The organism is Rhodanobacter sp. B2A1Ga4 (assembly GCF_018101315.1).
In the GTDB taxonomy this organism is placed as follows: Bacteria; Pseudomonadota; Gammaproteobacteria; order Xanthomonadales; family Rhodanobacteraceae; genus Rhodanobacter; species Rhodanobacter thiooxydans_A.
Genome location: NZ_JADBJR010000002.1, coordinates 113,064 through 170,734 on the forward strand (window position 1 = coordinate 113,064; position 57,671 = coordinate 170,734).

Below are 57,671 nucleotides of genomic sequence, written 5' to 3' on the forward strand. Positions count from 1 at the left end.
AACCAGGCGCGGTGGCGGGCGGCCAGGTAAGCCGTGTTGCGATTGGTGTCATACGCCTCGGAGGTACGCGAGAAACGCTCGGCGGTGCCGCTCTTGCCAGCCATCAGGTACGGGAAGCCGACGCCCAGCTTGCGGCCGGTGCCCCTGGCACCGTAGATCACCTGCTCCATGCCCTGGTTCACTGCGTCCCAGTCGGACGGCTTGCGGATCAGCGATGGTCCGCTGGGCGGATTGGCCAGCGCTTGCAGTTGCGCGTTGACGCCGTCCTGGGTGGCCATCGCCACCCGCGGTGCGTACGGGATGCCGTGGCCGGCGAAGGTGGCGTACGCATGGCTCAGCTGCAATGGCGTGACTGCCCAGAAACCCTGGCCGATGCCGGCGATCACCGTCTCGCCGGGATACCACGGCTGCCTGAGGTTCGCCGCCTTCCATTCGCGCGAGGGCAACACGCCGGACGACTCGCCGATCAGGTCGACCCCGGTCGGGCGGCCGAAACCGAACTTGCCCATGAACGCGCTGAACCGGTCGATACCCATGTCCAGTGCGAGCTTGTAGAAATAGGTGTTCACCGACTGCTCGATGGCGCCGACCAGGTCGACCCGTCCCACGCCGCCACGCTGGTCATCGCGATAGCCGCGCTGCTGGCCCGGAATGTAGAACACGCCGGTGGAGACGACGGTGTCCTGCGGCGTGCGCAGGCCGGTTTCCAGCCCGGCCAGGCCGACCAGCGGCTTCACCGTGGAGCCGGGCGGATACACGCCGCGCAACGCGCGGTTGTACAGCGGCTTGTCGGGGTCGTTGGTCAGCGCAGCGTAGTCGGCCTGGCCGATGCCGTTGACGAACAGGTTGGGATCGAACGTGGGCACGCTGACCATCGCCAGCACCTGGCCGTTGCGCGGGTCGATCGCCACCGCCGCACCGGGGCGCCCGTCGAACGCCGCTTCGGCAGCCTTCTGCAGGCGCACGTCGAGACTGAGGTAGAGGTTCTTGCCGGGCGTGGGCGCATGCGTTTCGAGCACACGCTGGGTCCGACCGTCGGCATTCACCTCCAGCAACTCGTAGCCCGGCGTGCCATGCAGGACATCCTCGTAGGAACGCTCGATGCCGCTGCGGCCGACGTGGCTGGTGCCCTGGTAACGCTTGGGATCGAGCCGTTCCAGATCGTCCGCGTCGATGCGACCGACGTAGCCCACCACGTGCGCGAACAGCCCGCCGAAGGGATAGCGCCGGGTCAGGTAGGGCACCACGTCCACGCCGGGAAAGCGCCAGCGGTTCACCGCGAAACGGGCGATTTCGTCCTCGGTCAGGCGCATCTTCAGCGGCACGTTCTCGAAACGCCGGCTCTGCTTCAGCTGCTTGCGGAACGCGTCCAGGTCGTCCTGGTCCAGCGGCACCACCTGGCCCAGCCGGGCCAGCAGCGCCGGCATGTCCTTGATCTGCTCGGGCACCACTTCCAGCCGGAACGCCGGTACGTTGTCGGCCAGCAGCACGCCGTTGCGGTCGTAGATCAGCCCGCGCGCCGGCGGGATCGCGCGCGGCTTGACCCGGTTCGCCTGCGAACGGGTGACGAACTCGTCGTGATGCATCACCTGCAGGAACACGAAGCGGCCCACAAGCAGGCACAGGCACAGCAGAATCAGCACGAAACCGGCCAGCGCGCGGCGCCGGAACAGCAGGCTTTCGCCGCGGGGGTCCTTGATCGAACGCCGGGGTTTCATGTCACTGGTTCATGGCTCATTGGATCCGTAGCCGTGCGCGCAGGTCGTCGAGCAGCAGGAACAGGAACGGCCACAGCGCGGCACCCACGAACGGCGAGATCCACCAGCTCGCCGGCGGCAGCGAGGCGCCGGCCAGCACACGCACGATCAGCAGCAAGATGCGGTCGTTCAGCAGCAGCGCCAGCACCGCCAGCGCCTGTTGCCACATCGGGAAGAAGCGCAGCCGCGAGCGGAAGCGCAACGCGATGAACGCCAGCGCGCACAGGCGCAGGGCCTGTTCGCCCAGCACCACGCCGTTGAGCAGGTCCGCCGCCAGGCCCACGCTGAAAGCCAGCCCCAGGGTGACCCGCTCTTCCGATTCCAGCGACCAGTACAGCAGGAACAGCGCCGGCCAGTACGGTTTGAACGGCTCCAGCACGCCAGGCAGCGGCACCAGCATCGACAGCAGCGCGAACACCAGCGTGCCGACGAACCACCACAGGCTCAGGCGCTGCTTGTTCATCGCAGCGCTCCGCGGGCTGCCGGCGGGACTGCCGGTGGGGCGGCTGGCGGGGCGGCCGAGGCGGCGCCGGTCGGCGCCAGGTCAGCCGGCGGCCCCATCGGCGTCACCGGCGCGGGCGGGCCGTCCGGCTCGGCCAGGTCGTGCAGCAGCAGCACGTCCTCGCTGCGATCGAGATCCGCCGCCGGCTGCGCCATCGCCACCAGGAACATGCCGGTCGCCGCCGGCGCCACCGAGCGCACCTCGCCAACCGGAAAGCCCGGCGGGAAGCGTCCGCCGAGGCCCGAGGTGAGCAGCTTGTCGCCGACACGCACGTCGGCAGCCAGCGGAATGTTTGGAAGGGCAAGCTGGTCGCCGTCGCGCGAACCATAAGCCACGGTGCGCAGGCCGGTGCGCTCGACCACCACCGGGATCGCATGCGCCGGGTCGGTGATCAGCATCACCACCGAGGTGGTTGGCAGCACTTCCTTCACCTGGCCCATCACGCCATGCGCGTCGATCACCGGCTGGCCCGGCCGGACCCCGTCGCGCGCGCCCATGTTCAGGGTGAGCCGGTAGCGGTAGGCACCCAGGTCCACGCCGATCACCCGCGCCAGTTGCACGTTCAATTCCAGGCTGTGCTGGGTATCGAGCAGTTCCTTCAGCCGTTGGTTCTGCTCGGCGACAGCCGCCATCCGGTTCAACTTGGCGTTGGCCAGCAGCAGGTCCTCGCGCAGGCGCTGGTTCTGCTCGGTCAGCCGCTGGCGGTCGGCAAACGCCACGCCCACCGCGCGAATCCCGACCGCTGGCAAGCCGGCCAGCCGGTACACCGGCTCGACCACGGCCGATGCGGTGTAACGCAAGCGCCACAGCCAGCCGTTGCGATGGTCGAGAACCATCAGCACCACGGCCAGCGCGAGATAGACAATCAGCCGCAGCGTGCCGGCGGCATTGCCGGCGAACAGCGGCGAAGACTCGTCACGGGCGCGCGCCATCGTGGACGCGGCTTATTCGGGCGCGAAGAAATCGCTGCCGTGCTGATCGATCAGCTCCAGCGCCTTGCCACCGCCGCGCGCCACGCAGGTGAGCGGATCGTCCGCCACCTGCACGTGCAGGCCGGTTTCCTCGGAGATCAGGCGGTCGAGGTCGCGCAGCAGCGCACCGCCGCCGGTGAGCACGATGCCGCGCTCGGCGACGTCCGAACACAGTTCCGGCGGGGTCTGTTCCAGCGCCGACTTCACCGCGGCCACGATGCCGGCGAGCGGCTCGTGCAGCGCTTCCAGAATTTCGTTGGAGTTGATCGTGAACATGCGCGGCACGCCCTCGGCCAGGTTGCGGCCGGAGATCTCGATCTCCTTGACCTCACCCTGCGGGAACGCGCAGCCGATCTGCAGCTTGATGCGCTCGGCGGTGGATTCGCCGATCAGGGTGCCGTGGTTGCGTCGTACATAGTTGATGATCGCCTCGTCGAAGCGGTCGCCACCCACGCGCACCGACTGCGAGTAGACGATGCCGTTCAGCGAGATCACCGCCACTTCCGAGGTGCCGCCGCCGATGTCCAGCACCATCGCGCCGCGCGCCTCGTGCACCGGGATGCCGGCGCCGATCGCCGCGGCCATCGGCTCCTCGATCAGGAACACGTCGCGGGCGCCGGCGCCTTCGGCCGATTCCTTGATCGCGCGGCGCTCGACCTGGGTCGAGCCGCACGGCACGCACACCAGCACGCGCGGACTCGGGCGCAGGAAGCGCGATTTGTGCACCTGCTTGATGAAGTGCTGCAGCATCGCCTCGGTCATGGTGAAGTCGGCGATCACGCCGTCCTTCATCGGCCGCACCGTGGCGATGTTGCCCGGCGTGCGGCCGAGCATGCGCTTGGCGTCGCTGCCGACCGCCGCGATCGTGCGCGGGCCGCCGGGGCCGCGATCCTGGCGAATCGCCACCACCGAGGGTTCATTCAACACGATGCCCTGGCCACGCACATAGATCAGCGTGTTGGCCGTGCCGAGGTCGATGGAGATGTCGTTGGAGAAGATCCCGCGAAACTTCTTGAACATGGGTCCGCCGTGGTCCGGCCTGGCTAAAAAGTAAGCTCGCCAGTCTAGTCAGCGTGACCGGCCCGCGCAAGGACAATAACGTTAAGAAACCCTTCTACAACACGACCATAAGCACACTTTCTGCGCCTCGAAGTGAGCTGGGCATCCTCGCGGGAAGTCGCCAACAAGGTCGGATAGCGGTACGATTCCAGCCTTTGGCCGGAGCCGACCGGTTCGGCGTTCGGCCGGCCGCGGCACTCGCGGTCCTTCCACTCATGCCCGGGGGTTCCCGCACATCATGTCTGCCGTCATCTGCGGATCGCTGGCCTACGACACCATCATGGTGTTCCAGGACCAGTTCAAGAACCACATCCTGCCCGACCAGATGCACATCCTGAATGTGTCGTTCCTGGTGCCGCGGATGCGCCGCGAGTTTGGCGGCTGCGCCGGCAACATCGCCTACAACCTCAAGCTGCTCGGTGGCGATCCGCTGCCGGTGGCGGCGGTGGGCCAGGACTTCGGGCCGTACCGCAAGCACATGGAGCAATGCGGCATCCGCCTCGACGGCGTGCGCGAATTCGACGACCAGTTCACCCCGCAGTGCTTCATCACCACCGACCTGGACAACAACCAGATCACCGCCTTTCATCCTGGCGCGATGTCCAGCGCGCAGGAAAACCACGTGCGCGACATCCCCGGGATCGACTTCGCGATCGTCGCCCCCGACGGTCGCGAGGCGATGCTGCAGCACGTCGATGAGTTCGCCGCGCGCCGTGTGCCGTTCATCTTCGACCCGGGCCAGGCGATGCCGCTGTTCAACGGCGACGAGTTCCGCGCAATGATCGGCAAGTCGACCTACGTGATCGTCAACGACTACGAATCGCAATTGCTGCAGGCACGCACTGGCTGGAGTGCCGCCGAGATCGCCGGGCAGGTGACGGCCTATATCGTGACGCAGGGACCTCGTGGCTCGGTCATCCACGTCGGCAGCGACACCCACCATATTCCGCCGGCGCGCGAACGCCAGATCGTGGACCCGACCGGCTGCGGCGACGCTTATCGTGCCGGCCTGATCTTCGGCATCATGCGTGGCAAGGACTGGCCCACGACCGGCCGTATGGCCTCGCTGATGGGCGCGCTGAAAGTGGAGCACCCCGGCACGCAGAACCAGCGTTTCAGCTATGCCGAGTTCGCCGCGGAGTTCCTCGACCAGTTCGGTTACGCACTGGATTGACCGCGACCCGATCGCGGCCCGCACACCGCGGGTTGTTCGCCGCTTTCAGTTGACGCGAAAACCGATGGTGGCATTCACCGCATCCCGCCAGCCGCGGTACAACTGCTCGCGATGCGACTCCTCCATCGCGGGCTGGAAGCATCGATCGACCTGCCACAGCGCCGCGATCTGCTCGCGGCTTTCCCAGAACCCCACGGCCAGGCCAGCCAGGTAGGCCGCGCCCAGCGCGGTAGTCTCGGCGATCTTCGGCCGCAGTACCGGCACGCCGAGCATGTCACTCTGGAACTGCGCCATGAAATCGTTGGCGATCGCACCGCCATCCGCACGCAGCTCTTTCAGCGGGATTCCGGCATCGGCCTCCATAGCGGCCAGCACATCGCGCGACTGGTAGGCCATCGACTCCAGCGCCGCGCGCACCACGTGCTCCTTGCGAGTGCCGCGCGACAGGCCAAACATCGCGCCGCGCACGTCGCTGCGCCAGTACGGCGCGCCCAGCCCGACAAAGGCTGGCACCAGGTACACGCCTTCGCTGGATTCCACGCTCTCCGCGCAGGCCTGCGAATCGCTGGCGTGCACTAGCATCTGCAGGCCATCGCGCAGCCACTGCACCACCGAGCCGGCGACGAAGATGCTGCCCTCCAGCGCGTACTCGACGACGCCATCCAGCTCCCACGCGATCGTGGTCAGCAGACCATGCCGCGAGGGCACCGCCTGGATTCCGGTGTGCATCAGCATGAAGCAGCCAGTGCCGTAGGTGTTCTTGGCCATGCCGGGCGCGAAGCAGGCCTGGCCGAACAAGGCCGCCTGCTGGTCACCGGCCACGCCGCTGATCGGCACACCGGCCGGTAAACCGGGTAGCGCCACGGTATGGCCGTATACCTCGCTGCACGAACGCACTTGCGGCAGCATGCTGCGCGGGATATCCAGCATGCGCAGCAATTCGTCATCCCACCGTCGGGTATGAATATCGAACAACAGCGTACGCGCTGCATTGCTGACGTCGGTGACATGCAGCTTGCCACCGCTGAGATTCCAGATCAGCCAGCTGTCGATCGTGCCGAACAGCAGGTCGCCGCGCTTCGCACGGGCGCGGGCACCGTCGACATGATCGAGGATCCAGCGGATCTTGCTGCCGGAAAAGTACGCATCGATCAGTAGGCCGGTCTTTTCGCGCACCAGCGGGGCATAACCGTCCGCCTCCAGCTTCTCGCAGATCGCCAGGCTCTGCCGCGACTGCCAGACGATGGCGTTGTAGACCGGCTGGCCGGTGTACCGGTCCCACACCACGGCGGTTTCGCGCTGGTTGGTGATGCCGATACCGGCCAATTCGTCGGCATCGACTTGTGCCGCGGCCAGCACCTCGGCAACCGTCGCCAGCACGCTGGCCAGGACTTCCTTCGGATCGTGCTCGACCCAGCCGGGCTGCGGAAAAATCTGGCGGAACTCGCGTTGCGCCGAGCCGGCCACGGCGCCGACTCGATCAAACAGCATCGCGCGCGAGCTGGTCGTGCCTTGATCTATCGCCAAAACATAACGTTGCGCCACGGCACTTCCCTTCGCACAAACCTGTCCGCAAAGAGTAGCAACAGGCCGGGAGTGGGGCGATCGCCCCGCATCGTTCTCTCATGTTCCATGCGCGCAAGTGTGCTTGCCGCCGGGCTGGGGCATTACAAAGATGTGATGGGCAGAGGCTTACGCAGCAGCCATCCCGAATCGCCACAAAGACAAAGGCCTCCCCGGGCGGGGAGGCCTTCCAGGATAAAGCCCTGGCGGTGACCTGTGCGGGTCGCGACGAGTGGTCGCCAGCGGCGCAAAAAGAAAAACCCCCACCGTTGCCGGTGAGGGTGTTTCAGGATAAAGCCCCTGGCGGTGACCTACTCTTGCATGGCAAAGCCACACTACCATCGGCGCATGCGCGTTTCACTTCTGAGTTCGGGATGGGATCAGGTGGGACCACGCCGCTATGGCCGCCAGGGAAGGGGTTGAAGCAGCGCAAGATGCGCCCGCTTCAGTCTGGAGACAAAGCCTTTCTGAAGAGTCCGCCATGGATGGCGGGTTTTGCTCTTCGCGAAAAGGACTTCGCGTCAATAAGGTGTAAACGAGTGACAAGCGTCGAGGTGAATTCGAATCAGACAAGCTTCGGGAACAAACGAAGCGTCTTGGGGTTATATGGTCAAGCCGCACGGCTCATTAGTATCAGTTAGCTGAACGCATTGCTGCGCTTCCACACCTGACCTATCAACCACCTGGTCTTGATGGTGCCTTAAGGAGAGTCAAGCTCTCGGGAGATCTCATCTTGGGGCGTGCTTCCCGCTTAGATGCTTTCAGCGGTTATCACTTCCGTTCGTAGCTACCGGGCAATGCCTCTGGCGAGACAACCCGAACACCAGCGGAACGTCCACTCCGGTCCTCTCGTACTAGGAGCAGCCCCCCCCAAATCTCCAACGCCCACGACAGATAGGGACCGAACTGTCTCACGACGTTCTGAACCCAGCTCGCGTACCACTTTAAATGGCGAACAGCCATACCCTTGGGACCGGCTACAGCCCCAGGATGTGATGAGCCGACATCGAGGTGCCAAACACCGCCGTCGATATGAACTCTTGGGCGGTATCAGCCTGTTATCCCCGGAGTACCTTTTATCCGTTGAGCGATGGCCCTTCCATACAGAACCACCGGATCACTAAGACCTACTTTCGTACCTGCTTGATCCGTCGATCTCGCAGTCAAGCACGCTTATGCCTTTGCACACAGTGCGCGATGTCCGACCGCGCTGAGCGTACCTTCGTGCTCCTCCGTTACTCTTTGGGAGGAGACCGCCCCAGTCAAACTACCCACCATACACGGTCCCTGACCCGGATTACGGGCCGAGGTTAGAACGTCAAGCACTTCAGGGTGGTATTTCAAGGATGGCTCCATGCAAACTGGCGTCTGCACTTCAAAGCCTCCCACCTATCCTACACAGAAGAACTCAACGTTCAGTGTAAAGCTATAGTAAAGGTTCACGGGGTCTTTCCGTCTTGCCGCGGGAACGCTGCATCTTCACAGCGAATTCAATTTCACTGAGTCTCGGGTGGAGACAGCGCCGCTGTCGTTACGCCATTCGTGCAGGTCGGAACTTACCCGACAAGGAATTTCGCTACCTTAGGACCGTTATAGTTACGGCCGCCGTTTACTGGGGCTTCGATCAAGAGCTTCGCCTTGCGGCTGACCCCATCAATTAACCTTCCAGCACCGGGCAGGCGTCACACCCTATACGTCCACTTTCGTGTTTGCAGAGTGCTGTGTTTTTGATAAACAGTCGCAGCGGCCAGGTTACTGCGACCCATCAACGCTCAGTCACGCACGTGACCACGTCGATGGGCGCACCTTCTCCCGAAGTTACGGTGCCATTTTGCCTAGTTCCTTCACCCGAGTTCTCTCAAGCGCCTTGGGATTCTCACCCTGCCTACCAGTGTCGGTTTACGGTACGGTTTTTCTACAGCTGAAGCTTAGTGGCTTTTCCTGGAAGCGTAGTATCGGTCACTTCGTCCAATAGGACTCGTCTCGGTGCTCGGCATAAAGGGTCCCGGATTTGCCTAAGACCCATGCCTACCGCCTTTCCCCGGGACAACCAACGCCCGGTAGACCTAACTTTCTCCGTCCCCACATCGCACTGTAGAAAAGTGCTGGAATATTAACCAGCTTCCCATCGACTACGCATTTCTGCCTCGCCTTAGGGGCCGACTCACCCTGCGCCGATGAACGTTGCGCGAGGAAACCTTGGGCTTTCGGCGTGGGGGCTTTTCACCCCCATTATCGTTACTCATGTCAGCATTCGCACTTCCGATACCTCCAGCAGACTTTACAATCCACCTTCACAGGCTTACGGAACGCTCCTCTACCGCGTGCACACAAGTGTGCACACCCCGAGCTTCGGTGCATGGCTTAGCCCCGTTAAATCTTCCGCGCAGACCGACTCGACCAGTGAGCTATTACGCTTTCTTTAAAGGATGGCTGCTTCTAAGCCAACCTCCTGGCTGTCTATGCCTTTCCACATCGTTTTCCACTTAGCCATGACTTTGGGACCTTAGCTGCGGGTCTGGGTTGTTTCCCTTTTCACGACGGACGTTAGCACCCGCCGTGTGTCTCCCGGATAGTCTGTCCTGGTATTCGGAGTTTGCCATGGTTTGGTAAGTCGCGATGACCCCCTAGCCATAACAGTGCTCTACCCCCAGGAAGATTCGTCCGAGGCGCTACCTAAATAGCTTTCGAGGAGAACCAGCTATCTCCGAGTTTGTTTAGCCTTTCACTCCTATCCTCAGCTCATCCCCATCTATTGCAACAGATGTGGGTTCGGTCCTCCAGTGCGTGTTACCGCACCTTCAACCTGGCCAAGGATAGATCACTCGGTTTCGGGTCTACTGCCAGAGACTATGCGCCCTATTCAGACTCGATTTCTCTTCGCCTCCCCTATACGGTTAAGCTTGCCACTGACAGTAAGTCGCTGACCCATTATACAAAAGGTACGCAGTCACCCTTGCGGGCTTCCACTGCTTGTACGTATACGGTTTCAGGGTCTATTTCACTCCCCTCTCCGGGGTTCTTTTCGCCTTTCCCTCACGGTACTAGTTCGCTATCGGTCAGTCAGTAGTATTTAGCCTTGGAGGATGGTCCCCCCATGTTCAGACAAGGTTTCACGTGCCCCGCCTTACTCAATTTCACACAAAGTGCCCTTTCGTCGACTGGGCTATCACCATCTATGGCCGGCCTTTCCATGCCGTTTGACTAGAACACAATGTGCTTTTGGGCTAGTCCCCGTTCGCTCGTCGCTACTCAGGGAATCTCGGTTGATTTCTTTTCCTCCGGGTACTTAGATATTTCAGTTCCCCGGGTTCGCCTTGCATGGCTATGTATTCACCATGCAATACCGCTTGCGCGGTGGGTTTCCCCATTCGGACATTGCCGGATCAAAGCTTGTTGCCAGCTCCCCGACACTTTTCGCAGGCTGCCACGTCCTTCATCGCCTCTGACTGCCAAGGCATCCACCGTATACGCTTAGTCGCTTGACCATATAACCCCAAGTCGCCTCGGGGCATGCACCCTCCTCAGGTGCAGCCAAGTTACTTCGTTTTCGTGCCTTAACACTTGCCTCGGTTCGGTTCGAACCAAGACGCTTGTCACTCGTTTACTTGTTTTCAAAGAACATCACGCCGGCCTCAATGCCGGATGATTTCAAAAATCTTTTGTGTGCTGATACTTCACGCGTAGATCGAACCTTGGTGGAGCCTGTCGGGATCGAACCGACGACCCCCTGCTTGCAAAGCAGGTGCTCTCCCAGCTGAGCTAAGGCCCCAAGGAAACCTTGGCATAATGGTGGGTCTGGGTGGACTCGAACCACCGGCCTCACCCTTATCAGGGGTGCGCTCTAACCACCTGAGCTACAGACCCATGAAGGATGAACCCCAGAACCCGCGAGCCAAACTACCTGGACAAACTGCCTAGGCCCAGATTCGAAGCCGCTGTTGATGAAGAGTCCGACCATGAATGGTCGGTCTTGATCTACGCTCTTCGCGACAGGATGTCGCGTGAAGTACAGGTGTCTTGTGTGGACGTCTTGCGTGAAGACTCACGCCGTCTATTACTTGAAAGGAGGTGATCCAGCCGCACCTTCCGATACGGCTACCTTGTTACGACTTCACCCCAGTCATGGACCACTCCGTGGGCGTCGTCCTCCTTGCGGTTAGACTAACGCCTTCTGGAGCAACCCACTCCCATGGTGTGACGGGCGGTGTGTACAAGGCCCGGGAACGTATTCACCGCGGCATAGCTGATCCGCGATTACTAGCGATTCCGACTTCACGGAGTCGAGTTGCAGACTCCGATCCGGACTGGGATCGGCTTTCTGGGATTGGCTCCACCTCGCGGTATTGCAACCCTCTGTACCGACCATTGTAGTACGTGTGTAGCCCTGGCCGTAAGGGCCATGATGACTTGACGTCATCCCCACCTTCCTCCGGTTTGTCACCGGCAGTCTCCTTAGAGTTCCCGACATTACTCGCTGGCAACTAAGGACAAGGGTTGCGCTCGTTGCGGGACTTAACCCAACATCTCACGACACGAGCTGACGACAGCCATGCAGCACCTGTGTTCCGATTCCCGAAGGCACTCCCGCATCTCTGCAGGATTCCGGACATGTCAAGGCCAGGTAAGGTTCTTCGCGTTGCATCGAATTAAACCACATACTCCACCGCTTGTGCGGGCCCCCGTCAATTCCTTTGAGTTTCAGTCTTGCGACCGTACTCCCCAGGCGGCGAACTTAACGCGTTAGCTTCGACACTGATCTCCGAGTTGAGACCAACATCCAGTTCGCATCGTTTAGGGCGTGGACTACCAGGGTATCTAATCCTGTTTGCTCCCCACGCTTTCGTGCTTCAGCGTCAGTGTTGTCCCAGATGGCCGCCTTCGCCACTGATGTTCCTCCCGATCTCTACGCATTTCACCGCTACACCGGGAATTCCACCATCCTCTGACACACTCTAGCTCGCCAGTATCCATCGCCATTCCCAGGTTGAGCCCGGGGATTTCACGACAGACTTAACGAACCGCCTACGCACCCTTTACGCCCAGTAATTCCGATTAACGCTTGCACCCTTCGTATTACCGCGGCTGCTGGCACGAAGTTAGCCGGTGCTTATTCCTCAGGTACCGTCAGCCCCATAGGGTATTAACCCGTGGTATTTCGCTCCTGATAAAAGTGCTTTACAACCCGAAGGCCTTCTTCACACACGCGGCATTGCTGGATCAGGCTTGCGCCCATTGTCCAATATTCCCCACTGCTGCCTCCCGTAGGAGTCTGGGCCGTGTCTCAGTCCCAGTGTGGCTGATCATCCTCTCAGACCAGCTAGCGATCGTCGCCTTGGTGGGCCATTACCCCGCCAACTAGCTAATCGCACATCGGTTCGTCCTGCCGCGCGAGGCCCGAAGGTCCCCCGCTTTCTCCCGTAGGACGTATGCGGTATTAGTCCCGGTTTCCCGAGGTTATCCCCCACGTCAGGGTAGATCCCGATGCATTACTCACCCGTCCGCCACTCGCCACCCATCGTATTGCTACGACTGTGCTGCCGTTCGACTTGCATGTGTTAGGCATGCCGCCAGCGTTCAATCTGAGCCAGGATCAAACTCTTCACTTAAGTTTTCGACAACCTTACCCTCGCGGGCTTGGCCGTCTATCTTTCTGAAGCGTTCTTCCCAACCAGTCAAAACTCATTACTGACTTTTTACTTGGTGGGACGCTTGCATTGCTTGGACAGGTCGTAACCCTCCAGCACAAGACGTCCACACAATTCACCTGCGCACACTGTCAAAGATCTTTTTTACCAACCACCGTTTCGGTGATCGCCCCAAGACCTTTCGTCCCGGGTGAGCCGCCCATTCTACATCGCTTTTCTTGACCGTCAACACCCTCGGAAGAAACTTTTTCAGCGAGAAGTGTTGCGAAGACCTTCGCGAAAGGGCGTCTCGTCGAAGGGGCGAGAATCATAGCGCCGAGTCGCGTCGCTGGGAAGAGGCTCATGCACTATTTCTTGCCGAGGCGCGCCCAGCCGCGACGCTACACTGCCCGCCGCGTCTTCCCATCCACCACGAACAGACACGATGAAACGATGGACTGCCCCGATGTTTTTTCTGCTGGCCGGTTGTTCCGGCCCTGTTCCCATGCAGCCCAAGGCACCGATGGTCGAACTGCATGGGCAACGCTTTTCAGTGGAGCTCGCCACCGATGACGCCAGTCGCCAGCATGGCCTGATGATGCGCACCACGCTGGCGCCCGGCCACGGCATGCTGTTCGTGTTTCCCCACACCGGGCCGCAGGCGTTCTGGATGAAGAACACGCTTATCCCGCTGGACATCCTGTACTTCGATGCGGACCGCCGACTGGTCTCGATGCAGCTGGACGTGCCGCCCTGCAAGGCCGATCCCTGCCCGACCTATCCCAGCGATGCGCCGGCGATCTACGTACTGGAGCTGTCTGCCGGCACGGCGCAACGCATCGGGGCGAAGCCAGGAGATGTGTTGAAGATCGACGGTGATATCGGGACGGCGCGCTGAGCGGCTGCATGCGGCACATCGAGCATGCCGACACGATAGGGAATCAGGTCTTCGGGACGCAGGTTTTCCAGTGCGACCCAGTCGTCTTCGAACGGAATGAATTGTTGCATGGAATGTTCCCGGCATGGCGCGCCGCATGACCGGGCGCAGGAACATCAGAACAGGCGGCCCGGCCAATGCACTGACGGGATCGGGCCGTTTGCGGGCAGGAATCGGCGCTCAGTCGAGCTCGATCATCTCGAAATCGTCCTTGGTGGTGCCGCAGTCCGGGCAGGTCCAGGTGTCGGGCACATCCTCCCAGCGGGTGCCGGCGGGAATACCCTCGTCGGGCACGCCCACGGCTTCGTCGTAGATATAACCGCAGACGACGCACATCCATTTGCGCGAGGCGGTTTCGGTGGATCTCTGGCTCATGATCGGGCTTCTTCGGATCGCTTGGGGAATGGAGCATTCTCGCAACTCGCCCGACAATACGAAAGCGCGACCATACGATGGTTCTGCCACCCCACCCGCGAGGCGATGACTTGAAGATACCGACACTCTCACTCAACCGCGGCCTGTACGCCATCACCGACGGACCGCGCCCTGATCTGCTCGACGTCGTCGCGCAGGCGCTGACCGGCGGTGCCACGCTGCTGCAGTACCGCGACCTGAGCGACGACACGGCGCGGCGCCGCACCGAAGCGACGGCGCTCGTGCAGTTGTGTCACGCCCATCGCGTGCCGCTGATCATCGACCACGACATCGCGCTGGCGCTGGCCGTTGGCGCCGATGGCGTGCATCTGGGACGCGACGATGACGAGCCCGTGGCCGTGCGTGCCGTGCTGGGCGAACATGCGATCGTCGGCGTGTCGTGCTACGGCTCGCTGGCGCGCGCGCAGGCCGCCGCACGCGCCGGCGCCAGCTACGTGTCCTTCGGCGCGTTCTTTCCTTCGCCGACCAAGCCACTGGCAGCGCGCGTCCCGGTCGACCTGCTGAGGCAAAGCGCCGCGCTCGGCGTGCCGCGGGTGGCGATCGGCGGGATCACGCCGGACAATGGCGCCGCGCTGGTCGAAGCCGGCGCCGATTACCTGGCGGCCGTCACTGCCGTGTTCGCCACGACCGACGTGCGCACCGCCGCACAGCGCTTCGCCGACCTGTACTCCTCCGATCGAGAATCCGCACGATGAGCAACCACGAACTCTTCCAGCGCGCCCTGAAGTTGATGCCCGGCGGCGTGAATTCGCCGGTGCGCGCGTTCAAATCGGTGGGTGGCGAACCGTTCTTCACCGCGCGGGCGGACGGCGCCTACCTGTGGGATGTCGAAGGCACGCGCTACATCGACTACGTCGGCTCGTGGGGTCCGATGATCGTCGGCCACAACCACCCCGCGGTGCGCGAGGCGGTCGAGCGCGCGGTGAAGAACGGCCTGTCGTTCGGCACACCCTGCCCGGCCGAAGTGACCATGGCGGAGACGATCACCCGACTGATTCCCTCGGTCGAGATGGTGCGCATGGTCAACTCCGGCACCGAAGCCACCATGTCGGCGATCCGCCTCGCACGCGGTGCCACCGGCCGCAGCAAGATCGTGAAGTTCGAGGGCTGCTACCACGGCCACGGCGACAGCTTCCTGGTCAAGGCCGGCTCCGGCGCGCTGACCTTCGGCGTGCCGACCTCGCCGGGCGTGCCGAAGGCGAACGCCGACCTCACCCTGACCCTGCCCTACAACGACCTTGCCGCCGCACAGGCGCTGTTCGCCGAGCAGGGCAACGAGATCGCCGGCCTGATCATCGAGCCGGTCGCCGGCAACATGAACTGCATTCCGCCGCTGGACGGCTACCTGCAGGGCCTGCGCGAGCTGTGCACGCAGTCGGGCGCACTGCTGATCTTCGACGAGGTGATGACCGGTTTCCGCGTGGCACTCGGCGGCGCGCAAGCGCACTACAGAGTGACACCGGATCTCACCACCTTCGGCAAGATCATCGGCGGCGGCATGCCGGTGGGCGCCTACGGCGGCCGCCGCGAACTGATGGAACAGATCGCGCCGAGCGGGCCGATCTACCAGGCCGGCACGCTCTCTGGCAACCCGGTGGCGATGGCGGCAGGCCTGGCGATGCTGGAACTGATCCAGGCGCCCGGTTTCCACGACAAACTGGCTGCCCGCACGCGCCTGCTCTGCGACGGCTTCCAGTCCGTCGCCGACGGCGAAGGCGTCGCGTTCAGCACCAACCGTGTCGGCGGCATGTTCGGTTTGTTCTTCAGCGCCGAAAAAGTGCAGAGCTACGCGCAGGCCACGGCGGCCGACACCGCGCTGTTCAACCGCTTCTTCGACGGCATGCTGAAGCGCGGCGTGTACCTGGCGCCGTCGGCATTCGAAGCCGGATTCATGTCCAGCGCGCACAGCGACCAGGACATCGCCGACACACTGGAAGCCGCCCGCGGCGCCCTGCGCGACGCGAAGGGCTGATTCACCAGCTGCCGGTATTCGGCATCGACGCCCACGGCTCGCGTGGCGGCAGATGGCCTTCCTGCAGCAGCTCGATCGAGATCAGGTCGGGCGAGCGCACGAAGGCCATGTGGCCGTCGCGCGGCGGGCGATGGATGGTGTAGCCCATGTCCATCAGCCGCTGGCAGGTGGCGTAGATGTCCTCGACGCGGAACGCCAGATGGCCGAAGTTGCGCGCGCTACCGTAGTCCTCGGTGGAGTCCCAGTTGTATGTCAGTTCAATCTCGGCCTCGGGGCTGTCCGGCGCAGACAGGAACACCAGCGTGTACTTGCCCGCGGGATTTTCCTGGCGACGCACTTCGCGCAGGCCGAGGCCTTCGCAGTAGAAACGCAGCGAGGCGTCGAGATCGCGCACGCGCACCATGCTGTGCAGGTATTTCATCGGAGACTCCCGGTCACTCGGCGGGTTCCTGGATGATTGCCGCAAAATCGCTCAGCGCCGCGTGCAGACGGGCGAGGCCATCGGCCAGTTCCTCGTCGGTGATGGTCAGCGGTGGCACGAAGCGCAGCACATCCGGCCCGGCCTGCAACAGCAGCAGGCCATGCGCAGCAGCGTAGTCGAGGATCGCGCCGGCCTTGCCCTTGTACGGCTCGGCCAGCACCGCGCCGATCATCAGGCCGCGGCCGCGCACCTGGGCGAACAGCTGCAGCTCGTGATTGATCAACGCCAACCCCGCGCGCAGGTCGTTCGCCTGCCGCTCCACGTTCATCAGCACCGCCGACGAGGACAGCTTGGCCAGCGCCACGCGCGCCACCGCCGCAGCCATCGGGTTGCCGCCGAAGGTGGTGCCATGGGCGCCGTACTGCATCACCTCGGCCACCTTCGGGCCGGCCAGCATCGCGCCGATCGGAAAGCCGCCGCCGAGCGCCTTGGCCAGGGTCACGATGTCCGGCGTGACATGCTCGTGCGCGTGCGCGAACAGTGTGCCGGTGCGACCCATGCCGCACTGGATCTCGTCCAGCACCAGCAGCGCATCATGCTGGTCGCACAGTTCGCGGATACGCCTGAGGAAACCCGGCGCAGCCGGCAGCACGCCGCCCTCACCCTGCACCGGCTCCAGCATCACGGCAGCGACATCACCGGCGGCAAATGCCGCCTCAAGCGCCTGCGCATCGTTGAAGTCGAGGTAGCGGAACCCCGCCGGCAGCGGCTCGTAGCCCTGCTGGTACTTCGGCTGTGCGGTGGCGGTGACGGTGGCCAGGGTGCGGCCGTGGAACGAGCCCTTGAAGGTGATGATGACGCGCCGCTCCGGCGCGCGGCCCTGTGCCGTCGCCCACTTGCGCACCAGCTTGATCGCCGCCTCGTTCGCCTCCGCGCCGGAGTTGCACAGGAACACGCGCTGGGCGAAACCCGAAGCGCGCACCAGTTCCTCGGCCAGCCGCAGCGGTGGCTCGGTGTAGAACACGTTGCTGCTGTGCCACAACTTGTGCGCCTGCGCGGTCAGCGCGGCGAGCAGGTCCGGGTCCTGGTGGCCGAGCGCGTTCACCGCGATGCCGGCGCCGAAATCCACGTAGTCGCGCCCTTCGGTATCCCACACCCGCGCACCCTTGCCGTGGTCGAGCACCAGCTCGCGCGGCTTGTACACCGGCAGCCAATAGCGCTTGCCGAGTTCGATCAGGGCAGAGGGTTGTTCGTGCATGGTTGATCTCGAGCTGGCGGCGCAGACCGCTGGATGGACGATGGGCTTTGCGTGGCGCGCATCGTAGAGCCACGCCGCGGTTTCACACAATCGCGCTGCCTGTGTAACACCTGCCGACGGACTGTATCGCCCACGTTACAACCCGCCGCCATGCAGTGCTGGTGCGCATCGCCGCGCACACGCCGCCATCCGGCACGGCTGCCGCTGTATACGCTGCGACACGGCGACACCACGGCGGCAAACCGGCACGATCGCCACAAACCGCGCCATGACGCACTTCGCTGCACATGGCACGCGGATTGCTAATCCAACAGGGAGGCCCCGGCAAACGCATCCGGCCATGCATATTGCCGCGCAAGCGGCGAACGAGGGCGGTAACCCGGCAGTCCTGTAGCCGGGCACCAATGGAACCCCCCCGACCTGTCCCCTGCGGGTCGGGGGGACTTCCTTCGCCAGGGAACAAATCCTGTTCCGTCCCCGGCACGACCTTTGTGTGTGGACCCGCATGCCGCCGAGGGCGGGCAAGCCCATGCCACGGACGTGAAGCCTGGCGGCAGACTACTTGGCAGCGCGCCTAATCGCGACCAGTCGCGAGCCCGCAGCAAAACCGCCCCATCAACAAGGTGGGCTAGTGCCGCACCGACACGACGACGCTACCTTCAGATCCCCTACATGCGTTGCGTCGCCGGCGGCCAGTGGCCGTTCACGCCCGCCGCGGGGCGCCCCGCACGAAAGGGGAGACCATTACCCCGCAGGACCTCCAGCTCCAGCTGGTGCTTCTTGCACAGGCGGTACACAGTGACCCTCGACACCTTGAGCCGTCGCGCGCATTCGCTGATGTTGTAGTGGCTTTCACGCAGGCAGTTCAGCACCGCTTCGCGTTCGGCCGAAACGCGCGTGAGGCCGAGGCTGGAACGCGGCGTGGCGGAAGATCGCACATCCTGGAGATCGAGGTCGACCGCATCGATCAGCGTACTCTCGGCGACGACAGCGGCACGCTGCACGCGATTGATCAACTCGCGCACATTGCCGGGCCAGCTGAATTCGCGCATGGCCTGTCGTGCCCCAGCATTGAAGGTGCGGGCGCGGCCGGGATGGCGCAGACGGAACGTGTCCAGGAAATGCTGGGCGAGCAGCTCGATATCGCCTCCGCGTTCGCGCAGCGCGGGCATGCGCAGGCGCAGCACGTTGAGTCGGTAATACAGATCCTCGCGGAAGCTGCCCTGCACCACCGCCGAGTCCAGATCCACATGCGTGGCGGCCAGCACACGCACGTCCAGCCTGATCGGCTGGCTCGAACCCACGCGCTCCAGCGTGCCTTCCTGCAGCAGGCGCAGCAGGCTGGCCTGGGCATCGAGCGGCAGGTCGCCGATCTCGTCGAGGAACACCGTGCCGCCGGCGGCGGCCTCGAAATGCCCGATGCGCCGCACATTCGCACCGGTAAAGGCGCCACGCTCGTGGCCGAACAGCTCGGACTGCACCAGGTTCGATGGCAGCGCACCGCAGTTGATGGCGACGAACGGCCGACCTCGACGCGTCGACAGGTCATGCAGAGCACGGGCGGCAACTTCCTTGCCGCTGCCGGTCTCGCCGGTGATCAGCACCGGCAAATCCACCGGCGCATATTTGCGCAGGCTGGCCACCGTGGCGCGCATCACCGGGCTTTGCGCGCCCACGATGCCCGGGATGTCCGCCGTTTCCGCGGCCGGTATCCAGCCGTTGCCGAACTTCATCAAGGTATCGGTCAGGCGCTGCAGGTCGACCGGCGCCGTGAAGAAGTCCGCGCTGGCACGCAGGATGCGTTCCACCTCCGGCGTATCGGCGGCGACTTCCTGCGACACCAGGGCAAGCCACGGCAGCCACGGGTGGTTGGCCATCAACTGGCCCATCGCCTGGATCGTATCCGCATCACTGCAACGCAAATCGGCCATGGCCACCACGATATCGCCACGTCGCATGCCCACGCCGCCCTGCAATTGCGCATTGCCGATCCTGATGCGCCAGCCCGCCCGGGTCAGGCAGTCGCATTCCTCGTCCGTCGGCTGGCCAAACCAGACCACACAACGCCTGGCCACCTGAACCTGATTGCCCGTCATGGCACTGCCCCCTGTCCCAAGGTCGCAATTACGGTTCGGGGCGATCACCTGGGCAGGCGGTCGATCCCGTTGACCTTTGCAGCCGCACCCTGCGCTCCAGTTGCTGCCAAAGCGCGATGCGGGCTAACAACATACTCCCCAACAAGCAGGCCATATGTGAAGAAACAAGGCCTTCCGAGCGCCTTGCCGGCAAGCAACCGACGCCGTCGGTTGTGGGCGGACCATGCCGGTCGATGCCGGACTCCGCCCCGTCGCGACGAGCCCACTTTTCAGTCCAGGAACAGGTCCGGCAGCAAAGACGCACCCGGCTGCACGGCATAGCCGTCGAAGTCGACGATCCCGGCCTCGCGCAGGATCTCCTCGTCGATTGCGAAATGGCCGGTGTAGCCACGCGCCGGGCGGGTCAGGATGGCGTGGGCGGCGTCGGCCACGATCTCCGGCTTGCGGCAATGCTCGACCTTCACGCCGTTGATCATGCCGATCGCCGCGGTGGCGATCACCGTGCGCGGCCACAGCGCGTTCACCGCGATACCGAGCGGGGCGAATTCCGGGCTCATGCCCAGCACGCACAGGCTCATGCCCATCTTGGCGATGGTGTAGGCGGTGTGCGGCGCGAACCATTTAGGGTCGAGGCTGGGCGGCGGCGACAGCATCAGCACGTGTGGGTTGGCCGCCTTCTTCAGGTACGGCAGGCAGGCCTGGGTGACCAGAAAGGTGCCTCGCGTGTTGACCTGCTGCATCAAGTCGAAGCGCTTCATCGGCGTGCCTTCGGTACCAGCCAGCCAGATCGCGCTGGCGTTGTTGACCACGATGTCGATGCCGCCGAAGCGTTCGGCCGCCTGCGCCGCGGCGGCCACCACCTGGGCCTCTTCGCGGATATCCACCTGCAGCGCCAGCGCCTTGCCGCCGGCGGCCTCGACCGCGGCGGCGGCGGTATGGATGGTGCCGGGCAGCTTCGGGTTCGGCACGCCGCTCTTGGCCGCGATCACGACGTTGGCGCCGTCGCGCGCAGCGCGCAGCGCGATCGCCAGGCCGATGCCGCGCGAGGCACCACTGATGAACAGGGTCTTGCCGGCAAGGTCGGCCATGCGTGTCGCTCCGTCGGAAAAGTATTCAGTGTAGAACTCGCCGGCTCACGGCTTCTGGAAGCGCGGCAGGATGTCGCGCAGCTCGGCCAGCCGCTGCACCGGATCATCCAGTTCGAGCATGCGCTGCTGTTCACCGGCATCCAGCGGCAGCAGTTCGGCCAGCCGGAAACCCAGCCAGCTGGCGTCGTCGTAGGCGCTGCGCGGCGCTGCGCGCCACTGCGGCGCCATCGTCTCGATCAATCGCTCCAGGATGGTCTGCAGCAGCGCGAACTCCACCGGCACCGGCTGCTCCGGCTCGTCCGGCCAGACCTCCACGTCGCCGCGCAGCAGGCCGTCGGCACGTACCCGACTTCGCGCCACGCGAAAACGCGAGCCGCCTTCGGTGACGATGCCGAGCAGGCCATCATCGTCGCGGTGGAAATCACTGATCCGCGCGATCGTGCCGATCGCCGCCGGCACCGCCGGCTCGCCCGTTTCCCGTCCCTGCAGGATCAGGCACACGCCGAAGCCGGTGCCGTGACGCGTGCATTCGCGCACCAGGTCGAGATAGCGCGGTTCGAAGATGCGCAGCTGCAGCCGGCCACCGGGGAACAACACGGACGCCAGCGGAAACAGCGGCATCTCGACGAGCGGCGATTGAGACATGACAACCATGCGAGGAGTGTACCCAGAGCCGGCATCCCGGGTCTGCAACGCCTGGCTCAGGCCTGCCGCAAGCTCTCCACGAAACGGCGCGGCGCCGCCTCGAAACCACCGTTGGACATGAAGATCACCTGGTCGCCCGCGCGCACCTGCGCACGCAACGCGCCGATCAGTGCATCGACCGTCGACGCCGTGGTACCGCGTCCACCCAGCGCCGCGGTGACGCGGCCGGCATCCCACGACAGCTCGGGACGATGCAGGAACACCACCGCATCGGCATCGGCCAGCGACGGCGCCAGCGCCGCGGCATGCGCACCCTGGCGCATCGAGTTGGATCGCGGCTCCAGTGCCACCAGGATGCGCGCCTTGCCCACCTTGGCGCGCAGCCCGGCCAGGGTGGTGGCGATCGCCGTGGGGTGATGCGCGAAGTCGTCGTACACGCGCACGCCGTTTACCTCGCCGACCAGCTCCAGCCGCCGCTTCACGCTCTCGAAGCTGGCGAACGCCGGCAGCAGTGCCTGCGGATCGGCGCCAGCGGCGGCCGCCGCGGCGAGTGCGGCCAGCGCGTTCATCACGCTGTGATGGCCCAGCAGCGACCAGCGCACCTCGCCGATCCGTGCGCCGGCGTGGTGCACGACGAACGCCGAGCCGTCCGCCTCGACCAGCGTGGCCTGCCAGTTGCCGCAGCCGATGCCGAAGGTCTCCACCGGCGTCCAGCAGCCCATCGCCAGCACTTCGGCCAGGCGCTCGTCGTGCGCGTTGACGATCAGCCGGCCGTTGCCCGGCACGGTGCGCACCAGGTGATGGAACTGGCGCTGGATCGCGGCGACGTCGGGGAAGATGTCCGCGTGGTCGTACTCGAGGTTGTTGAGGATGGCGATGCGCGGCCGGTAGTGCACGAACTTCGAGCGCTTGTCGAAGAACGCGGTGTCGTATTCGTCCGCTTCAATGACAAACGGCTTGCCCTGCCCCAGCCGCGCCGACACCCCGAAATTGCCCGGCACGCCGCCGATCAGGAAGCCCGGCGCCATCCCGGCGCTTTCCAGCAGATGCGCCAGCAGGCTGGTGGTGGTGGTCTTGCCGTGGGTGCCAGCCACGGCCAGCACGTCGCGCTCGGCCAGCACCGTCTCACCCAGCCACTGCGGGCCGGAGATGTAGCGCAGGCGTGCGTCGAGCATGTATTCGACGGCCGGATTGCCGCGACTCATCGCGTTGCCGACCACGACGAGATCGGGGGCCGGCTGCAGGTGCCCGGCGGTGTAGCCGCTCATCAGCCCGATGCCGAGCGCCTCCAGCTGGGCGCTCATCGGCGGATAGACGTTCGCGTCGGAGCCTTCGACCGCGTGGCCCAGCTCGCGCGCTAGCGCGGCGACGCCGCCCATGAAGGTGCCGCAGATGCCGAGGATGTGCAGACGCATGGTGAGCGATTCCCTTGCAGGGAGCGGGAAGTGTGCTCAGCCGTTCGCGGCGGCGGCTTCGTTCTGCAGCGCGCGCTCGATCCGTGCGGTGACCTCGACCAGCTCGCCGACGCCGTCCACTACCTGCAGCTTGCCGCGGCTGGCGTAGAAATCCGCCACCGGCGCGGTCTGCTCGGCATAGATGGCGAGGCGCTTGCGCACGGTATCCGGATTGTCGTCGGCACGGCCTTCCGCCTTGAAGCGGATCTCGCAGCGCCCGATGATCGCCGCGTTCGGCACGTCCAGCTTCACCACCGCATCCAGCGGCTGACCGAGCTTGACCAGCAGGTGATCGAGCGCGTCGGCCTGGGCCAGGTTGCGCGGGTAGCCGTCGAGGATGAAGCCGGCCTTCGCATCAGCCTGGGCCAGCCGTTCTTCCAGCATGCCGAGCAGGATGTCGTCGGAGACCAGCTGGCCGGCGTCCATCACCGCCTTGGCCTTCAGCCCCATCGCGGTGCCGGCCGCGACAGCGGCGCGCAGCATGTCGCCGGTCGAGATATGCGGAACGCCCAGCGCCGTCTTCAGCCGGGCCGCCTGTGTACCTTTGCCCGAGCCGGGCGCACCAAGTAGGACGAGTCGCATAATGCTCCACAAGTTCGGCGGGCTGCCGCACACTGCAACAGCCCGCCCGATGCACGGAATTGTTCGTCAAATTAGCCGCTGCACCGGGTGCCGTCAAACAGCGACCTTCGTCGCATTCGGCCAAGTGTTTGTTGCAGAAAAAGATTTGCCGACGACCGTCGCCACCCTTCCGCTGCCTGATCGAGGATCCCATGAGCCCGAGCCGCCGTCCGCCTGCCGTCACCGGCAACCTGCTGTACGCCCAGTCCGGCGGCGTCACCGCGGTGATCAACGCCACCGCCGCTGGCGTGATCGAGGCCGCCCGCGACAAGGGCGTGAAGGTGTATGCCGCGCGCAACGGCATCCTCGGCGCATTGCGCGAGGAGCTGATCGACACCTCGAAGGAATCGGCCACCGCGATCGCCGCGCTGCGGCATACGCCGGGCGGTGCGTTCGGTTCATGCCGCTACAAGCTGAAGTCGCTGGACGAGAACCGCGCCGAGTACGAGCGGCTGATCGAGGTGTTCCGCGCGCACGACATCCGCTGGTTCCTCTACAACGGCGGCAACGATTCGGCCGACACCGCGCTGAAGCTGTCGCAGATCGGCAAGGCGCTGGGCTACGACATCCGCTGCATCGGCGTGCCGAAGACGGTGGACAACGACCTCGCCGTCACCGACTGCTGCCCCGGCTTCGGCTCGGTGGCGAAATACACCGCGATCTCCACGCTGGAGGCCAGCCTCGACGTCGCCTCGATGGCCGAGACCTCGACCAAGGTGTTCATCCTCGAGGTGATGGGCCGTCATGCCGGCTGGATCGCCGCCGCCGCCGGGCTGGCCGGCGAAGGCACGGACGCGGCGCCGCACCTCATCCTGTTTCCCGAGAACGCGTTCGACGAAGCGGCGTTCCTGGCCAAGGTGAAGGCCACCGTCGAGCGCGTCGGTTGGTGCACCGTGGTCGCCTCCGAAGGCGTGCGCAATGCGGCCGGCCAGTTCCTCGCCGAGGCGGGCACGCGCGACGCGTTCGGCCACAGCCAGCTCGGCGGCGTGGCGCCGGTGCTGGCGGCGCTGGTGAAGGAGAAGCTCGGCTACAAATACCACTGGGCGCTGCCCGACTACCTGCAGCGCTCGGCGCGGCACGCCGCCTCGCAGGTCGACGCCGAACAGGCGCATGCGGTCGGCAAGGCGGCGGTCGACTACGCGCTAGCCGGGATGAATGCGGTGATGCCGGTGATCGTGCGCACGTCCGACGCGCCGTACCGCTGGAAGATCGCGCCGGCGCCGCTGGCGAAGATCGCCAACCGCGAGAAGAAGATGCCGAAGAACTTCATCAGCCGCGACGGCTTCGGCATCACCGCCGCCGCCCGCCGCTATCTCGCCCCGCTGATCCGCGGCGAGGCGCCGTTGCCCTACGGCAAGGACGGCCTGCCGCGCTACGTGCAGCTGAAGAATGTCGCGGTGGCGTCCAGGCTGGCGCCATTCCGGCGCTGAGCCGGTTTGCTTCCGTGACCTGCTTCACCATGCTGAGTGTCGCCTGAAACCGGGGCGCCGGGATCGGCTTGCGTTCAGCCGCAGCTTCTTACGATCCACCCTGCCCGGGTCGATTGCCGCGCTGTTGTGGCCACGACCCTCTACGGGAGGAGACCTGAGATGAAACTCATCAGCCGCCTGCTCATCGCCCTCGCCCTGCTCACCACCGGCAGCTTCGCGCTGGCCGCCCCGGGTCCCGGCCCGGATGACCACGGCCGTCACGGCCATGACCGGGGCAACGACCGTCACCACGACAACCGCCGCTGGCACGATGACCGCCGCCACGGCGACTGGCGCCGCCATGACGATCGTCGCCATGGCCACGACTACCGCTACGCCGGCCCGCGTTACTACCCGGTGCGCCAGCATCGCTGGGAACGCGGCCACCGTTACTACGGCCCGACCTACGTGGTGCGCGACTACGGCTACTACCGCCTGCGTCCGCCGCCGCGCGGTTACCACTGGGTGCGCGCGAACAATGACTACCTGCTGGTCGCGATCGCCACCGGCATCATCCTGGACTACGCACTGCGATAAGCCCGCACCGGAGTGAACCATCCGGGGCCATGCATCCGTGCATGGCCCTTTTCGTTGATGCGCGGCGCTGCGCCGCACAACAGCCTGCGCTGCAACGTCTGCCTATACTCCGCGGGACCGCCCGTTCCGGACGGCCGCATACAACCCATGGGGAGGCTCCGATGCTGCAGCAGTATGGCTGGTGGATCGTTGTTGCATGTGCGTTAGTGGCGGTTCTGTATGGCGCGTTCTCCGCGCGCTGGATCCTGGCGCAATCGCCGGGCAACGAACGGATGCAGGAGATCGCCGCGGCCATCCAGGAAGGCGCGCGTGCCTACCTCAACCGCCAGTACACCACCATCGGCCTGGTCGGCGTGGTGCTGTTGCTGCTGATCGGTTTCTTCCTCAACTGGCCGACCGCGATCGGCTTCCTGCTCGGCGCGATCCTGTCCGGCGCGGCCGGCTACATCGGCATGAACGTCTCGGTGCGCGCCAACGTGCGCACCGCCGAGGCCGCACGCAGCGGACTCGGCGCGGCGATGGACGTGGCGTTCCGCGGCGGCGCGATCACCGGCATGCTGGTGGTCGGCCTGGCCCTGCTCGGCGTGGCCGGCTACTGGCTGGTGCTGGGCCACTTCGGCGTCGCCGGCGAGACCGCGCTGCATGCGCTGGTCGGGCTGGCCTTTGGCAGCTCGCTGATCTCGATCTTCGCGCGCCTGGGCGGTGGCATCTTCACCAAGGGCGCCGACGTCGGCGCCGACCTGGTCGGCAAGGTCGAGGCCGGCATCCCCGAGGACGACCCGCGCAATCCGGCGGTGATCGCCGACAACGTAGGCGACAACGTCGGCGACTGTGCCGGCATGGCCGCCGACCTGTTCGAGACCTACGCGGTGACGGTGATCGCCACCATGCTGCTGGCCGGCCTCACCTACACCAACAACCTGGCCGCGGTGCTGTACCCGCTGCTGCTCGGCGGCGTGTCGATCATTGCCTCGATCATCGCCACCTTCTTCGTGCGGGTGAAGGCCGGCGGCTCGATCATGGGCGCGCTGTACAAGGGCGTGATCGTGTCGGCGGTGCTCTCGGCGGTCGCGTTCTGGTTCGTCACCGGCAGCCTGCTGCCGCAGGGCCTGACCGCCGGCGACGGCAGTGTCATCTCCAGCCACGCGCTGTTCCATTGCGCGCTGATCGGCCTGGTGCTGACCGGCCTGATCGTGTGGATCACCGAGTTCTACACCGGCACGCAGTACAAGCCGGTGCAGCACATCGCGGCGGCGTCCACCACCGGCCACGGCACCAACATCATCGCCGGCCTCGGCGTGTCGATGAAGTCGACCGCGATGCCGGTGATCGTGATCTGCGCGGCGATCTGGGGCGCCTACAACCAGGGCGGCCTGTACGGCATCGCGATCGCCGCCACCGCCATGCTGTCGATGGCCGGCATGATCGTGGCGCTGGACGCCTACGGCCCGATCACCGACAACGCCGGCGGCATCGCCGAGATGGCCGATCTGCCGCCGGAAGTGCGCGGCGTCACCGACCCGCTGGACGCGGTGGGCAACACCACCAAGGCGGTGACCAAGGGCTACGCGATCGGTTCGGCCGCGCTGGCCGCGCTGGTACTGTTCGCCGACTACACGCACAACCTGGCGGTGAGCCATCCCGGCGAGGTGTTCACCTTCGACCTGTCCGACCACATGGTGATCATCGGCCTGCTGATCGGCGGCCTGATCCCCTACCTGTTCGGCGCGATGGCGATGGAGGCGGTCGGCCGTGCTGCCGGCGCCGTGGTGGAGGAAGTGCGCCGCCAGTTCCGCGACATCCCCGGCATCATGCAGGGCACCGGCAAGCCGGAGTACTCGCGCGCGGTGGACATGCTGACCCGTTCGGCGATCCGCGAGATGATCGTGCCATCGCTGCTGCCGGTCGCCGTGCCGATCGTGGTCGGCCTGCTGCTGGGCCCCAAGGCGCTCGGCGGCGTGCTGATCGGCACCATCGTCACCGGGTTGTTCGTGGCCATTTCGATGACCACCGGCGGCGGCGCCTGGGACAACGCGAAGAAGTACATCGAGGACGGCCACCACGGCGGCAAGGGCTCGGAGGCGCACAAGGCCGCGGTCACCGGCGACACCGTGGGCGACCCGTACAAGGACACCGCCGGTCCCGCCGTGAACCCGCTGATCAAGATCATCAACATCGTGGCGCTGCTGTTGATTCCGCTGCTGTAAGCCACGCATCCGCAACGACAGGAATCCCGCCCGCGTGGCGGGATTCCTGTTTCCGGCCTGCGCTCCTGACTTTAGTCACGGGCGGCCGCATGCCCGGACGGTTACGCTCGACCGACGGCGGGCCGCGCCCGCATTACCTTTACTCGCTTCTGGGGCACACCATGAAATCGGTATGGCTGATGCTGGCACTCGGCGTCACACTGACGGGCATGAACGACAGCCATGCCCGCGACACCACCCCCAAACCCGCGCCCGTGAATGCTCCAGCCGGCGATGATCCGTTCCTGTGGCTGGAGGACATCCATGGCGCGCGCGCGCTGGACTGGGTGAAACAGCAGAACGCGACCACCGCGAAGCGGTTCGTCGACAACGCCGAATTCACGCGCACCCGCAACAGCATCCTCGAAGTGCTCGACTCGGAGGCGCGCATCCCCTACGTCAACCGCATGGGCGACCACCTGTACAACTTCTGGCGCGACAAGGCGCATCCGCGCGGCGTCTGGCGGCGCACCACGCTGGCCGAGTACCGCAAGGCCGAGCCGGCATGGGAAGTGCTGCTGGACGTCGACGGGCTGAACCAGGTCGAGGACAAACGCTGGGTGTTCAAGGGCGTGCAATGCCTGAAGCCGGCGTTCGAACGCTGTCTGGTCTCACTGTCGCCCGACGGCGGCGACGCCACCGTGGTGCGCGAGTTCAACATCCCGCACAAGGCGTTCGTGAAGGGCGGCTTCGAATTGCCGGTGGCGAAAAGCCAGGTCGGCTGGATCGACGACAACACCCTCTACGTCGGCACCGACTTCGGCCCCGGTTCGATGACCGAATCGAGCTACCCGCGCATCGTCAAGGAGTGGAAGCGCGGCACGCCACTGGCGGCGGCCAGCACGGTGTACGAGGGCAAGCCGAGCGACCTGGCGGTCAGCGCATACCACGACCGCACGCCGGGCTACGAGCGCGACTTCGTTTCCGTCGCCCGGGATTTCTACCACAGCGACCTGTACCAGCGCTTCGATGGCAAGCTGGCCCGCGTCGAAGTGCCGGCAGACGCGGAAGCCGATGCCCACCGCGACTGGCTGCTGGTGCGCACCCGCTCGCCGTGGACGGTGGACGGCACCACCTATCCTGCCGGCGCACTGCTGGCGGCACCGTTCGACAGCTTCATGGCCGGCAAGCGCCACTTCACCGTGCTGTTCGAGCCCGACGCGCATACCTCGCTGGACTCGTACGCCTGGACCAGGCACCACCTGATCCTCAACCTGATGGACGACGTGAAAAGCCGGCTGGAGGTGCTGACTCCGCCGCAGACGGTCACGCCCGGCGGCGGCTGGAAGCGCGCGGCGATGGCCGGTGCGCCGGCGATGAGCACGATCAACGTGATCGACACCGATCCCGACCACAGCGACGAGTACTGGCTCGACGTCACCGGCTTCCTCGCCCCGTCGTCGCTGCAGCGCGGTGTGCTGGACGGCGCGGCGGCCGAGACGGTCAAGCAGGCGCCGGCGTTCTTCGACGCCGCGAAATTCATGGTCAGCCAGCACTTCGTGCAGTCGAAGGACGGCACCCGCGTGCCGTATTTCGAAATCGCCCCGAAGGACCTCAAGCGGGACGGCTCCAACCGCACCCTGCTGTACGGCTACGGCGGCTTCGAGGTCTCGCTGCAGCCGCAATACAGCGGCAGCGTCGGCCGCGCCTGGCTCGAGCGCGGCGGCGTCTACGTGATCGCCAACATCCGCGGCGGCGGCGAGTACGGCCCGCAGTGGCACCAGGCCGCGCTGAAGGCGAATCGCCCGCGTGCGTACGAGGACTTCGCCGCGGTAGCCGAGGATCTGGTGAAGCGCGGCGTGACCTCGGCGCAACACCTCGGCGCCGAAGGCGGCAGCAACGGCGGCCTGCTGATGGGCAACATGCTCACGATCTACCCGCAGCTGTTCGGCGCGATCGCCTGCGAGGTGCCGTTGCTGGACATGAAGCGCTACATCCACCTGTCCGCCGGCGCCTCGTGGATGGCCGAGTACGGCAACCCGGACACGGCCGACTGGAACTTCATCAAGACCTTCTCGCCTTACCAGAACGTGAAAAAGGACAGCCACTATCCGCCGGTGCTGTTCTACACCGCCACCAGCGACGACCGCGTCGGCCCGGTGCAGGCGCGCAAGATGGCCGCGAAAATGCAGGCGCAGGGCCATCCGGACGTGTGGTTCTACGAGAACCTGGAAGGTGGCCACGGTGCCGGCGCAGACAACCAGCAGTCGGCGCACATGCATGCGATGGCGTATGACTTCCTGTGGGACCAGCTGAAATAAGACGACTCCTCGCCTCACGCCATCCAGGCGAGCCGGCTCTTGCCGGCTCGCTTCATCTGGCCGGCCGGACTTCACCGACCTTCGCGGTGAAGTAATCTGCTGTATTGCCTGACCACGCACATCGCCATGTCTTCACGAATCACGATCAGCCCTGAACTGCGCGAATGGATTCTCGCCACAACCCGTGCCGGCCATGGCGTGCCGGACGTGCTGCGGCTGATGAAGGAAAACGGCTACGACCCGCGACAGAGCCGCAGCATCGTCGCCGAAGTGCTGAAGCTGCCGCTGGCCACCCTGCAGGCGAGTACCGACAAGGCTGCACCGCGTGGCCTGCGCACAAAACACCCCGAGGCACCCGAAGTCAGCATCGGCGGCCACACCATCCAGGTCTCGCTCAGTGCGGAAACGCCGACCCTGCGTGTGCTCGATGGCATGCTCACCGAGCAGGAATGCGCCGAGCTGATCGAGCTGGCCCGGCCACGCCTGCAGCGCGCGCTCACCGTGGACGCCGAAGGCCGGCAGCAGGTCGATCACCGGCGCACCAGCGAAGGCATGTTCTTCACGCTGAACGAGTTGCCCCTGGTCACCCGGATCGAACAGCGCCTGGCGGCCCTGCTCGGTGTGCCGGTGAATCACGGCGAAGGGCTGCAGATCCTGCATTACCTGCCGGGCCAGGAGTACGAGCCGCACTTCGACTGGTTCGACCCGGAGCAACCCGGCTATGGCGCGATCACCGCGGTGGGCGGCCAGCGCATCGCCAGCGTGGTGATGTACCTCAACACACCCGCACAGGGCGGCGGCACGGCCTTCCCCGAGATCGGCCTGACCGTCACCGCGCGCCGCGGTTCGGCCGTCTATTTCGCCTACGAGGGCGGCGACCGCACGTCCCTGCATGCCGGGCTGCCGGTGCTTCAGGGCGAAAAATGGATCGCCACCAAGTGGCTGCGCGAGCGGCCTTACAGGAAACCGGGGAAGGCCTGAGCGCCGGCGCGGCGAAGCCCGTCGCTGCTGCATCGCAGCAGCGTTTGGCGTATCCTTGCAGACCTTCTTTTCCCTCCTTTACCGCCAAGGACAGTCCATGGGTCTGCACCTCGTCTCCGCCGGCCGCAACGTGCCGGACGAAATCAACGTCATCATCGAAATCCCCAAGGATGCCGAGCCGGTCAAGTACGAGGTGGAGAAGGAAAGCGGCGCGATCTTCGTCGACCGCATCCTGTCCACCCCGATGCGCTACCCGTGCAACTACGGCTACGTGCCGCGCACGCTGGGCGGCGACGGTGATCCGCTGGACGCGGTGGTGATCCTGCCGCTGTCGCTGGCCGTGGGTTCGGTGATCCGCTGCCATCCGGTCGGCATGCTGAAGATGACCGACGAGGCCGGCGCCGACGAGAAGCTGGTGGTGATCCCCTCGCCCAAGGTGTTCCCCGGCTATGCGCACATCAACGACATGAAAGGCGTCTCGCCGCACTGGCTGGAACGCATCGGCCACTTCTTCGAGCACTACAAGGATCTGGAGAAGGGCAAGTGGGTGAAGGTCGAGGGCTGGGTCGGCGCCGACGAGGCGAAGGCCGAGATCCTGGCCGGCTTCCAGCGCTACCAGGACGCGATCAGCGGCTGAACCTGCCAGCTGCGGACTCCCTGCGGAACACGTGGCTGTACCGCGCACAAACCCCGCTTCGGCGGGGTTTGTGCGTTTTGGCCAACCGCGGCCGGACGGGACGCGGGGCACATGCGGGACCGGCCCTCAGCTTCCATCCGCTGCGTGTCACGGCTATCGGCACCTCGACGGCACCCACCGGATCTCGGCGGCGGGCGGGCTGCCGCCGTATCCTTGTCGCTCCGCGGGAGCGGGCCATTCGCCGAGCGCACCCCGCTGCCGGCACTGCCCCTCCCGGTCTGCTGCCGGAGTCACCCCATGAAAGCCGTCGCCCTCACCCGCTACCTGCCGATCGATGACCCGCAATCGTTGCTCGACGTCGAACTGCCCACGCCGGTGCCCGGCGCGCACGACCTGCGGGTGCGCGTGGAGGCAGTCTCGGTGAATCCGGTCGACACCAAGCTCCGTTCGCCCAAGCCGCAGATCGAGGCGCAGCCGAAGGTGCTCGGCTACGACGCCGCCGGCGTGGTGGAGGCGATCGGCGACTCGGTCCACGGTTTCCAGCCAGGCGACCGCGTGTACTACGCCGGCGACGTCACCCGCGCCGGCAGCAACGCGCAGTTCCAGCTGGTCGACGCACGCCTGGTCGGGCATGCGCCGCGTTCACTGGACCCGGCCGAGGCGGCGGCGTTGCCGCTGACCGCAATCACCGCGTGGGAGCTGCTGTTCCAGCGCATGCCGTTCGACAGCGAACACGGCGGCGAAGGCAGTTCGCTGCTGGTGATCGGCGGTGCCGGCGGGGTGGGCTCGATTGCAATCCAGCTGGCGCGACGCGCCGGCTTCACGGTGATCGCCACTGCCTCGCGCCCCGAGACCATCGACTGGTGCCGCACGATGGGTGCGCAGCACGTGGTCAACCACCGCCATGCACTGGCACCCCAACTCGAAGCACTGGGTTTCGGCCAGGTGGACGCCGTGCTCAACCTCGCCGATACCGATCGCTACTGGGACGCGATCGGCCAGTTGCTGGCACCGCAGGGCCACGTCGGCCTGGTCGTGGAGCCGGCCGGCGCACTGAGGATCGGCGACCCGTACAAGGCCAAATGCATCGGCATCCACTGGGAATTCATGTTCGCGCGGCCGCGCTTTGGCACCGCCGACATGGCCGAGCAGGGCCGCATCCTCGACCGCGTCGCCAGGCTGATCGACGCCGGCGCACTGCGCGGCACGCGCAGCGAGACGCTGGCGCCGATCAACGCGGCGAACCTGCGCGAGGCGCATCGCCGGCTGGAATCGGGGCGCACGATCGGCAAGCTGGTGCTGGCCGGCTGGTGAGGCGTCATCGGCGACGTGCAGGTGTGCCGCCGGGTGATCAGCCGCGCTTGCCTGTGGCTTTCCTGGCCGGCGACGGCCTGGCTGGCTCGCCCTTCTTGCCAAGCTGCTCCAGCAGGGTGTTCATGTCCTCGGCATGCTCTTCCTCCATCGCCAGGATGCCTTCCAGCACGCGGCGGGTGGTCGGGTCGGCGCTGCCGACGTAGTCGATCACCTCGCGGTAGCTGTCGATGGCGATGCGTTCGGCAACCAGGTCTTCCTTGATCATGTCGACGATGTCCTCGCCCTCGACGTAGTCGGCATGGCTGCGGCTGAGCAGGCCTTCCGGCGACAGGTTCGGCTTGCCGCCGAGCTGGGTGATCCGTTCGGCGAGCAGGTCGGCGTGGCCCTGTTCCTCGTTCGCGTGCTGCAGGAACTCGGCCTTGATCGACTGCGAGTGGATGCCCGAGGCCATGTAGTAGTGGTACTTGTAGCGCAGCACGCAGACGATCTCGGTGGCCAGTGCATGGTTGAGCAGCTTGACCACCATTCCGCGATCGGCACGGTAACCCGCCGTCATCGCACCCCTGTCGATATCCTGGCGTGCGCGCTTGCGGATGTTCTCGATGTCGCTGACGAACGGCTTGCTCTTGGCCATGGCTTGCTCCTGCGGACGCGGGGATGGGTACCGATGGGCGTGCAGTACCGTCGAAAACCCCAGCCTAGGAACGCGCATGAAAAAGCCAGGTGAAGAGGTCTTCACCTGGCCCGGTTCGCGTGCGGCAATTCAGCGCGGCTGGTAGGCGCGCAGGAACACCTCGACGCCAGCCCGCGCCGTGCTCTCGATTTCCTCGGCATAGCTCTCGGGGCATTCAGTGCAGCCGAACATCTGGCGCATCATCAGATTGCCCTTGATCAGGCTGAGGAACTGCCCGCTGGCGCGCGCCACATCGTCGATGTCGAGCTTGCCGGCGTCAACCGCCTGCTGCAGCAGACGTTCCATCAGGCCATGCGTACGCGATGCGCCCTCTTCCCAGATCAGCTTGCCGTAGCGCGGATTGCCCTGGCGGCAGTCACTGAGGATGGCGCGGAACGTGCCGACCGTTTCGGCGTTGCAATCCAGGTGGGCATGGGTCAGCGCCACCCGCAGCAGCGTCTCGCGGATATCCGCCCGCGGATCGAAGAAATAGGTTTCTTCCGGCAACAGATCCTGGATGCGCGAACGGATCACTTCGCGGAACAGGTTGTCCTTGTCGCCGAAATGGCTGTACACGGTGAGCTTGGACACGCCGGCTTCCGACGCGATCGCGTCCATGCTGGTACCGGCAAACGCATTGCGGATGAACAGCGCCTTGGCCGCCGCCAGGATCGCCGCACGCTTCTCCATGTCCTTCGGGCGACCGGGACCCTGGGGTTTGATTTGCGCGCTGATATTCATGCCTCCACCTTCCCAAACGTAAACTCTCGCTTTATTATACGCAGCGGTTCAATTATTTTCCAGAACGCGCCGGAACCTCGGCTCCGGCACCTCCCGCGCCTGCACGACAATGGATGACGCTCGTCAACCCGTTGCGGTGACTTCCGGCACTTCGTGTGCTGCCGTGCACCCGGCAGGCTTGCCACCATCGGAGCGTGTCATTGTAGGAGCAGGCGCGAGCGCTTATCCTTTTTGACCTTTTTTCGATCCGCACGGGACACGAGCAGATGGCGATGAATATCGAGCAGGCACGGCTGAACATGGTGGAAAACCAGGTGCGCCCGTGGGAAGTACTGGACGGCCGCGTGCTGGACGTGCTCGGCCGCGTGCGCCGCGAGGATTTCGTCGCCACCGAGCACCGCCAGCTGGCCTTCGCCGACCTGTGCCTGCCGCTGGGCCATGGCGAGGTAATGATGAAGCCGGTGGTGGAAGGCCGCGTGCTGCAGGCGCTGGAACTGCTGCCCGGCGACCGCGTGCTGGAAATCGGCACCGGCTCGGGCTTCCTCACCGCCTGCCTGGCCAGCCTGTCTGCCCAGGTCAGCAGCGTCGACATCCATGCCGATTTCACCGCGCTCGCCGCACGGCGCCTGCAGGCCGCCGGCATCGCCAATGTCAGCCTGGCCACCGGCGAGGCGGTCCACGAGTGGCAGCCCGATGGCCTGTTCGATGCGCTGGTGGTGACCGGGGCAGTACACGCGATCCCGCCACGCTGGCTGGCCTGGCTCAAGCCCGGCGCGCGCGCGCTGGTGATCCGTGGCCAGTCGCCGGTGCAACAGGCCACCTTGCTCACTCATGAAGGCGCCGGCCGCTATCGCGAAGAGACCCTGTTCGAAACCGACCTGCCCTACCTCACCCATGCCGAGCCGCCGCAACGGTTCGTGTTCTGACTTCGCCCCCGAATCGATCCCCACGAGGCACCCCATGCGTTTGAAGCTGCTCACTCTTGCCCTGGCCCTGGCCGCCGTCTCGCTGCCCGGCCACGGCGAGGATCTGCTCGATGCCTACCGCGAAGCGCGCACCAATGATCCGGTGCTGTCGCAGGCCGACGCCACCCGGCTGGCCACCGGCGAAGGGGTGAACCAGGCGCGCGCACTGCTGTTGCCGCAGATCGGCGCCAGCATGAGCCTCAACCAGACCAACGGCGGCAACCAGATCGGCCACAGCCGCTCGCGTTCGATCAACGGCACGCTCAGCCAGACCGTGCTCGACTTCAGCAAGTACGCCAACCTCAAGGCCGCCCATTCGGCGTCGAACGCGCAGGACGAGTTCTACCAGGCGGCGGCGCAGGATCTTTACGGGCGCGTGGCCGCGGCCTACTTCGGCGTGCTGACCAGCGAGGACGAACTGACCTACGCCAAGGCCAACGAGGACGCGTTCCGCCAGCAGTACGAGCAGTCCGACCAGCGCTTCAAGGTCGGCCTATCGGCGATCACCGACGTGTACCAGGCCAAGGCCTACTATGAGGCAGCGAAGTCGCAGACCATCGCCGCGCAGAACGCGCTGAACGATGCCCGCGAGGCGCTTACCCAGATCACCGGCAAGCCGACCGGCGACCTGAAGAAGCTGCGCGACGACCTGCCGATGCAGCCGCCGGTGCCAGCCGACCAGGACAGCTGGGTCAAGCAGGCGCTGGAAACCAACCCCAACCTGCTCGCCCAGAAAAACAACGTGGAAACCGCGCAGCACAACATCAGCGCCGCGCGTGCCGGGCATCTGCCGACGATCACCGCCGGCGTCAGCTACGGCAAGGGCGCCGGCTGGTCGGAAAGCAACGCCGCGGCCCGCTACCGCGACCCCTCCTCGACCACGATCGGGCTGACCCTGAACGTGCCGATCTTCTCCGGTGGCGCGACCCAGTCGCGCGTGCGCCAGTCGATCTACCAGCGCGATGCCGCCACCGATGCGCTGGAGTCGCAGCGCCGCCAGGTGGTGCGCGACACGCTCAATTACTACCGCTCGGTGATCGCCGGCATCGCCCAGGTGGAATCGGCCAAGGCCTCGGTGGATTCCGGCCAGAAGGCGCTCGAAGCCACCCGCGCCGGCTTCGAGGTGGGCACCCAGACAATGACCAACGTCTTGCTGGCGATCCAGACGCTGACCTCCTCGGAGAGCAGCTACTCGCAGGCCCGCCACCAATTCATCCTGAACAAGCTGCTGCTCAAGCAGACCGCCGGCACCGCCGACCTGAAGGACATCGAGGAAATCAACGCGCTGCTGCAATAAGCCGCCGCAGGTTGCCAGCAAAAACGGCCGGGGTCATGCCCGGCCGTTTTGTTTTCGCGCCGTCATTCCTGCAGCAGGATATCGATCAGCCGCATGACCCGCTGCACCGCGCCGCGCTCGCGCTCGAAGACGCTCTGCGCAGCCTGCCCCATGCGCGCGCGCTTCGCCGCATCGAGCAGCAGCTTCAGCGCGGCCGGCCCCAACCCCGCGGCGTCCGCCACGCGTTCGGCGCCGCCTTCCTCGATCAGGCTGCGGGTGATCTCCTCGAAGTTGAAGGTGTGCGGCCCCACCAGCACCGGCACCGACAGCGCCGCCGGCTCCAGCACGTTGTGGCCGCCGATCGGCACCAGGCTGCCGCCGACGAAGGCCAGGTCTGAGGCCGCGAAGAACGGCATCAACTGCCCCATCGCATCGATCACGAACACCTGGTGCGCGACCGACGGCACGCCTTCGAGGCTGCGCGTGGCGACCGTGAAGCCGAGGCTGCGCGCCGCATGCTCGACCAGCCTGAAGCGTTCCGGATGGCGCGGCGCCAGCAGCAGCAATGCGTCGGGCAGGCGCTGCAACACCTGCAGGTGCGCCTCCAGCACCGCCAGCTCCTCGCCTTCATGGGTGCTGGCCGCCATCCATACCGGTCGCCGCGGCCCCCAGTGCCCGCGCATCGTGGCGCCTTCGGCCACCGCGCCGTCGGGTATCGGCATGTCGAACTTCATGTTGCCGGTCACCAGCACCTGTTCCGGATCGGCGCCGAGCAGGCGGTAGCGCGCGGCGTCGGTGCGCGACTGCGCCGCGATCAGGCGCACGCAGCGCAGTGCCGAGCGCAGCAGCCCGCGCAGCGGCTTGTAGCCGCGCAGCGAGCGCTCCGACAGGCGCGCGTTGACGATCATCAGCGGAATGCCGCGCCGGCGGCAGGCGAAGTACAGGTTCGGCCATATCTCGGTTTCGACGATCAGCGCCAGCCGCGGCCGGATCTTCTTCAGGAAGCGGCCTACCGAGTACGGCAGGTCGTACGGCAGGTAGACGTGGAACACGCTGTCGCCGAACAGCTGCTGCACGCGCGCGGTGCCGGTCGGGGTGACCGTGGTGATCACCAGCGGCGCGTTCGGGTAGTCGCGTCGCAACGCCTTGATCAGCGGCTCGGCGGCATTCACCTCGCCTACCGACACCGCATGCACCCACAGGCTGCCGCTGAAGCCGGGCGGATCGAAGAAGCCGAAGCGTTCCGGCCAGCGCCGATGGTAGGGCCGCGAGCGCACCCCGCGCGCCAGCAGCCGCAGCACCAGCAGCGGCGTCACCAGGAACATCGCGAGGGTATAGAGGTAGCGCAACGTCACGGCCCGTCAGTCCAGCGCGGCAGTATACGAGAGCGGACGAGCGGGAACGGCACGCGGAGCCGAAGCATGCGGCACGCTGCCGCCCACCGTTCCCGTTTCCCCGCCTCCACTACAATGCGCACGATGCCCGGCATGCCCCGCCCCACCTTCACCCGTTCGCTGCTTGCACCGCGCCACTGGCCGGCATGGCTGGGCGTGGGCGCGATCTGGCTGATCGCGCGGCTGCCGCAGCGCGCGCTGATGTGGCTGGGCCGCCGGCTCGGCGCACTGGTGCCGCGAATCCCTTCCGAACGGCGGCACATCGCCGCGGCGAACATCGCGCTGTGCTTTCCCGAACTCGATGCCGCCGCGCGTGCCGCGCTGGTCGACGCGAACCTGCGCGACATCGGCCTGATGCTGGTGGAATTCGCGCTGGGCTGGATGGGCAGCGACCGCCGCATGGCCAGCATCCCGACCCGCATCGAGGGACTGGAACACCTCGAAGCGGCGCGTGCGCAGGGCAAGGGCGTACTGCTGGTCGGCGGGCACTTCTCGCACCTGGAGCTGTGCGCGCGGCTGGTCTCGCAGCGCATCCGCATCGCCGGCATGTACCGGCGGATGGACTCGGCCGTGTTCGAGTGGGCGGTGCTGCGCGCGCGACTGGACTACGCCGACGCGATGTTCGAGAAGGACGACCTGCGCGGCACCGTGAAGTACCTGCGCGGCGGCGGCACGCTGTGGTACGCGCCGGACCAGGACATGCGCAGCAAGGACACCGTGTTCGTGCCGTTCTTCGGCGTGCCGGCGGCCACCATCACCGCCACCCATCACCTGGCGCGGATGTCCGGCGCGCTGGTGATCCCGTTCTTCCATCGCCGCCTGCCCGACGGCGAGGGTTACGCGCTGCGCCTGGGCGCAGCGCTGGATGGCTTCCCCGGCACCGACGTGGTGGCCGACACCGCCCGCGTCAACGCCTGCATCGAACAGATGGTGCGCGAGGCGCCCGAGCAATACCTGTGGGTGCACAAGCGTTTCAAGACCCGCCCGCCCGGCGCCCCCGCGATCTACTGATCCCTCCGACAGCCGGGTGAAAGCCTGGCCCGCCGAAAATTGCGCCACTTCCGGGAACCGGGTCGACTCAGGCGACCCGCATCGCACCGGAGTGGCGACCTGGCGCAACCACCCCGATCCGCGACGACGGCAAGCCCCTCGGGGCCTGCGGCACGCCGGGCTGGAGTGGAACTGCGCGACGGCGCGTCACTCCCTTGCGCCGCACCGGCATCAGGAGCTGGAAAAGTGAATGACGACGCCGTGCAGGGCACACCCGCCGTACCCATCCTCATGTACCACAACATCGCGCACGCCCCGCGCGACCTGCGCGTGTACCGCAGCCTGTTCGTGAGCCCGGCCGCCTTCGCGCGGCAGATGTGGCTGCTGCGCCGGCTCGGCTACACCGGGCTGTCGATGTCGGCCGCCATGCCGTACCTGCAGGGCGAACGCCGCGGCCGCATCGCCGTCATCACGCTGGACGACGGCTACGCCGACAACCTGGACGCCGCCCTGCCGATCCTGCAGCGCCACGGCTTCAGCGCCACCTGCTACGTCGTCAGCGGCAGCATCGGGCGGTACAACCAGTGGGACGCCGAACGACTGGGCGTGCGCAAGCCGCTGATGTCGGCGGGGCAACTGCGCGACTGGCACCGCGGCGGCATGGAAGTCGGCGCGCACAGCCGCAGCCACCCCCGGCTGACGCAATGCGATGACGCGCAGCTGCACGACGAGATCCACGGCAGCAAGGCGACGCTGGAGGACCGCCTCGGCGCGCCCATCACGCAGTTCTGCTACCCGTATGGCGACGCCGACGACCGCGTGGCCGGCGTGGCGCGCGCGGCCGGCTTCGCCGCCGCGACCACCACCCGGCGCGGCCGGGCCCGCGCCGGCATGGACCTGTGGCAACTGCCGCGGGTGCAGGTGGCGCGCCACCACCTGCTGCCGCAGTTCGCCCTGCGGGTGCTGTCGCGCTATGAGGACCGCCGCGCGTGAAACTGCTCTTTGTCGGCACCAACCCCGAGAACACCGGGGCCGCCAGCCACTTCGTCGCCCTGGCGCAGGCGATGGCCGAGGCCGGGCATCAGGTCGATGCGGTGGTCTATCCCGATGGCCTGATCTGGCAGGGCTTGTCCCAGTCCGAAGTCCGCCGGTACGGGGCGAGATTCCGCAACGTGTTCGACCTGCGTGGCTATGTCGCCGTCATCAAGGCAGCGCGACAGCTGAAACCGGACTGGCTGGTGGGCAATTTCGGCAAGGAATACTGGCCGCTGATCCTGATCGGACGGCTGCTGCGCATTCCGGTAGCGCTGTTCCGGCACCGCACGCCGCCGATGAAACGCATTTCCGCGTGGCTGATCCCGCGCCTCGCGCAACGCTTCCTCGCCGTCTCGCAGCACGCGCGCCAGGCCTACCTGGATCGAGGCGTCCCGGGCTCCCTCGTGCGGGTGCTCTACAACCCGGTCAACACCGCGCAGTGCCGGCGCGACCCGCGCCAACGCCGCGCGATTCTGCACACGCTCGGCCTGGACGAGGACGTGATCGTGCTCGGCTACAGCGGCCGCATGCACCGCGGCAAGGGTATCTTCCCGCTGTTCGAAGCGGCCAGCGCGGCGATGGTGGAACAGCCGCGGCTGCATTGCCTGTGGCTGGGCGACGGCCCGGATGCGCCGGCCCTGCGCGCGCTAGCCGCCGCGGATGCGAGCGCGAGCCGGCACCACTTCCTGGGCTGGATCAACGACATCCATCCCTATTACAGCGCATTCTCCATGCTGGCCTTCCCGTCGATCGCCACGGAAACCTTCGGGCGGGTCTCGGTCGAGGCGCAGGCCGCCGGCGTTCCCGTACTGGGCAGCGACATCGGCGGGATTCCCGAGACGCTGCAAGCGGGCGTGACGGGCCTGCTGCTGCCACCGAGCGACGTGGCGGCGTGGCGCGAGGCGATCCTGAAGCTGTGCGATCCGGACCTGCTGGCGTCGATGGGCGCCGCTGCACACGACTACGTGCAACAGCATTTCAGCATGCCGGTGATCGCCGCCCAGTTCCTGCAGATACTGACCGGCGGTTGACCCCGCCGGGTCAGTGCCGCGGCCGCCGCCGCTCGTACAGCTTGGCGTATTTCAGGAACGTGTAGAACGCGTGGATGCGCGCCGCGATGAAACCGGCCCAGCCGGAACGCCAGTGTCCGCGCAGCACGTAATAACGCAGGAACGCCACCGTCGGATACGCCACCATGCGCAAGCGCAGCCAGCTCACCCGTCGCCCGGCCAGGTCGGCCTGTTGCAGGCTGGAGTAGCGGTTCGCCTTGGCCACGCGACCGGCGATGTCGGGCTCGCCATGATGGTCGATGACCACGTCGAGCACGCCCACCGGGCCATCCACCTGCACTTCCTCGTGCACTTCGTGGCCGCTCATGCGCGCGCGTTGCCGGTCGAACAGGCGCACGTAGTGGTTGAGCCGGCCGCGTCGCGACTGCCAGCGCCAGAACTGCCACTCGCGCCGCCACAACTGGTAACCCGCGTAGGCCGGCGCCAACAGCGCCTGTTGCAGATGCGCTGCGGCATCCGCGTCCAGTGATTCATCGGAATCCAGCAGCAGCACCCAGCGATGGCCGGCCAGGTCGATCGCCGCCTGCTTCTGCGCGCTGTAGCCGGCGAACGGCTGCGCGTGGATGCGCGCGCCATAGTGCGCGGCGATCGCCGTGGTGGCGTCGGTCGAGCCCGAATCCAGCACCACGATCTCGTCGGCCCAGCTCACCCCGCGCAGGCAGGCATCGAGCGTGCCGGCGCTGTTGAAGGTGGTCACCACCACCGACAGCAGCTCACGCCCCATCGTCGCCCTCCACGTACAACCCTGCGCACCACAGGCCGAGCAGCCAGGCGAACAGCAACCCCCACCACGCCGAATAGAACGCCAGGTGGGTGTTCAACGGAAACAGCATCACGCCCAGCGCCAGCGTGGCCGGAAACGCACGCGAGCGCGCCGCCGCACCGACCCGGCGCCACGCGCGCCACGCCAGCGCGACCGCGGCCAGCCACAGCGCGAGGCCGAGCGTGCCTGTTTCGGTCAGCACCTCCAACACCAGCTGGTGCGCGTGGCAGGCGCCTTCGCCCACGCCGCAGGCCTCGCCGGTGGCCACGAAGTGATCGTTCGCCGGCGCGTACTGCGGATACGCGTAGCGGAAGCCGCGCACGCCGACGCCGTTGACCGGGTGCGCCGCGAACATCCTGATGCTGGCGTGCCAGATGTCGAGCCGACCGCTGAGCGCGGTGTCGAGCGACTGGTCCGTGCCGTGCAGCACCAGCAAGGTGCGCTCCATGCGGTCGTGGAACCGCGTCGAGGCTTTCCAGGCGAGGCCGCCGGCCAGCGCCAACAGCACCGTTGCGATCACGCAGAATCCGGCGAAGCGCAGCGGCGAGCGCGCCTCGCGCCAGGCGAAGCCCAGCGCCACCAGCGCGTAGCACAGCCAGGCCGCGCGCGAACCGGCCAGCAGCACCGGGCCGAGTATCAGCACGAAGGCGAGCAGCAGGCCGGGCAGTCCCCAGCGTCGTTGTGCCGCCCACAACGCGAACGGCGACAGCACCGCCAGGGTCGGCCCCAGCTTGAGATTGTCCGCACCGAAGATGCCGGAAACACGCTCGGCCTCGGCATGTCCGCCCAGGCTCCAGCCGGTCAGCGCCTGCAGCCACGCATCCGCGCACCACAACGCCAGCACCCAGGCCACGGCCACGTACAGCGCCTGCAGTTTGTGCTCGCGGCGGATCGCGAAACAGGCGTACAGGCCCAGTGGCGCATAACGCAGCAAGGCGACCACCGTGCTCCAGCTCTTGCCCGGCCGGATCGCGTCGACGGCAGAGAGCAGCGCGGCCCCCACGTAGGCGGCCAGCAGCCACAGCAGCAGCTGTGCCCCGGGATGCTGGCGCAGTGCGTGCGGCTCGCGCGCGAACAACAGGATAACGCCGAGCAGGCACAATGCGGTGCCCAGTTCGGAACTGCGACCGAACGGCAGCAGTGCGACCACCAGCCAGAACGGCAACAGCGGGGAGCGCAGCGCGGCCTTGAACGAGGTGGTGAAGGAGTTCATGCGCGGACCGTGGCGAAGACGATCACGCATTGTAGGCGAGCACGTCCGCCCGCAGCGGTATCAGCCGGCGGTCACTTCGTCGTACAGCGCCAGCGTGGCCTGCTGCATGTCGACCAGGCGGTAGCTCTGCAGCGGCGAGATCGGCGGCGCCACCCGCAGCAACTCGGCGGCGCGCTCGACCAGCCGCTCGCGGTCGCCCGGCGGCACGCGGCCGGCCGGATACAGCTCGGCCAGCAATTCGCCGACGCCGCCGTGCGCATAGCCCAGCACCGGGCGGCACAACGACAGTGCCTCGATCACCGTGCGCCCGAACGATTCGGGCCGGTTCGACAGCTGCAGCACCAGCGCCGAGATCGCGTAGATGTCGCGCACGTCGTGGCGCGGCGGCGTCAGCACCACCTGCGAGCTCACTCCGCGCACGCGGATCAGCTCGCGCAGTTCGGCCACGTAGGCCTCGCGGCCGGGTTCGATCACGCCCAGCAGCAGCAGGCGCGCCTCGATGCCGCGGCGCTTCAGGTCGGCCAGCAGCTCGATCGCGTCGTGGTGCCCTTTCAGCCGGGTGCCACGGCCGGGCAGGGTCAGCAGCGGCGCACCGGTCAGTGCCGGGAACTCGGCGAAGAACGCCTTCTGCCAGGCATCGTCCGGCCGGTGCCCGTAGGGGAACGCCACCGGGTCGATGCCGCGCGGGATCACCCGCACCCGCCCCGGCTCCAGCCAGCGGTAATGGCTCAGCACGTAGTCGCGCAGGGTCTGCGAGACCGCCACCACACGCTCGCCGCGCAGCAGGATCGCGCTGTAGCGGCCCGGCGAATTGAGCCCGTGCACGGTGGTGACGAAATGCGGCCGTGGCGCCATCCCCTTCAGCGCCCACCAGCCCATCCAGGCCGGCAGCCGCGAACGGGCATGCACGATGTCCGGTTTCAGTTCACGCAGCACCCGGCGCAAGGCGCCAAGCCGGGCCAGCGTGCCCAGCGACTTGCGCCCCAGGTCCAGCGTGATGTGCTCGCTGCCCTCGGCCTGCAGCTGTTCGACCAACCGCCCGCCGGCCGAGATCACCACCGAGCGGTGGCCGGCCTGCACCAGCGCCCGCGCGATCTCCAGCGCCGAACGCTCCGCGCCACCGGACTGCAGCGCAGGGATCAGTTGGACCACAGTCAGCAGCTTGACGGGCACGGCAATGCTGGACATGAGCTCGGGGCTGGAGGCTTTCATTCTGTGAAGGCATGCAAAAATAATGCCGCCAGCGACCCGGGCGAGCCCGTGCGATCAGTCGCGCAGCACGTAATGTGCGCCACAGTAGGCACAGACTGTCTCGCCGCCGTCATCGACGATCGGCAGGTATACCCTCGGGTGCGAATTCCACAGCGCCATGCCGGGCATCGGGCAGGACAGCGGCAGGTCGGCGCGCGTCACTTCGTAACGATTTTCGGCATTTGCCGGCACCAGCGGCACCGCCGCGGAATGGGGGGACGACATCAGCAGACTCCGGACTGGACAGCAGGCCGCAAATGGTAGCAGGCTGCCGCCTTTCGTCGGGGGACGGTGCGGGCAAGGCGCGGGAGCAGAGCCCGGTCACGGCGACGGGAAAACCCACAGCGCCAACGGCAACCTGGCCCACGAGGCGCGCGGAACACCCAGTCGAAGTACGGCGAATAGGGCGTGGTGGCTGGCCAGCACCTCACGCTGAAGGCGTCGACGCGAAGGCGAACCGAGCCGATTCATCCGCCCATAAAAAAACCGCGCCGATGATGGCGCGGTTTTTTGTGGGTCACAGCAACTTTACTTGGCCGCGGCCTTCTTCGGCACCGAACCTTCGGTGGTGATGCGGATGACGAGCTCGTCGCTGACGTTCGGCACGTAGGCGCCGACGCCGAACTCCGAACGCTTGATGCTGGCGGTGGCGTCGAAGCCGATCGACGGCGCCTTGGTCATCGGGTGCGGGCCGATCTTGTTCAGCGTCGCGTCCAGCACCACCGGGCGGGTCACGCCGTGCACGGTGAGGTTGCCGGTAACCTTGAACTTGTTGCCGCCCAGCGGCTGCACTGCGGTGCTCTTGAAGGTCACCACCGGGTACTTATCGGCGTCGAGGAAGTCCGGCTTCTTCAGGTGTTCGTCCAGCGCCGGCACATGGGTATCGAGGTCGGCCAGCGGCAGGGTCACTTCCACGCTGGACCTGACCGGGTGCTGCTCGTCGAACACCACGGTGCCCTCGCCCAGACCCAAATTGGCGGTGGGGTTGGAGTAGCCGAAGTGGTTCCAGCTGAACAGGACCATCGTGTGGCTGGGGTCGAGCTTGTAGGTGACCGGGGCGGCCTGGACCGACACGGCGGCGCCGAGCAAGCCGGCAAGAACGAGATACTTCAATGCACGCATGGAAAGACTCCGTGGAAAATGGGGGCGGGAAAGTGGGGACGGGACGCGGGCTTCAGGCGATCGTGCAGGCTTCGCCGAAGGTCAGGCGGGGACTGCGCGGGAACAGGTTGCGGCTGGCATCGCCGTAACCAATGCTGATCAGGAAGTTCGACTTGACCGTGGTGCCTGCGAAGAACGCCGCATCCACGCCGGCATTGTCGAAGCCGGACATCGGACCGCAATCCAGCCCGACCGCCCGCGCCGCCAGCAGCAGGTAGGCGCCCTGCAGGGTGGCGTTGCGGAATGCGGTGGTGTCGATCAGCGGCTGGTTGCCGACGAACCAGCTCTTCGCGTCGGCGTGCGGGAACAGCTTCGGCAACTGCTCGTAGAACGCGTGGTCGGTGGCGACGATCGCGGTAACCGGCGCTTCCATGGTCTTGGCGCGATTGCCGTCGGACAGGAACGGCGCCAGCTTTGCCTTCGCCGCCGCCGACTTCACGAACACCACCCGCATCGGCGAGGAATTTGCGCTGGTCGGCCCGAACTTGGCCAGGTCGTAGAGCTGGTGCAACTGCTCGTCGCTCACCTCTTTCGGCAGCCACGCGTTGAAGGTGCGGGCATGGCGGAACAACTGGTCCAGACTGGCCTCGGAAAGCAACTCGCTCATCGGTATCCTCTGTGGAAAGACGCGCCGGCAATGACGCCATCCCGCCAGTTTATAGGTGGTCGCACGCGAACAGTCCACCCGCAAAGAGAACGTACAGTGCTCATTCCGGAAACAATGCCGCGACGCCAGCGCTCATGCTGAAGCTGCATGGTGAATGCTGGGTGATCACCGACAGCGCCGCCGGCAACCAGCGCCAGGCGTTGGCGCTGGCCGAATACCTGCAGCTGCCGCTGCGCCACCTGGTGCTGCAGCCGCGGGCGCCGTGGTCATGGCTGGCGCCGCGACTGGCATGGGGCGGTCGGCTGGCCCTGCCCGCACGCCAGCGCCAGCTGTTCGCGCCGCCGTGGCCAGCGGTGGCGATCGGTTGTGGTCGCGCCGCCGCCCTGTTCACCCGCTTGCTGCGCCAACTGGCCGACGGCCAGTGCCATACCGTGCAGATCCTGAACCCGCGGATCGACCCCGCGCTCTGGGACACGGTGATCGCACCCCGCCACGACCAGCTCGACGGCCCCAACGTGCTGCGTCCGCTCGGCTCGCTGAACTCGGTCGACGACGAGTGGCTGGCCGACGGCCGCGATGCCTGCCCCCAATTCACCGAACTGCTGCAGCCACGGGTCGGCGTGCTGCTTGGCGGGCCGCGCCAGGGCATCGCGCTGGGTGCGGATTACGCCCTGCGGCTGGTCGCGCGCCTGCTGGAACGCCACCGCCGCGAAGGCGGCAGCCTGCTGGTGCTGGGCTCGCGGCGCACCCCGCCCGCACTGGTCGAGATCTTCCGGCACGAACTGAAAGGCGTGCCGGGCCTGGTCTGGGCCGGCCCCGACGATGGCCGCAACCCCTACCCCGGCGTGCTCGGCTGGGCCGACCGCCTGGTGGTCACCCCTGACTCGGTGAACATGCTCTCGGAAGCCTGCGCCGTCGGCTGCCCGGTGGAAACCCTGGTCAGCGCGCCGCTGCCGCCGAAGCTCGCGCGTTTCCACCAGTCGCTGCGCGAAGCCGGCCTGCTGCACGACCTCGATGCGGCGTCCGGCCGGCAACCGCCGTTGCGGGAAACCGCCGCCATCGCGGCCATCCTGTGCGAACGGATCCGTGCCCGGCCGGGCGAATCATGAAGTTTCGCGCAGCCAGCGCAGCCAGCCAGACGCCAACAACGCACCCAGCTGCGGCGCCAGGGGCGCATGCAGGATCTCGGCGGACAGCGGCGCCGTGACCACCAGCCCGACGCAGGTGTCCCGTCCATCCTGCTTGGCGCGGTACAGGGCCAGATCCGCCAATTCGAGTGCCGCGTCGAAGCTGGTCTTGTCGACCTGCGTGGCCAGCGGATGCATGCTGAAACCGATCGAGCAGGTCAGCCGGATCCTGCCGCCGCGACCATTCGCGAATTCCTGTGCCGCAATGTCGTGACGCAGGCGCTCGGCGATGGCCATGACGCCGGCGGCATCGACATCCTTCAGCAGCAGCAGAAACTCCTCCCCGCCCCAGCGCACGGACATGTCGCTGCCACGCTGCGCCTTAATGAGCAGGCGACCCAGCTTGCGCAATACCTCATCGCCCACCGCGTGGCCGTAGTTGTCGTTGATCTGCTTGAAGTAGTCGACATCGATCTGCACCACGCCGGCGCAGGCTTCGCCGGAAAGCACCTCGGGCAGCCGCGCCAGCAGGTAACGCCGGTTGTGCAGCGCGGTCAGTGTATCGGTATGGCTTTCCTCGGCCAGCGCAAGGTTGGTCACGCGCAGGCGTTCAAGCGCGCGCACGAGCTGTTCGGTGCGCTGGTCGACCTCCGCCTCCAGCCATGCATTGCGCCGGCGTTGCCGACGCATGCTCCAGCGGACCAGCAGGAACAGGGCCAGGCACAGCAGCAGGATCGCCGCCACCCGAACCGACACGCGTTCATGCCAGTACGGCCGGACCTGGATCGCCAGATCCGCCTCGGGACCGAAGTCGGGGGCGCTGGGAAGTGCGGCGGCGACACGGAAACGGTAGTGGCCCGGCGGCAGGTGCGTGTAGTACACGACGCGCCGGGCGCCGGCGTCCTGCCAGTCCGCGTCGTAGCCTTCCAGCTTGTAGCGGAACCGCAGCGCACCCACGCGCAGGTAGGGCGCGGTGTAATAAACCGCCAGGTCGCGTGCGCCCTGGCGCAGGTCGAATGGCTGGCCCGGAAACTGCCGGTCGCCATGCTCGATGGACTCGATCATCGCCTGCGGCGGCTTCGGCTGCTTGTCGAGCGCACGCGTGTCCAGCCTGAGCGCGCCATCCGTCGTGCTGTACCAGATCGCATCACCATCGATCAGGCTGCGCGAACCGGCACCACCGTTGCAGCAGCGCGTATTGTGCAGGGCGGTGGCGCGTTCTTCGCCGGCCAGCAGCTGCGGCATCACCCGGCGTGGCGGCGAACCCGGCAACGGCAGTTGCGCCAGCGGCAGCCGCCAGGCACCGGCGATCGAACCGACGTAGAGGTCGCCATCGAGGACATCGAGCGTCCAGGCGTTGTCACTGGGCAGGCCATCCCGCTGGCCGGTCATGCGCAATCGCCCGTCCTGCATCACGCCGATGCCGGCATCCGTGGTGGCAATGCCGAGCATGCCTGGTTTCAGCATGACCACGCGGGTGACGAAGTGGCCACGCAGCGGCGCCGCCCACGCCGGATCCTCCACCCGGCCATGGCGCAGTTCGCGCACGCCATCCTCGGTGCCCAGGTACAGATGATCCGCCGCCAGCGGCAGGATCCAGCGGATGATCGAGGCGGCAGCCGTGGCAGCCGGATCGGCCCGGCTCAAGCTGCCCTGCTGCAAGCGGTACAGGCCGCCGGAAGTGCCGATCCAGAAGTCGTCGTCGGCCACCTCGCGGATGTCGTTGATCTGCCGGCCGTCCAGGGCGGACAGGGCCGGCGGGGTGACATTCCTGCCCCGCTCGTAGACGGCGACACCCGCGCGCGTGCCGACCCATAGCCGGCCCCGGCGGTCGTAGTACAGCTCATAGGCCGAAGGATTCGGCAGCGCGCTGCCGGGGATCAACGGCTGCGCGCGCTTGCCGTCGAAAGTCTCCACGTCCGAATTGGTGCCGAACACGATCTTCCCGTCCGGCGCCCGCACGATGCTCCACACCAGGGAATCGAGCACGCCGTCGCGGGTCGACACGCTTCGCGTCCAGCCATTCCAGGCCCGGTACAAGCCGCCGATCTGGGTACCCATCCACAGGTTGCCGGCGCGATCCTCGTGCAGTGCCCGGACCCACGGGTGGCGCGCGATGTCGCTGTCGGCCACCCGTTCCAGCGTCGCGTCGGGCAACCGTCGATAAAGAGCCTGCACGGTACTGATCCACAAGGTCCCGTCGCGATCGGTCAGCAGGCTTTCGATCGACGCGGTATCGAGTTCGGGGCTCAATCCGGCCGGAACGATGCGATCTCCGTCCACACGCATCAGTCCGACCTGCGTGCCCAGCCATACGCTGCCACGGACCAGTGCCATGTGGTTGATGAGCACGGGCCGGTGGTCGGCGCGAGTCGGCTGCATGCACGTCATCGCCGGCGGATCGATTGCGGGATCGAGACGGCACAGGTGGCCGGACCCGCCGACCCACAGCACCTTGCCATCGCGCAACAAGCTGAAGGCCGCTCCGGCATAGCCGGCCAGCGGGGTGATCCTGTCGTTGTGCAGCTGCGCCAGGCCGTGCGAGGTGGCCAGCAGCGGCGTGCCGTCACCGGCATCCGTGATCGCATTGACCGCGTCACCATCCCAGGCCGTGAAGTGGCCGTCGCGTTCGCGCAACAGGCCGCGGGCGCCGCCAAACCAGACCTGCCCCTGCGGGTCGGCCCATGCCGCGGAGAGCATGCTGGTGTCGACACCGGTGCTGGCCCGGTCGAACGTGGTGAAATGCGTGCCGTCGAAACGCGCCACGGCGGCCTGCGTGCTGAGCCACAGGAAACCAGCCCGGTCCTCCGCCATGCCCAGCACGGTGATCTGCGGCAGGCCCTGCTCGACGCTCCAGTGATCGACGACGAACGTGTGGAACGGTGTGTGCGGATCCATCGCCGCCGCCGGTCGTACCCCGGACATGCAGACCGTGATCATGAGCAGGATCGTGTAACGTCCCCGTGCCATGCTCCCCCTTGCCCTGACGTCAGCCTTCCGCTGGTTGCCCGGACTTGCAGACCGCCCCGGCTTCGCTAGCTGGCAAGGTATCAGAAAGCGCGCCGGCGATACCGGCCGATCGACGCCCGGCTGGACCCGCTGGCCGACGGCACCAAGGCCGGGACTGATCCGTGGCCATCGCCGGCCACGCCGCTCACGCCGCCGACCCCGCCCCGGAGTCGCCGGATGCATCGAACGCGAACCCCAGCGCAGCGGTGATCTCGCGCACGCTGCCGCACAGCTGCTCCAGTTCCGCATCGCGCGGCGCGACGCGCGAACGCAGGTCGAGCGTGCAGGCCAGTGCGCGCTGCAGCAGGTCGGCGTGGGCCACGGCGAGAATGGCCGCCTGGTTGCTGTCGAGCAGACCGGCGGCGCGGCAGGCCTCGATCAGGCCGGCGTTCGCGGTGACGCCGAGCAGGGCCGGCTGCCCGGCCGCGTGCGCCAGCACCAGCCCCTGCAGTGCGAACTCGATGTCGAGCAGGCCGCCATGGCCTTGCTTGAGGTCGAAGCGGAGCTCGTCGGAGCGGTCGCGCTCGGCGCGCCAGCGCTGGCGCATGCTGCCGACCTCGGCCAGTACGGTGGCGCGCTCGCGCGGCACCGCCAGGATCGCGCGGCGGACCCCGGCCAGTTCGGCGTTCAGCGCTCCATCGCCGGCCACCGGCCGTGCACGCAGCAGCGCCTGGTGTTCCCAGGTCCACGCCCGGCCCTGCTGGTAGGCCACGAAGGCGTCCAGGCTGCCGACCAGCAGGCCCTTGGAACCGTCCGGGCGCAGGCGCGTATCGACTTCGTACAGGCGGCCGCCGCGGGTCAGCACGGTGAGCCAGTTCATCACCCGTTGGGCCAGGCGCTGGTACCAGCGCGAGCCCTCGAGCGGCCGCGCACCGTCGCTCATCGCCTGTGCGCGGCGGCCGTCGTAGACGAACACCAGATCGAGGTCGGAGGCGAAGCCGAGCTCCTCGCCGCCGAGGCTGCCGTAACCCAGTACCGAAAAACCCGAACCGGCACCGGGCAAACGACCGTGTTGCGCCACCAGCTCGCGCTCGGCCAGCGCCAGCACCGCCGCGACCACCGACTCGGCCAGCGCGGCCAGCCGGCGCGCGGTGGCCACTGCGTCGGCGCGGCCGTCGTTGAACGCCAGGCCCAGCCGGAACGCGGTGGAGGCCTTGAACTCGTTGATCCGCTCCAGCTCCGCTTCGGCCTCGCGCTCCTCCAGCGTGCCCAGTACGCGGGCGATCTCGGCGGTGATGTCGGCGCGCCTGAACGGCAATTGGTCGATGCGCGGGTCGAGCACGTCATCCAGCAGCAGCGGCTGCGCAATGACGCGCTCGGCCAGGAACGCGCTGTCGGCGAACAGCCGCACCAGCCGCCGTCGCGCCGCCGGCTGCTCTTCCAGCAGGGCCAGATAGGACGAACGCCGCGCCACCGCCTGCATCAACCGGCACAGGCGCAGCAGGCTGGCCACCGGCGCCGCGGTGGCGCGGGCGACGTCGAACAGTTGCGGCATCAGGTGGTCGAGCCGCTCGCGCGAGCGCGGCGACATGGCGCGCACCGCCGCGGCTTGCGGCAATTTCAGCAAGGCATCGGCCAGCTCGGCGCCGGGCGCGAAGCCGGAGGCTTCCAGCGTGGCGGCGTCCAGCGATTCGTCGCAGGCGCGCTGCCACAGCAGTTTGTCGGCGGCCGGCACGCGGGCCGCGCGGCCGCCCTGCGGCATCAGCACGGCGGCGAATTCCTCGCTGACCACCGCGCGCTGTTTCGCCAGGGCCGCCTGCAGGCTGTCCCAATCGGGATGGTCGAGGCTCAGCGCGATGCGCTCGCGGCTCAGTGTATCGGCGGGGATGTCGTGGGTTTGTGCGTCGCGCAGCATCTGCACGCGGTTCTCGACCCGGCGCAGCAGCACGTAGGCCTCGCGCAGCATGCGCGCGCGCGCCGCGCCGATGTGGCCGCGCGCCTCGCAGGCGGTCAACGCACCCAGCAGGCCGCGCACGCGCAGGGACGGTTCGCGGCCGCCGCGGATCAGCTGGGTCAGCTGCACGATGAACTCGATCTCGCGGATGCCGCCGGGGCCAAGCTTGAGGTTGTCGGCGAGATCCTTGCGCGCCACTTCCGCGTCGATCAGCGCCTTCATCTCGCGCAGCCCGGCGAACGCGGTGTAGTCGAGGTACTTGCGGTAGACGAACGGGCGCAGCAGCTCCTGCAGCTGCTTGCCGGCGGCGCGGTCGCCGGCGACCGGGCGCGCCTTGATCCACGCGTAGCGTTCCCAGTCGCGGCCCTCGCTCTGGTAGTACTGCTCCATCGCGGCGAACGACAGCGCCAGCCGGCCGGCGTTGCCGAACGGGCGCAGGCGCAGGTCGACCCGCGCGCAGATGCCGTCCATGGTCGGCTCGTTCAGCAGGCGCACCAGCTGGCGGCCGAGCCGCACGAAGTACTCGCTGTTGTCGAGCGGGCGCGCGCCGTCGGTCTGGCCACCCTGCGGATAGGCGAACACCAGGTCGATGTCGGAGGAGAAGTTCAGCTCGCTGCCGCCGAGCTTGCCGAAGCCGATCACCAGCAACCGCTGCAGCGCGCCATCGGCAGCGCGGCCGTGGCCATAGCGCGAGGCCAGCGCGCGTTCGGACCAGCCCAGCGCGGCCTCCAGCAGCGCCTCGTACAGCACGCTGGTGGCGGACAGCGTTTCCGGCAGTTCGTCCAGGGCGTTGACGTCGCGGAACACCAGCCGCAGCGCCTCGGCATGGCGGAAGCGGCGCAACGCCGCCATGCAGGCGGCCTCGTCGTCCGGCAGCTTCAGCGCGTCGATGCGCGCGCTGGCGTCGCTGCCCGAGCGCAGCCGTTCCAGCCCGGCCGGCGCCAGCAGCTGCGGCTGGCGGCACCACACGTCGAAGGCGAAGTCGCTGGCCAGCAGGGTGCGGCGGATCCGCTCGGCCACGCCGGCGTCGTCGTGCAGCGGCACGCCGGCAGCACGGCAGCGGGCGGCCAGTTCGCCGTAGCGGTCGTCGATCAGCGCGCGCAGCGCGGTGGATTCCGGGTGGGTCATCCAGCCATTGTGCCGCACGGAGAGCGGTTGCCGGCAGCCGGCCGGCAACCCGTGACGCCAGCTTGAACAAGCCGCGTGCAAGCCCGAAACTCGCCGGCCACGCCTATCCGCGGTTCATCTCGATGTCATTACATTGACAAGTCCAACCCATGACAGTAACCACGGAACTGCCATGCCCCTGAATTCCGCCAACCCGTCCACACGCTGGCGCGTCATCGTCCCCCGCGTCGTGCTGCTGCTGTTGCTGGCGCTGGTCTTCGTGCTGCTGACCGGGCTGCTGGATGGCGGCGTCGGGGTGACCCCGCTGCGCCTGTTCGACCAGGCCCGCTACCCGCTGGCCAACGCCTGGCCGGGCCTGCTGCTGGCCGGCGTGCTGCTGGCGATCAGCCGGCGCGCGCTGCTGTCGTTCGCGCTGGCGTTCCTGCTGCAGGGGCTGCTGTACGCGGTGAACGTGCTGAAGGTGGCGAACCTCGGCACGCCGCTGCTGCCGGACGATTTCCGCATCGTCGGCCAGTTGCGCAAGGGCGGCATGCACATCCTGTCCGGCTACCTGCCGCACAGCCCGTGGCCATACCTGGGCCTGTTCGCCGCGGTGGCGCTGATTGTCGCGGCATGGCGGCTGGAACCGCCGCTGTTTGCGCGCCGCACACGCGGCGCACGCCTGCTCGGCGGCAGCCTGCTGGTGCTGGCGCTGGCCAGCATGCTGACCGGCCTGCCCGCCTGGGCGAAGGTCTACAACGCGAAGACGCTGTGGCTGGAACCGTGGTCGGCGATTTCCACCACCACCCATTCCGGCCTGGTCAGCTCGCTGATGCTGTTCCACCTGCACTACGGCCAGGGCCAGCGCAAGCCGGATCGCGCCGCGGCCATGAAGCTGATCGAGCAGTCCGCGCCGGCCCTGCTGCAGTCGATGCAGGCGCCGACCGCCGCCGGCGAACTGCCGGACATCGTGGTGGTGCAGAGCGAGTCGTTCTTCGACCCCGCCATCATGCGCGGCTACGAGCACAGCAGCTTCACGCCGAACCTGCGCCGGCTCGCCGCGCACGGCACCAGCGGCAAGCTGCATGTGCCGACCTTCGGCGGCGGCACCATCCGCACCGAGTTCGAATTCCTCACCGGCCTGTCGCTGCGCTATTTCGACAACCTGCAATTCCCCTACCTGCAGATGAGCCACAAGGCACTGCCGGGGCTGGTGCGCACGCTCAGCCGGCACGGCTACGCCACGCTGGCACTGCACGGCAACGACCCGGCGTTCTGGAACCGCACCACCGCGTTCAAGGCGATCGGCTTCGACCGCTTCGTGTCGCAGGCGTCGTTCCCGCCCGGCGCGGCAAACGACGGCAAGTACATGGCCGACAGCGCGATGACCGACGAGATCCTGACCCAGCTGAAGGACGATGGCCCGCCGCAGTTCATCTTCGCCATCAGCATCGAGGCGCACGGCCCGTACGACGTCGAGCCGGCCCACATCGCCGAACGCGACGCGATCCCGGTGCCCGCCGGCATTGATGGCCGCGACAAGCGGGAACTGCAGACCTACCTCTACCACCTCCAGCACGCCGACGCCGAGCTCGGCCGGCTGGTGAAGCTGCTGGCCCAGCGCCAGCGCCCCAGCGTGGTGCTGTTCTACGGCGACCACCTGCCGGCGCTGAGCAACAGCTACCAGACCACCGGCTTCGTCGACGGCGGTGACATGCTGGGTCAGGCCGGTGTGTGGCTGCTGGTCGACCCGAAGCACCCGGGCAAGCGCAGCATCGTCGACACCGCCTCCTGGCTGCTGCCCGGCAAACTGCTGGCGCACGTCGGCATCCACGATGACCCGTACTTCGCGCTGACCGCACTGGTCGGCCCGCCACTGGCCGCGCTCACCGAAGCCCCCGGCGCCCCACCGTTGCCTGAAGACGACGCCCAGCAGCAACTCGACCACGCCATGGCCAGCATCGACCAGCTGCGCATGAACGGCAAGCTGGACAAGCTGTTGCCGCAGCCAGCGGCGGCGTCACCCGGTCATATCGCCCAGCACGACGCATCGCCGGTACCGCTGCCCGCATCCGCCACGCGATGAGCGGACAGCTCCGGCCCTCGCGCCGGGGTGCCGTTCAGCGAACTGTCCGGCAACTGAAGGCCGCGGCGCCGAATTCAGACGACAGTCGGGAAGCAACTTCTAGTTTCGACGTGTCCGTGGGACAGCGCACAGCGCGCCTCGCGGCATTCCCCAATCGTGGAGGTCAATACCATGCGCAAGACCATGCTTTCCGCCCTCGTCCTCGGTGCCAGCGTATTCACCGCGTCCGCCTTCGCCCAGGCCAACCTCGGCGGCGCCGCCCGGGTCGATGCCGGCGTCCATGCCGGCGTCGCCGCACCCGGTGCCATGCACGCCGCCGACCAGGCCACCACCCAGACCGAACGGACCCTGCATCGCAGCAGTTCCCACGTGAAGCACCATGCCCGCAAGGCCGTCGACAAGACCCGCTCAACCGTCAATGACAACGCCAATAGCCACGCCAACGTGAATGCCAATGGCACCATCGGCGCCGACGCCGGCGACTCGCACGCCGACGCCAACGCCAATGTCGACAGCGGTGCCGGCCTCGACACCGCCGCCACCGCCGGCAAGGCCGGCGACATGGGCCAGGGCGTGGGCGGCGAGGTGCGCGACGCCGCCCACTCGGCGATCCAGTCCAGCGACCGCGCGGCTGGCTCGGTCGGCGATGCGGTGAAGGGTATCAACGCCAGCGGCAACGCCGGCGTCAGTGGCAGCGCGAACGCCCACGGCCACTGAGCCGGCCAGCACCGTCCGGGCCTGTCGTCCGGACCGGCAACACAAAAAAGAAAACCCCGCCTAGGCGGGGTTTTCTTTGGTCGTGCCCTGGATACGGGCTTAGAAATCCATGCCGCCCATGCCACCCATGCCGCCGCCCATGCCGCCACCGCCGTGGCTGTGGCCTTCGTCCTTCTTCGGCAGCTCGGCGACGATCGCCTCGGTGGTGATCGCCAGGCCGGCGACCGACGCGGCGTGCTGCAGGGCCGTGCGGGTCACCTTGGTCGGGTCCAGGATACCCATCTCGACCATGTCGCCGAACTCGCCGCTGGCGGCGTTGTAGCCGAAGTTGCCCTTGCCTTCCTTGACCTTGTTGAGGATCACGGACGGCTCTTCGCCGGCGTTGGCGACGATCGCGCGCAGCGGCGCTTCCAGCGCGCGACGGGTGATCGCGATGCCCAGGTCCTGGTCGGTGTTGTCGCCCTTCAGGCCTTCGACCGCCTTCAGCGCGCGGATCAGCGCGACGCCGCCGCCCGGCACCACGCCTTCTTCGACGGCCGCACGGGTCGCGTGCAGGGCGTCTTCGACGCGGGCCTTCTTTTCCTTCATCTCGACTTCCGTCGCGGCGCCGACCTTGATCACGGCCACGCCGCCGGCCAGCTTGGCCACGCGCTCCTGCAGCTTCTCGCGGTCGTAGTCGGAGGAGGTCTCCTCGATCTGCGCCTTGATCTGGCCGATGCGCGACTGGATGCGCTCGGCTTCGCCGGCGCCGTCGATGATGGTGGTGTTTTCCTTGGTGATCACCACGCGCTTGGCGCGGCCCAGGTCACCGATGGTGGTCTTCTCCAGTGACAGACCGACTTCCTCGGACACGACCTGGCCATTGGTGAGGATCGCGATGTCTTCCAGGATCGCCTTGCGACGGTCGCCGAAGCCCGGCGCCTTGACGGCGGCGACCTTGACGATGCCGCGGATGGTGTTGACCACCAGGGTGGCCAGCGCCTCGCCCTCGACTTCCTCGGCGACGATCAGCAGCGGCTTGCCGGCCTTGGCGACGGCTTCCAGCACCGGCAGCAGCTCGCGCACGTTCGACACTTTCTTGTCATGGATCAGGATGTACGGGTCGTCCAGCTCGACCTGCTGGCTCTGCTGGTTGTTGATGAAGTACGGCGACAGGTAGCCGCGGTCGAACTGCATGCCCTCGACCACGTCGAGTTCATTGTCCAGGCCCGAGCCTTCCTCGACCGTGATCACGCCTTCCTTGCCGACCTTCTTCATCGCGGTGGCGATGATGTCGCCGATGTTGGTATCGGAGTTGGCCGAGATGGTGCCGACCTGGGCGATTTCCTTGTCGTTCGCGGTGGGGTTGGACAGCTTCTTCAGCTCGCCCACGGCGGCGATCACCGCCTTGTCGATGCCGCGCTTCAGGTCCATCGGGTTGATGCCCGCGGCGACGGCCTTCAGGCCTTCCTGGATGAACGCCTGCGCCAGCACGGTGGCGGTGGTGGTGCCATCACCGGCGACGTCGGAGGTCTTGGAGGCGGCTTCCTTGACGATCTGCGCGCCGAGGTTCTCGTACTTGTCGGCC

General features: G+C 66.8%; 44 protein-coding genes, 2 tRNA genes and 3 rRNA genes (2 of these 49 cut by a window edge). 19 read left to right on the forward strand and 30 right to left on the reverse strand.

Annotated elements, in window-relative coordinates:
• The 4 genes in view from mrdA to IMW82_RS09165 are tightly spaced (at most 16 nt apart) and all read right to left on the reverse strand, a layout consistent with a single transcriptional unit that may run on beyond the window.
• Positions 1-1,718, reverse strand: the 5' portion of a protein-coding gene (gene mrdA, locus IMW82_RS09150; protein WP_108470309.1) for a penicillin-binding protein 2. It extends 289 nt beyond the left edge of the window; 1,718 of the gene's 2,007 nt are visible here — the first part of the coding sequence; its start codon is at positions 1,716-1,718; its stop codon lies beyond the left edge, outside the window.
• A gap of 16 nt (positions 1,719-1,734) precedes the next feature.
• Positions 1,735-2,220, reverse strand: coding sequence for a rod shape-determining protein MreD (mreD, locus tag IMW82_RS09155; protein WP_108470308.1), 486 nt, complete (start codon positions 2,218-2,220; stop codon positions 1,735-1,737).
• Positions 2,217-3,191 carry a rod shape-determining protein MreC gene (mreC, locus tag IMW82_RS09160; RefSeq protein ID WP_108470307.1) on the reverse strand — a complete coding sequence of 325 codons (975 nt, stop codon included), beginning with the start codon at positions 3,189-3,191 and terminating at the stop codon, positions 2,217-2,219. Before mreC ends, mreD begins: the two co-directional genes overlap by 4 nt.
• 12 nt (positions 3,192-3,203) lie before the next feature.
• The gene (locus IMW82_RS09165) at positions 3,204-4,250 is read right to left on the reverse strand and encodes a rod shape-determining protein (protein WP_015446641.1); all 1,047 of its coding nucleotides are present in this window, start codon (positions 4,248-4,250) and stop codon (positions 3,204-3,206) included.
• Between the two features lie 277 nt (positions 4,251-4,527).
• Here IMW82_RS09165 and IMW82_RS09170 point away from each other — a divergent pair, with 277 nt between their 5' ends.
• Positions 4,528-5,463, forward strand: coding sequence for a carbohydrate kinase family protein (locus IMW82_RS09170; RefSeq protein WP_108470306.1), 936 nt, complete (start codon positions 4,528-4,530; stop codon positions 5,461-5,463).
• A gap of 45 nt (positions 5,464-5,508) precedes the next feature.
• Here the strand turns inward: IMW82_RS09170 and glpK are convergent, their stop codons facing one another.
• The 6 genes from glpK to IMW82_RS09200 form a co-directional block, all read right to left on the reverse strand.
• The gene (gene glpK, locus IMW82_RS09175; protein WP_108470305.1) at positions 5,509-7,008 is read right to left on the reverse strand and encodes a glycerol kinase GlpK; all 1,500 of its coding nucleotides are present in this window, start codon (positions 7,006-7,008) and stop codon (positions 5,509-5,511) included.
• Positions 7,009-7,324: 316 nt separating this feature from the next.
• A 5S ribosomal RNA gene (gene rrf, locus IMW82_RS09180) occupies positions 7,325-7,438 on the reverse strand.
• 194 nt (positions 7,439-7,632) lie between these two features.
• Positions 7,633-10,514: ribosomal RNA gene (locus IMW82_RS09185) — 23S ribosomal RNA — on the reverse strand.
• A gap of 208 nt (positions 10,515-10,722) precedes the next feature.
• Positions 10,723-10,798 (reverse strand) — tRNA-Ala (locus IMW82_RS09190).
• An 18-nt stretch (positions 10,799-10,816) separates the two neighbouring features.
• Positions 10,817-10,893 (reverse strand) — tRNA-Ile (locus tag IMW82_RS09195).
• Between the two features lie 197 nt (positions 10,894-11,090).
• Positions 11,091-12,635 (reverse strand): 16S ribosomal RNA (locus IMW82_RS09200).
• Together the 16S, 23S and 5S rRNA genes with 2 tRNA genes alongside form the textbook arrangement of a ribosomal RNA operon.
• Positions 12,636-13,119: 484 nt before the next feature.
• Here IMW82_RS09200 and IMW82_RS09205 point away from each other — a divergent pair.
• The gene (locus IMW82_RS09205; RefSeq protein ID WP_108471652.1) at positions 13,120-13,551 is read left to right on the forward strand and encodes a DUF192 domain-containing protein; all 432 of its coding nucleotides are present in this window, start codon (positions 13,120-13,122) and stop codon (positions 13,549-13,551) included.
• 219 nt (positions 13,552-13,770) lie between these two features.
• Here the strand turns inward: IMW82_RS09205 and IMW82_RS09210 are convergent, their stop codons facing one another.
• Positions 13,771-13,965: a rubredoxin gene (locus IMW82_RS09210; RefSeq protein ID WP_108471653.1), complete on the reverse strand. Its 195-nt coding sequence runs from the start codon at positions 13,963-13,965 to the stop codon at positions 13,771-13,773.
• 152 nt (positions 13,966-14,117) lie between these two features.
• On the opposite strand from IMW82_RS09210, the gene thiE reads away from it, so the two are divergent.
• Both thiE and hemL read left to right on the forward strand, forming a co-directional pair.
• Positions 14,118-14,720 (forward strand): thiamine phosphate synthase, encoded by a 603-nt coding sequence (thiE, locus tag IMW82_RS09215; RefSeq protein WP_234411333.1) that lies wholly within the window; start codon positions 14,118-14,120, stop codon positions 14,718-14,720.
• A complete protein-coding gene (gene hemL / locus IMW82_RS09220; protein WP_108471654.1) occupies positions 14,717-15,997 on the forward strand; it encodes a glutamate-1-semialdehyde 2,1-aminomutase in 1,281 nt (426 codons plus the stop codon). Before thiE ends, hemL begins: the two co-directional genes overlap by 4 nt.
• 1 nt (position 15,998) lies before the next feature.
• Here hemL and IMW82_RS09225 read toward each other — a convergent pair whose 3' ends face one another.
• The 7 genes from IMW82_RS09225 to IMW82_RS09255 all read right to left on the reverse strand — a co-directional run bounded on the left by IMW82_RS09225 (position 15,999) and on the right by IMW82_RS09255 (position 23,541).
• Complete coding sequence (locus IMW82_RS09225; RefSeq protein WP_108471655.1) at positions 15,999-16,418, reverse strand: VOC family protein; 420 nt, start codon at positions 16,416-16,418, stop codon at positions 15,999-16,001.
• A gap of 13 nt (positions 16,419-16,431) precedes the next feature.
• A complete protein-coding gene (locus IMW82_RS09230) occupies positions 16,432-17,676 on the reverse strand; it encodes an acetylornithine transaminase (RefSeq protein ID WP_108471656.1) in 1,245 nt (414 codons plus the stop codon).
• Positions 17,677-18,344: 668 nt separating this feature from the next.
• Positions 18,345-19,772, reverse strand: a complete 1,428-nt coding sequence (locus tag IMW82_RS09235; protein ID WP_108471657.1) for a sigma-54 dependent transcriptional regulator — start codon at positions 19,770-19,772, stop codon at positions 18,345-18,347.
• Positions 19,773-20,041: 269 nt separating this feature from the next.
• Entirely contained in the window at positions 20,042-20,860 is an 819-nt protein-coding gene (locus IMW82_RS09240) for an NAD(P)-dependent oxidoreductase (RefSeq protein ID WP_108471658.1), read from the reverse strand.
• Positions 20,861-20,905: 45 nt separating this feature from the next.
• The gene (locus tag IMW82_RS09245) at positions 20,906-21,514 is read right to left on the reverse strand and encodes an LON peptidase substrate-binding domain-containing protein (protein WP_108471659.1); all 609 of its coding nucleotides are present in this window, start codon (positions 21,512-21,514) and stop codon (positions 20,906-20,908) included.
• Between the two features lie 47 nt (positions 21,515-21,561).
• Complete coding sequence (gene mpl / locus IMW82_RS09250) at positions 21,562-22,920, reverse strand: UDP-N-acetylmuramate:L-alanyl-gamma-D-glutamyl-meso-diaminopimelate ligase (protein ID WP_108471660.1); 1,359 nt, start codon at positions 22,918-22,920, stop codon at positions 21,562-21,564.
• A gap of 36 nt (positions 22,921-22,956) precedes the next feature.
• Entirely contained in the window at positions 22,957-23,541 is a 585-nt protein-coding gene (locus IMW82_RS09255; protein WP_108471661.1) for an adenylate kinase, read from the reverse strand.
• 191 nt (positions 23,542-23,732) lie between these two features.
• On the opposite strand from IMW82_RS09255, the gene IMW82_RS09260 reads away from it, so the two are divergent.
• The 7 genes from IMW82_RS09260 (at position 23,733) to IMW82_RS09290 (ending at position 33,025) form a co-directional block, all read left to right on the forward strand.
• Positions 23,733-25,010 (forward strand): 6-phosphofructokinase, encoded by a 1,278-nt coding sequence (locus IMW82_RS09260; RefSeq protein ID WP_108471662.1) that lies wholly within the window; start codon positions 23,733-23,735, stop codon positions 25,008-25,010.
• A gap of 159 nt (positions 25,011-25,169) precedes the next feature.
• Positions 25,170-25,586, forward strand: a complete 417-nt coding sequence (locus IMW82_RS09265) for an RcnB family protein (protein ID WP_108471663.1) — start codon at positions 25,170-25,172, stop codon at positions 25,584-25,586.
• A 161-nt stretch (positions 25,587-25,747) separates the two neighbouring features.
• Positions 25,748-27,793: a sodium-translocating pyrophosphatase gene (locus IMW82_RS09270; RefSeq protein ID WP_108471664.1), complete on the forward strand. Its 2,046-nt coding sequence runs from the start codon at positions 25,748-25,750 to the stop codon at positions 27,791-27,793.
• Positions 27,794-27,954: 161 nt separating this feature from the next.
• On the forward strand, positions 27,955-30,093 hold the full coding sequence (locus IMW82_RS09275; RefSeq protein WP_108471665.1) for a prolyl oligopeptidase family serine peptidase: 2,139 nt from the start codon (positions 27,955-27,957) through the stop codon (positions 30,091-30,093).
• 126 nt (positions 30,094-30,219) lie between these two features.
• Positions 30,220-31,074, forward strand: coding sequence for a 2OG-Fe(II) oxygenase (locus tag IMW82_RS09280; protein ID WP_108471666.1), 855 nt, complete (start codon positions 30,220-30,222; stop codon positions 31,072-31,074).
• A gap of 97 nt (positions 31,075-31,171) precedes the next feature.
• Positions 31,172-31,711, forward strand: coding sequence for an inorganic diphosphatase (ppa, locus tag IMW82_RS09285; protein ID WP_108471667.1), 540 nt, complete (start codon positions 31,172-31,174; stop codon positions 31,709-31,711).
• Between the two features lie 297 nt (positions 31,712-32,008).
• Complete coding sequence (locus IMW82_RS09290; RefSeq protein ID WP_108471668.1) at positions 32,009-33,025, forward strand: zinc-binding alcohol dehydrogenase family protein; 1,017 nt, start codon at positions 32,009-32,011, stop codon at positions 33,023-33,025.
• A gap of 37 nt (positions 33,026-33,062) precedes the next feature.
• On the opposite strand, the gene IMW82_RS09295 is transcribed toward IMW82_RS09290, so the two are convergent.
• Both IMW82_RS09295 and IMW82_RS09300 read right to left on the reverse strand, forming a co-directional pair.
• Positions 33,063-33,659 (reverse strand): DUF892 family protein, encoded by a 597-nt coding sequence (locus IMW82_RS09295; RefSeq protein WP_108471669.1) that lies wholly within the window; start codon positions 33,657-33,659, stop codon positions 33,063-33,065.
• A 129-nt stretch (positions 33,660-33,788) separates the two neighbouring features.
• A complete protein-coding gene (locus IMW82_RS09300; RefSeq protein ID WP_108471670.1) occupies positions 33,789-34,439 on the reverse strand; it encodes a TetR/AcrR family transcriptional regulator in 651 nt (216 codons plus the stop codon).
• Positions 34,440-34,705: 266 nt separating this feature from the next.
• Here IMW82_RS09300 and IMW82_RS09305 point away from each other — a divergent pair, with 266 nt between their 5' ends.
• Together IMW82_RS09305 and IMW82_RS09310 are read left to right on the forward strand one after the other, a co-directional pair.
• Positions 34,706-35,365 (forward strand): protein-L-isoaspartate O-methyltransferase, encoded by a 660-nt coding sequence (locus IMW82_RS09305; protein WP_108471671.1) that lies wholly within the window; start codon positions 34,706-34,708, stop codon positions 35,363-35,365.
• A gap of 34 nt (positions 35,366-35,399) precedes the next feature.
• A complete protein-coding gene (locus tag IMW82_RS09310; RefSeq protein ID WP_108471672.1) occupies positions 35,400-36,701 on the forward strand; it encodes a TolC family outer membrane protein in 1,302 nt (433 codons plus the stop codon).
• Between the two features lie 62 nt (positions 36,702-36,763).
• Here IMW82_RS09310 and waaA read toward each other — a convergent pair whose 3' ends face one another.
• Positions 36,764-38,029 (reverse strand): lipid IV(A) 3-deoxy-D-manno-octulosonic acid transferase, encoded by a 1,266-nt coding sequence (waaA, locus tag IMW82_RS09315; protein WP_108471673.1) that lies wholly within the window; start codon positions 38,027-38,029, stop codon positions 36,764-36,766.
• 138 nt (positions 38,030-38,167) lie between these two features.
• On the opposite strand from waaA, the gene lpxL reads away from it, so the two are divergent.
• From lpxL to IMW82_RS09330, 3 genes are all read left to right on the forward strand, one after another.
• Positions 38,168-39,085 carry an LpxL/LpxP family Kdo(2)-lipid IV(A) lauroyl/palmitoleoyl acyltransferase gene (lpxL, locus tag IMW82_RS09320; protein WP_234411325.1) on the forward strand — a complete coding sequence of 306 codons (918 nt, stop codon included), beginning with the start codon at positions 38,168-38,170 and terminating at the stop codon, positions 39,083-39,085.
• Positions 39,086-39,355: 270 nt separating this feature from the next.
• Positions 39,356-40,057, forward strand: coding sequence for a polysaccharide deacetylase family protein (locus IMW82_RS09325; RefSeq protein WP_199909834.1), 702 nt, complete (start codon positions 39,356-39,358; stop codon positions 40,055-40,057).
• Entirely contained in the window at positions 40,054-41,130 is a 1,077-nt protein-coding gene (locus IMW82_RS09330) for a glycosyltransferase family 4 protein (RefSeq protein ID WP_108471676.1), read from the forward strand. The genes IMW82_RS09325 and IMW82_RS09330 overlap by 4 nt, the downstream gene beginning before the upstream one ends.
• A gap of 10 nt (positions 41,131-41,140) precedes the next feature.
• Here IMW82_RS09330 and IMW82_RS09335 read toward each other — a convergent pair whose 3' ends face one another.
• The 6 genes from IMW82_RS09335 to IMW82_RS09360 all read right to left on the reverse strand — a co-directional run bounded on the left by IMW82_RS09335 (position 41,141) and on the right by IMW82_RS09360 (position 46,164).
• Positions 41,141-41,893: a glycosyltransferase family 2 protein gene (locus tag IMW82_RS09335; protein WP_108471677.1), complete on the reverse strand. Its 753-nt coding sequence runs from the start codon at positions 41,891-41,893 to the stop codon at positions 41,141-41,143.
• A complete protein-coding gene (locus tag IMW82_RS09340) occupies positions 41,883-43,145 on the reverse strand; it encodes an O-antigen ligase family protein (RefSeq protein ID WP_108471678.1) in 1,263 nt (420 codons plus the stop codon). The genes IMW82_RS09335 and IMW82_RS09340 overlap by 11 nt, the downstream gene beginning before the upstream one ends.
• A gap of 60 nt (positions 43,146-43,205) precedes the next feature.
• On the reverse strand, positions 43,206-44,333 hold the full coding sequence (locus IMW82_RS09345; protein WP_108471679.1) for a glycosyltransferase: 1,128 nt from the start codon (positions 44,331-44,333) through the stop codon (positions 43,206-43,208).
• 78 nt (positions 44,334-44,411) lie between these two features.
• On the reverse strand, positions 44,412-44,621 hold the full coding sequence (locus IMW82_RS09350) for a zinc-finger domain-containing protein (protein WP_108471680.1): 210 nt from the start codon (positions 44,619-44,621) through the stop codon (positions 44,412-44,414).
• 303 nt (positions 44,622-44,924) lie between these two features.
• Positions 44,925-45,518 carry a YceI family protein gene (locus IMW82_RS09355; protein ID WP_108471681.1) on the reverse strand — a complete coding sequence of 198 codons (594 nt, stop codon included), beginning with the start codon at positions 45,516-45,518 and terminating at the stop codon, positions 44,925-44,927.
• A gap of 52 nt (positions 45,519-45,570) precedes the next feature.
• The gene (locus IMW82_RS09360; protein WP_108471682.1) at positions 45,571-46,164 is read right to left on the reverse strand and encodes a malonic semialdehyde reductase; all 594 of its coding nucleotides are present in this window, start codon (positions 46,162-46,164) and stop codon (positions 45,571-45,573) included.
• 134 nt (positions 46,165-46,298) lie between these two features.
• On the opposite strand from IMW82_RS09360, the gene IMW82_RS09365 reads away from it, so the two are divergent.
• The gene (locus tag IMW82_RS09365; protein WP_108471683.1) at positions 46,299-47,273 is read left to right on the forward strand and encodes a mitochondrial fission ELM1 family protein; all 975 of its coding nucleotides are present in this window, start codon (positions 46,299-46,301) and stop codon (positions 47,271-47,273) included.
• On the opposite strand, the gene IMW82_RS09370 is transcribed toward IMW82_RS09365, so the two are convergent.
• Together IMW82_RS09370 and glnE are read right to left on the reverse strand one after the other, a co-directional pair.
• Entirely contained in the window at positions 47,268-50,261 is a 2,994-nt protein-coding gene (locus IMW82_RS09370) for a ligand-binding sensor domain-containing diguanylate cyclase (RefSeq protein ID WP_211004347.1), read from the reverse strand. The genes IMW82_RS09365 and IMW82_RS09370 overlap by 6 nt on opposite strands.
• 184 nt (positions 50,262-50,445) lie before the next feature.
• Entirely contained in the window at positions 50,446-53,322 is a 2,877-nt protein-coding gene (gene glnE, locus IMW82_RS09375) for a bifunctional [glutamate--ammonia ligase]-adenylyl-L-tyrosine phosphorylase/[glutamate--ammonia-ligase] adenylyltransferase (protein WP_108471892.1), read from the reverse strand.
• A gap of 172 nt (positions 53,323-53,494) precedes the next feature.
• Between glnE and IMW82_RS09380 the strand changes: the two genes are divergently transcribed.
• Positions 53,495-55,387, forward strand: coding sequence for an LTA synthase family protein (locus tag IMW82_RS09380; protein WP_108471685.1), 1,893 nt, complete (start codon positions 53,495-53,497; stop codon positions 55,385-55,387).
• Positions 55,388-55,558: 171 nt separating this feature from the next.
• Positions 55,559-56,104 carry a hypothetical protein gene (locus tag IMW82_RS09385; RefSeq protein ID WP_108471686.1) on the forward strand — a complete coding sequence of 182 codons (546 nt, stop codon included), beginning with the start codon at positions 55,559-55,561 and terminating at the stop codon, positions 56,102-56,104.
• Between the two features lie 99 nt (positions 56,105-56,203).
• On the opposite strand, the gene groL is transcribed toward IMW82_RS09385, so the two are convergent.
• On the reverse strand, positions 56,204-57,671 hold the 3' portion of the coding sequence (gene groL / locus IMW82_RS09390; RefSeq protein WP_108471687.1) for a chaperonin GroEL. It continues 185 nt past the right edge of the window; only the last 1,468 of its 1,653 coding nucleotides appear in the window; the start codon falls outside the window, past its right edge — the gene reads right to left on this strand; its stop codon occupies positions 56,204-56,206.

Coding starts and splice junctions, on each gene's coding strand:
- IMW82_RS09385 (WP_108471686.1), top strand. CDS start 55,559: ATGCGCAAGACCATGCTTTCCGCCCTCGTCCTCGGTGCCAGCGTATTC.
- IMW82_RS09280 (WP_108471666.1), top strand. CDS start 30,220: ATGTCTTCACGAATCACGATCAGCCCTGAACTGCGCGAATGGATTCTC.
- IMW82_RS09230 (WP_108471656.1), bottom strand. CDS start 17,676: ATGCACGAACAACCCTCTGCCCTGATCGAACTCGGCAAGCGCTATTGG.
- IMW82_RS09355 (WP_108471681.1), bottom strand. CDS start 45,518: ATGCGTGCATTGAAGTATCTCGTTCTTGCCGGCTTGCTCGGCGCCGCC.
- IMW82_RS09360 (WP_108471682.1), bottom strand. CDS start 46,164: ATGAGCGAGTTGCTTTCCGAGGCCAGTCTGGACCAGTTGTTCCGCCAT.
- ppa (WP_108471667.1), top strand. CDS start 31,172: ATGGGTCTGCACCTCGTCTCCGCCGGCCGCAACGTGCCGGACGAAATC.
- lpxL (WP_234411325.1), top strand. CDS start 38,168: ATGCCCCGCCCCACCTTCACCCGTTCGCTGCTTGCACCGCGCCACTGG.
- mpl (WP_108471660.1), bottom strand. CDS start 22,920: ATGCGTCTGCACATCCTCGGCATCTGCGGCACCTTCATGGGCGGCGTC.
- IMW82_RS09350 (WP_108471680.1), bottom strand. CDS start 44,621: ATGTCGTCCCCCCATTCCGCGGCGGTGCCGCTGGTGCCGGCAAATGCC.
- IMW82_RS09325 (WP_199909834.1), top strand. CDS start 39,356: ATGTACCACAACATCGCGCACGCCCCGCGCGACCTGCGCGTGTACCGC.
- IMW82_RS09255 (WP_108471661.1), bottom strand. CDS start 23,541: ATGCGACTCGTCCTACTTGGTGCGCCCGGCTCGGGCAAAGGTACACAG.
- IMW82_RS09310 (WP_108471672.1), top strand. CDS start 35,400: ATGCGTTTGAAGCTGCTCACTCTTGCCCTGGCCCTGGCCGCCGTCTCG.
- IMW82_RS09335 (WP_108471677.1), bottom strand. CDS start 41,893: ATGGGGCGTGAGCTGCTGTCGGTGGTGGTGACCACCTTCAACAGCGCC.
- IMW82_RS09245 (WP_108471659.1), bottom strand. CDS start 21,514: ATGGTTGTCATGTCTCAATCGCCGCTCGTCGAGATGCCGCTGTTTCCG.
- IMW82_RS09370 (WP_211004347.1), bottom strand. CDS start 50,261: ATGGCACGGGGACGTTACACGATCCTGCTCATGATCACGGTCTGCATG.
- mreC (WP_108470307.1), bottom strand. CDS start 3,191: ATGGCGCGCGCCCGTGACGAGTCTTCGCCGCTGTTCGCCGGCAATGCC.
- mreD (WP_108470308.1), bottom strand. CDS start 2,220: ATGAACAAGCAGCGCCTGAGCCTGTGGTGGTTCGTCGGCACGCTGGTG.
- IMW82_RS09210 (WP_108471653.1), bottom strand. CDS start 13,965: ATGAGCCAGAGATCCACCGAAACCGCCTCGCGCAAATGGATGTGCGTC.
- IMW82_RS09275 (WP_108471665.1), top strand. CDS start 27,955: ATGAAATCGGTATGGCTGATGCTGGCACTCGGCGTCACACTGACGGGC.
- IMW82_RS09345 (WP_108471679.1), bottom strand. CDS start 44,333: ATGTCCAGCATTGCCGTGCCCGTCAAGCTGCTGACTGTGGTCCAACTG.
- IMW82_RS09235 (WP_108471657.1), bottom strand. CDS start 19,772: ATGACGGGCAATCAGGTTCAGGTGGCCAGGCGTTGTGTGGTCTGGTTT.
- IMW82_RS09365 (WP_108471683.1), top strand. CDS start 46,299: ATGCTGAAGCTGCATGGTGAATGCTGGGTGATCACCGACAGCGCCGCC.
- IMW82_RS09290 (WP_108471668.1), top strand. CDS start 32,009: ATGAAAGCCGTCGCCCTCACCCGCTACCTGCCGATCGATGACCCGCAA.
- IMW82_RS09240 (WP_108471658.1), bottom strand. CDS start 20,860: ATGGCCGACCTTGCCGGCAAGACCCTGTTCATCAGTGGTGCCTCGCGC.
- IMW82_RS09270 (WP_108471664.1), top strand. CDS start 25,748: ATGCTGCAGCAGTATGGCTGGTGGATCGTTGTTGCATGTGCGTTAGTG.
- IMW82_RS09170 (WP_108470306.1), top strand. CDS start 4,528: ATGTCTGCCGTCATCTGCGGATCGCTGGCCTACGACACCATCATGGTG.
- IMW82_RS09295 (WP_108471669.1), bottom strand. CDS start 33,659: ATGGCCAAGAGCAAGCCGTTCGTCAGCGACATCGAGAACATCCGCAAG.
- IMW82_RS09205 (WP_108471652.1), top strand. CDS start 13,120: ATGTTTTTTCTGCTGGCCGGTTGTTCCGGCCCTGTTCCCATGCAGCCC.
- IMW82_RS09300 (WP_108471670.1), bottom strand. CDS start 34,439: ATGAATATCAGCGCGCAAATCAAACCCCAGGGTCCCGGTCGCCCGAAG.
- IMW82_RS09225 (WP_108471655.1), bottom strand. CDS start 16,418: ATGAAATACCTGCACAGCATGGTGCGCGTGCGCGATCTCGACGCCTCG.
- IMW82_RS09380 (WP_108471685.1), top strand. CDS start 53,495: ATGCCCCTGAATTCCGCCAACCCGTCCACACGCTGGCGCGTCATCGTC.
- IMW82_RS09340 (WP_108471678.1), bottom strand. CDS start 43,145: ATGAACTCCTTCACCACCTCGTTCAAGGCCGCGCTGCGCTCCCCGCTG.
- glnE (WP_108471892.1), bottom strand. CDS start 53,322: ATGACCCACCCGGAATCCACCGCGCTGCGCGCGCTGATCGACGACCGC.
- IMW82_RS09265 (WP_108471663.1), top strand. CDS start 25,170: ATGAAACTCATCAGCCGCCTGCTCATCGCCCTCGCCCTGCTCACCACC.
- IMW82_RS09260 (WP_108471662.1), top strand. CDS start 23,733: ATGAGCCCGAGCCGCCGTCCGCCTGCCGTCACCGGCAACCTGCTGTAC.
- IMW82_RS09165 (WP_015446641.1), bottom strand. CDS start 4,250: ATGTTCAAGAAGTTTCGCGGGATCTTCTCCAACGACATCTCCATCGAC.
- hemL (WP_108471654.1), top strand. CDS start 14,717: ATGAGCAACCACGAACTCTTCCAGCGCGCCCTGAAGTTGATGCCCGGC.
- IMW82_RS09305 (WP_108471671.1), top strand. CDS start 34,706: ATGGCGATGAATATCGAGCAGGCACGGCTGAACATGGTGGAAAACCAG.